The organism is Streptomyces sp. NPDC014891 (genome assembly GCF_043081085.1).
Taxonomy (GTDB): Bacteria; Actinomycetota; Actinomycetes; order Streptomycetales; family Streptomycetaceae; genus Streptomyces.
In genome coordinates, this window is the sequence record NZ_JBIBWF010000004.1 from 618,918 (window position 1) to 673,703 (window position 54,786).

A 54,786-nucleotide genomic window follows, 5' to 3' on the forward strand; every position below is an offset into this window, starting at 1 on the left:
ATCCCCGCGGGCAACGAGCCCCTGGACGAGGAGACGCGCCGCCGTCAGAAGGCCGGCTACCCGGAGCGGCGGCGCCTCTCCCGGCTCAGCGGGGGCGGTTCGCCCCACACGGCCCATCGCTCGGCGACGTTCGAGGTGTCCGCCGAGGAGCGGCGGGCCGCGTACGAGGAACGCTGGCGGCTCGGCGGCGTCCTGTACTCCAAGACGTTCCCCGACCAGCTCACGGACCCTGCGGCGAACGACGCGGCGCGCGCGTTCTGGGAGGAGAAGGTCCGCGGTCTCGTCGAGGAGCCGGCCACGGCGGACCTGCTGGTCCCCGCGGACCACCCGATCGGCACCAAGCGGATCGTCACCGACTCGCACTACTACGAGGCGTTCAACCGCGACGACGTGCGTCTCGTGAGCCTCCGCGGGAACCCGATCGAGCGGATCGAGCCCACCGGAATCGTCCTCGCCGACGGCACCCGTGTGGAGCTCGACGCGATCGTGTTCGCGACCGGCTTCGACGCGATGACCGGCGCGCTCGACCGGGTGGAGGTGCGCGGGCGGGGCGGCCGGACCCTCAAGGACGTCTGGAGCGGGGGTCCCCGCACCTATCTCGGCCTGGGGGTCGACGGCTTCCCGAACCTGTTCAACCTCACCGGTCCCGGCAGCCCCTCCGTCATGGCCAATGTGGTGCTGTGCGCGGAGCAGCACGTCGACTGGCTCGCCGACTGCCTGGCCCATCTGGACGAGCGGGGCCTCCGGGCGATCGAGGCGAGCGGGGAGGCCGTCGAGGAGTGGGTCGCGCAGTGCCGCGACCGGGCGGCGGCCACGCTGTTCCCGGCGGCGGACTCCTGGTACCTCGGGGCGAACATCCCCGGGAAGCCGCGGGTGTTCATGCCGTTCATCGGCGGCTTCGGGGTGTACGGGGAGATCATCGCCGACGTGGCGGCCTCCGGGTACAAGGGGTTCACCCTGATACCGGAGTGAGGTGCCCGCGGGACGCGGGTGCGCCCCGTCCCCGCCCGGTCGGGTGGGGACGGGGCGCGCCCGCGTCCGGCGGTCAGCCGGGGGCGAGGGCCCCGCGCAGGGTCGCGAAGGCTGTCTCGCAGGCCTCGGCGGCCTCGGGCAGGGCGCCCGCCATGGACAGGAAGCCGTGGAACATCCCGGCGTGGTGGTGGACCGTCACGGAGACGCCGGCCGCGGCGAGGGCGGTCGCGTAGGCCAGTCCGTCGTCCCGCAGGGGGTCGAAGCCGGCGGTGACGAGCTGGGCCGGTGGGAGCCCGGACAGGTCGGCGCCGGCCAGCGGGGCCGCGTAGGGGCTGGTGCGGTCCGCCGGGCGGGGCACGTAGGCGTCCCAGTACCAGCGGAGGTGGTCGGCGGTGAGGAAGTACCCCTGGGCGTTCTCGCGGTGCGAGGGGCGGGAGCGGGTCGGGTCGAGCATCGGGTAGTAGAGGGCCTGGCAGGTGATCGCCGGGCCGCCGCGGTCGCGGGCGAGCAGGGTGAGGACGGTGGCGAGGTTGGCGCCGGCGCTGTCCCCCGCGACGGCGATCCGGCGGCCCGGGAAGACCGCCGCCGTCCACGACAGCGCCGTGTAGGCGTCCTCGGGGGCGGCGGGGAAGGGGTGCTCGGGGGCCCGGCGGTAGTCGACGGAGACGACGACCGCCTCTGTGGCGCGCGCGAGGGCGCGGCAGAAGGCGTCGTGGCTGTCGAGGTCGCAGAGGACGAAGCCGCCCCCGTGGCAGAACACGATCACGGGGGCGGTCGCGTGGACGGCGGGGTCGTAGACCCGGACGGGCACGCCGTCGGCGTCCCGGTCCGAGACGCGGGCGACGGCGGGCGACGGGCCGTCCGGCCGGGGCCGGGCGGCGAGGAAGGCCCGCACGTCCGCGATGTCCGTCATCTCCGTGGCGAGCGGGGGGAAGGCCGCGGTGGCCAGGTCGATGAGGGTCCGGACCGCGGGGTCGGGGCCGGTGCGGGGCCGGTACGGGGGTCGGTTCACGTGTCCGCTCCCTCGGGTGCGAGGACCGGCATGCGGCCCGCGGACGCGCCGCCGTCCACGGCGAGTTCCGCTCCGGACAGGTACGAGGCGTCGTCGGAGGCGAGGAAGGCCACGAGGTGGGCGACCTCCTCGGGCTCGCCCACCCGTCCGAGGGGCGCGGCGGGGTGTTCCCGGCCGCCGAGGTGGGCGGTCATGGCGGTGGCGACGGCTCCGGGGTGGACGGAGTTGACGCGGATGCCGTCCGGGCCGAGTTCCAGGGCGGCCGTCCTGGTGAGGCCGCGCAGTCCCCACTTCGCGGCGCCGTACGCGCCGTGTCCCCACAGGCCCTGGAGGCCGGCCTGCGAGGAGATGTTGACGACGGAGCCGCCGCCGCCCGCGCGCATCGTCGGGGCGACCGCCCGGACGCCGAGGAACGGGCCGATCAGGTTGACGCGGAGGATGGCCTCCAGCCGGGCGGGGTCCTCCTCCGCGATGGGCGAGGTGGAGTAGATCGCGGCGTTGTTGACGAGCACGTCGAGCCGGCCGAAGGCGTCCACGGCGGCGTCGACCGCGGCCGCCCAGGACCGCTCGTCGGTGACGTCGTGGCGGACGAAGCGGGCGGCGGGGCCCAGGGAGGCGGCGACCGCTTCCCCTTCCCGCTCCAGGACGTCGGTGAGGACGATCTTCGCGCCCAGCGCGGCGAACAGGCGGGCCTCGGCCTCGCCCATGCCGCGTGCCGCGCCGGTGACCAGCGCGACCTTTCCTGTCAGGTCGACGGGCATCAGCGGTTCTCCTCGGTGGGTCGGAGGGGCGGGCCGGCCGTCCAGCCGCCGTCGACGGCCAGTTCGGCGCCGGTCACGTACGAGGCGGCGTCGGAGAGCAGGAAGGCGACGGCGTGGGCGATCTCCCGGGGCTCGCCGATCCGGCCCAGGGGGGTGTCCGGGAAGTTCCCCACGCCGTGCTCGATCCCGAGGTGGGCGGTCATCGGAGTGTGGATCATGCCGGGGTGTACGGAGTTGACGCGGATCCGGTCCGGGGCGAGCTCCACGGCGCCGAGCTTGGTGAGTCCGCGCACGCCCCATTTGGCGGCGCCGTAGCCGGCGGTCCGCGCCAGGCCCGTGAGTCCGGCCGCGGAGGAGACGTTGACGATGGAGCCGCCGCCGTTCGCGCGCATCCCGGGGATGACCGCCCGCATGCCGAGGAAGACGCCGGTGAGGTCGATGTCGAGGACGCGGCGGAACGCCTCGGCCGACTGTTCCTCCAGGAGGTGGGAGCCGCCGGACACGCCCGCGTTGTTGACCAGTCCGTCCACCCGCCCGAAGGCGGCGGCCGCGCAGGCGACGACCGAGTTCCAGTCGTCCTCCGAGGTGACGTCGTGCCGGACGAACCGGGCGTCGCCGCCCAGCCGGCGGGCGGTGCTCCGGCCCTCCTCCTCCAGGACGTCCGTGAGCACGACCCGGGCGCCGGCCTCGACGGCCGCCAGGGCGGACACCGCGCCGATCCCCCGCGCCCCACCGGTGACGACCACGGTCCGCCCCCGCAGGTCCGCCGCCGGGGACGGCTCTCCGGGGGCCGTCGTCGGGTTCACCGCCGCCCGGCCGGGGTGGTGCGGGCGATGTGGTCGGCCGCGAGCCGGCCGAAGGTCATGGCGGGGCCGATGGTCGCGCCGGGGCCGGGGTAGGTCTCTCCCATGACGGCGGCGGAGACGTTGCCCGAGGCGTACAGGCCGTCGATGGCGGTGCCGTCCTCCCGCAGGACGCGGGCGGTGGCGTCGGTGACCAGACCGCCCTTGGTGCCGATGTCGCCGGGGTGGACGGGGATCGCGTAGTACGGGCCCTTCTCCAGCGGCGCCAGGTTGGGACAGGGCAGGGTCGGGTCGCCGTAGTAGCGGTCGTAGACGCTGTCGCCGCGGTGGAAGTCCTCGTCGCGGCCGGCGCGGGCGAAGCCGTTGAAGCGGTCCACGGTGGCGCGCAGCCGCCGCGGGGCGACGCCGATGCGTACGGCCAGTTCCTCGACGGTTCCGGCCTTCCTGACGAAGCCGCCCTCCAGCCACGCCCTGGGGAAGGGCCGGCCCGGGAGGAGGCCCATGAAGACGTAGCGGGACTTCGAGGCGGCGTCGAGGAGGAGCCAGGACGGCACGGTGCCCGCGCCGGGCCGGTCGTTGGCGTACATGGCGTCGACGAACTCGTGGTACGGGGCGGCCTCGTTGACGTACCGCTCCCCCGCCGTGTCGACGACGACCATGCCGGGGATGCCGCGGTCGGCGACGAGGAAGAACGGCTTGCCCTCGGGGGGCACCACGGACGGGGCGCCCCAGACCCGGTCCATGAGGTCCGTGGCGGCGCCGAGGGCCAGGGCGGGCTCCAGGGCGTCGCCGGTCTGGCCCTCGGCCGCCGAGCTCCACGCGGTGGAGGTGGGGGCGGGCAGGTGCTTCTCGCGGAGGCGCTGGTCGTGGGAGAAGCCTCCCGAGGCGAGGACGACGCCGCCGTTCGCGCGGACGGTGAGCTCGCGTCCCTCCCTGGTGACCCGGACGCCGAGGACCCGTCCGTCCTTCTCGACCAGCCCGGTCAGCGGGGCGGAGAGCCAGAGTTCGCCGCCGAGCGTGTCGAGCGAGTACCGCATGCGGGCGATCAGCGCCTCGCCGAGGGAGAGGGGCTCCTGCCGGGCGAGCCTGGCCCGGACCGCGCGGAGGCCGACCGTGAGCGCGGTCCGGCGGCCGGCCCAGGTGCGTCCGACCATGTTGAGCCGGCGGAAGTCCTTGGAGGTGATGGTGAGGCCGTACGTGGGCAGTCCGGCGCGGCGCATCGTGGCGCGCTGCTCGGGGCCGAGCTTCCGCAGGTCGAAGACCTGCGGTTCGATGGAGCGGCCCTGCGGGGAGCCGCCGAGCCGCTCGGGGTAGTAGTCGGAGTAGCCGGGGGTGTGGACGAACCGGATGGCGGTGCGGTCGTGGAACTCGCGCACCATGCGCGGTCCGTGGGCGAGGTAGGCGTCCTTGCGCTCGGCGGGGACCCGGTCGCCGACGGTGGCGTCCAGGTAGGCGCGGGCCTTCTCGGGGGTGTCGCCGAGTCCGGCGGCGTCCAGGTGGAAGTTGCCCGGGACCCAGATCGCGCCTCCGGACAGCGCCGTCGAACCGCCGTAGAGGTCGGTCTTCTCCACCACCAGGGCGGTCAGTCCGCGCAGCCGTGCGGTGACGGCGGCGGCGAGGCCGGCCGCGCCGGAGCCGACGACCACCACGTCGTACGTGTGGTCCCACGTGTCGTTCATCGCGTTCTCCCTGGTCGTCAGCGTGCGGTGATGCGGGCGTCGGTGAGGACCGGTGCGTCGGAGCGGTCCGCGGCCGTGGCCGTGAGCCGGTGGCCGTCGGCGGTCCTCCAGACGCGCAGCCGGAGGGTCTCGCCGGGGAAGAACACCCCGGCGAAGCGGGTGCGGCAGCCGGCCACCCTGCTCGCGTCGCCGTCGAGGAGGCGGTCGGTGACGGCCTTGACCGCGATCCCGAAGGAACAGAGCCCGTGCAGGACGGGGCGGTCGTAGCCGGCGCGGCGGGCGGTCGCGGGGTCGGCGTGCAGCGGGTTCCAGTCCCCGGTGAGCCGGTAGAGCAGGGCCTGCTGCCGGAGCGTCGGGATCTCCGTCACCAGGTCGGGGGCCCGGTCGGGGGCGGGGAGGCGTTCGGAGGGGCCGCGGTCGCCGCCGAAGCCGCCCTCCCCGCGGACGAAGATGTGGTTGCGCTGGGTGAGCAGGGGCTCGCCCTCCTCACCGAGGAGGGTGGACTCCTGGACGACGACGGCCGCTCCGCCCTTGTCGTGCACGGCCGCGACCCGGGTGACCGCGGTGGCCCGGGCGGCGGTGGGCAGCGGGCGGTGGACGGTGATCTCCTGCCCGCCGTGCAGCACGTTCGCCAGGTCGATGTCGGCGCCCGGCAGGTCGAAGACCTGGAATCCGACGCCGCCGGTGCCGCCGGCGACGACGCCGAAGGTGGGCAGGACCTGGAGGCCGCTCGGGTGGCCCTCGTGGACGTACCGCAGTTCCCGGGGGTCGGTCTCGGGGACGCCCGCGCCGAGCGCCAGGTGGTAGAGCCGCACGTCGCGCTCGTCCCAGCGCACGGGGGTGCGGACCGGCGGTGCGGAGGTCATCCGGTCGGCGTCGAGGGGCATCAGAAGGCCCCCACGGCGTAGCGGCTGCGGAAGAACAGCAGCGGTCGGCCGTCCTCGCCGGCGTCGAGCGCGACGACCTGAGCGGTGACCAGGTGGTGGTCCCCGGCCTCGTGGACGGCGTGCAGTTCGCACTCCACGTGGGCCAGGGCGCCGTCGACGCGGACGGTCCCGTGCTCGCTGACGCTCCAGGGCACGGCCGCGAACTTGTCGGGGCCGCTGCGGCCGAGTGCGGCGCAGGTGGCCCGCTGGTCCTCGGCGAGGATGTTGACGCAGAAGCGGCCCGAGCGTTCGATCCTCGGCCAGCTGGTGGAGTTCCGGCCGACGGCCAGCATGACCAGCGGAGGGTCGAGGGACAGCGAGGCGAAGGACTGGCAGGCGAACCCGACGGGCTCCGCGCCGTCCGCGTCGAGGGTCGCCACCACCGTGATGCCGCTCGCGAAGCGTCCGAGGACCTCACGGAACTCGGAGGGATCGATCAGCCGTTCCACTGGTGGCCCCAGAAGCTGTCGGCGGTGATCTCCTTGGCGACCCAGGTCGCGGGGTCGACGACGAGGCCGTCCCAGCCGTACTCCACCTGGAAGCCGCCGGGCGCCTGCGCGTAGAACGACACCATGTGGTCGTTGGTGTGGCGGCCGAGGCTGGAGGCGATGGGGATGCCCGCCGCGTGCATGCGGTCGAGTCCCCGGCCCACGTCGTCGAGGGTCTCCAGCTCGACCATGAAGTGGACGATGCCGGGCGGCAGCGCGCCGGGGTAGAGCCCGAGGCTGTGGTGGCGGCGGTTGGGGCTGAGGAAGTGCATCCAGTGGAAGTCCCGCTGCCCGGCGGCGGTCGGGACGGCCTGCGGAGGGAGCTTCATCGAGTCGCGGAGCTGGAAGCCGAGCAGGTTCTCGTAGAAGTCGAGCGCGGCCTCGACGTCGGGGACGGGGAGGACGACGTGGCCGAGGCCGAGGTCGTCGCCCGTGACGAAGCGGTTGCCGTAGGGGGTGCCGAGCGCGGTGTGGTCCTGGGCCTGGCCCCAGTAGATCTCCAGCGGGTTGCCGCACGGGTCCGTGAGGTGGATCAGGCCCCGGACGCGGCGTTCGGCGAGTTCGGCGTCGTCGGCGGTCTTGACGGCGATCCCGGCCGCCTCCAGTTCCTCGGCGGCGCGGGCCAGTGCGGCGGCGTTCGCCACCTCCCAGCCGGCGGCGAGGAGACGGTCGCTGCCGCCAGCCCGGACGACGATGCGGTAGGCGCGGTCGTCCAGGCGCAGGCAGAGGGTGTCCTCGGTGGTGCCGGCCGCCTCCACCATGCCGAGGACGTCGAGGGCGTAGCGGCGCCACTCGTCCAGCGTGGTGGTCTCCAGCCGGAGGTAGCCGAGAGCGCGGATGTCCATGGTGTGCACCTCATGTGTCGTGACGAACGGTCGGGAGGGTGACCGGGTACGGTGTCGGCCCCGGTCAGTGGGAGAGGAAGTCGACGGCGAGGCGGTTGAACTCGTCGGCCTGCTCGGTCTGGGCCCAGTGGCCGCAGTGCGGGAAGACGTGCAGCCGGGCGTCGGGGATGGCCCTGAGGGCGACCAGCGCGCCGTCGAGGGGGTTGACGCGGTCCTCGCGGCCCCAGGTGAGCAGCACCGGCTGGGTGATCCGGTGGGCCTCGCGCCAGAGCATCGTGTCCGCGGCCCAGGCGGGTTCGGCGAAGGACGCCGCCATGCGGGCGCTGCCGAGCCGGGTGTCGGGGTCGGTGGCCGAGGCCCAGCGCTCCTCGACCAGTTCGTCGGTGACGATCGCCTGGTCGTACGCCATGACGCCGAGGAAACCGCGCAGCTGCTCCTTGGTGGGCTCCGTCGCGGTGTTGAACTCGAAGAGCCGTTTGATGCCTTCGGTCGGGTCGGGGGCGAAGAGGTTGACGGAGACGCCGCCGGGGCCCATCAGGAGGAGCTTGCCGACCTGGTCCGGGTGGTCCAGGGCCATGCGGACGGCGGTGCCGCCGCCCAGGGAGTTGCCGATGAGATGGGCCCGTGGGATGCCCAGTTCGGCCATGAGGGCGGCGACGGCGTCCGCGCTGAAGCTGAAGTAGTCCTTGTCGAGTTCGGGCTTGTCCGAGCGGCCGTAGCAGGGCTGGTCGACGAGGAGGGTGCGGAAGTGCCGCGCGAGGACGGGGAGGTTGCCGCCGAAGTTGCTCCAGCCGGAGGCGCCGGGGCCGCCGCCGTGGAGCATGATGACGACGGGGGCCTCGTCCGGGCGGCCGGCGGGCCCGGCCTCGTGGTAGTGGAGGGTGAGCCCCGCCGCCTTGACGGTGCGGGAGGTCGACTCGTAGGTGGGCTCGGTCATCTGCGGCGCCTCTCAGGCCATGGTGTCGTGGATGTCGATGCCGAGCGCGCTCTGCCCGCTCATGACCAGGGCCCGCTCGGGGTCGTTGGCGGCGTGGCCGCGGGCGGTGTGGGCGTCGCGCCAGGCGCGCTGGACGGGTCCGGGGCCGGTGCGCATGGCGTTGCCGCCGGAGTTCTCCATGAGCAGGTCGACGGCGGCCACCGCGCGTTCGGTGGCGAGCACCTGGTCCCGGCGGGTGCGGGTGCGCAGTTCCATCGGGATCTCCTCGCCGCGTTCGGCGTGCCCGTACATCTCGCGCATGTTCCGGGAGAGTTGGAGCCAGGCCGCGTCGATGTCGCTCGCGGCGCGGGCGATGCGGACCTGGGCGAAGGGGTCCTCAGCGACCTTCTGGCCGTACGAGACGCGGATCCGCTGCCGGGTGGCCTCGGTGTACGCGTCGAAGGCGCCCTCGGCGATGCCGACGATCGGGGTGGAGATGGTGGTGGTGAACACCCCGGCGTAGGGCAGCCGGTACAGCGGCTCGGGGTTGATCTCGTGGCCGGGCACCTTCAGGGCGGTGACCGGTCCGAAGCTCAGGGCGCGGTGCTCGGGGACGAAGACGTCCTCGACGACGACGTCGTTGCTGCCGGTGCCGCGCAGGCCGACGGTGTCCCACACGTCGTCGACGCGGTACTCGGACCGGGGCACGAGGAAGGTCCGCATGTCGACGGGGTCGCCCCCGGCGTCGGTGACGAGGCAGCCGAGGAGCGCCCAGCGGGCGTGGTCGCAGCCGGAGGAGAAGTGCCACCGGCCGGAGAGCCGGAAGCCGCCGCCGGTCGCGGAGGCCTTGCCGGTGGGTGCGTACGAGGAGGCGATCCGGGTCTTAGGGTCCTGGCCCCACACCTCCTGCTGGGCGCGGGGGTCGTACAGGGCGACGTGCCAGGGGTGGACGCCGACCACGGAGGCGACCCAGCCGGTCGAGCCGCACGCCTTGGCGATCTCCTTGACCGCCCTGTAGAAGAGCACCGGGTCGGCGGCCCGGCCGCCGAAGGCCCGGGGCTGGAGGAGCTGGAAGAAGCCGGTGTCCTCCAGTTCCTTGACGGAGGTGTCGGGTACCCGGCGCAGGGTCTCGGCCTCGGCCGCCCGGTCGCGCAGGGCGGGGGCCAGGTCGCGGATCGCTGCCAGGACGTCATCGGCCATGGGGCATCCCCTTTCGGGTCGTGGTGGGGGAATGCCAGGACCGTACGGGGTACCGCGGGAGCGGTGGAACGCGCTGCTCCCACTGAGCGGGAACCCCGCCCGGGGAGGGTTCTCCGGCTCAGAGCATGGGGTCGTCGACGTCCATGCCGAGGGCGTCCCGGGCGAAGAGGACGAGGGCCCGTTCCACGTCGTTGGCGGCCTGGCCGCGGCCGGTCTGGAGGTCGCGCCAGGCGCGCTGGAGGACGTCGTCGCCGACGCGGAGCGGTCCCCGGCCGGCGTTCTCCAGGAGGAGGTCGACGGCGGTGCGGGCGCGTTCGCCGGCGAGCGCCTGGTCCCGGCGGGTGCGGGCGCGCAGCGCCGTCGGGATCTCGGCGCCGCGTGCGGCGAGGTCGTACATCTCCTCGGTGTTGCGGGAGAGTTGCAGTCGCGCGGCGTCGATCTCGCTGGCGGCGCGGGCCAGTCGTACCTGGGTGAAGGGGTCCTCCGCAGCCGGGCGTCCGGGGGCCGTGCGCGGGTTCCCGCGGGCCGCGGCCAGGTGGTCCTCGTAGGCGCCCTCGGCGATGGCGACCGTCACGGTGGCGACGGTGGTGGTGAAGACGGCGGCGTACGGGAGGCGGTAGACCGGCTCGGGGTTGGTCGCGTGCCCGGGGCAGCGCAGGGTCGCGACGGCGCCGTAGCCGAGCGACCGGTGGGCGGGGACGAAGGCGTCGTCGACGACGAGGTCGTTGCTGCCGCTGCCGCGCAGGCCGACGGTGTCCCAGACGTCGTCGACGCGGTAGTCGGCGCTCGGCACCAGGAAGGTCCGCATGTCGACCGGGGCGCCCTCGCCGTCGGTGACGAGGCCGCCGAGGAGGGCCCAGCGGGCGTGGTCGCAGCCGGCGGAGAAGTGCCACCGGCCGGAGAGCCGGTAGCCGCCGTCCACGGCGGTGACCCGCCCGGTGGGGGCGTGTGAGGAGCAGATCCGGGTGTCGGCGTCGGCCCCCCACACGTCCCGCTGCGCCCGGGGGTCGAGCTGGGCGACGAACCAGGCGTGGACGGCGAGGACCGAGGCGGCCCAGCCGGTCGAGCCGCAGGCCCGGGCGATCTCGTGGACGGCCGTGTGGAAGACGGCAGGAGCGGCGGCGAGCCCGCCGTGCGCCCGGGGCTGGAGCAGCCGGAAGAATCCGGCGTCGGCGAGCTCCCGGACGGTCGTGTCGGGCAGGCGGCGACGTGCCTCGGTCTCGCTCGCGCGCTCGCGCAGGGCGGGGGCGAGGGCGCGGACCGCCGTGAGGACGTCCTGCTCGTGCATGGGGCGCCCCTCGCGGATCTCCGGTCTCTTCGTGCCGTGCCGGAAGTGAACCTACGCGTTACCGTTCCGAGACGGAACTCCCCCTTCCCAGCACCTGTCATCCTCTGACAATCTCCACGCAATACCGGAGATCACGGACCCGGCCGGCGTCAGGCGGCCGGGCGGTCCGTGCGGGAGGTGCCGATGACGACGGGTGCTGTCGAAGCTGCCGAGGCCGGGATGCCGCCCCTGTCCCTGCTGGAGAAGGCGGCGAAGGTGCTGAGCGCCTTCGAGAGCGCGGGGCCGCGGCTCACGCTGACCGAGGTCATCCAACGCTCGGGCATCCGCCGCTCCTCCGCGCACCGTATCCTCGACCAGCTCGTGCAGCTGCGCTGGCTGGAGCGCGAGGGGCGGGACTACCGGCTGGGCATCGGGATGCTGGAACTCGGCGCCATGGCCTCGCACCACAACCGGCTGCGCCGGGCCGCGCTGCCGCATCTGCACGCGCTGCACGAGTCCACCGGACACCTGGTGCACCTCACCGTGCTCGACGGTTCCGAGGTGGTCTACCTGGAGCGGATCGGCGGCTCGGACGATTCCGTCGTGCCCTCGCGCGCGGGCGGGCGCCAGCCGGCGTACTGCACGGCGTCCGGCAAGGCGATCCTGGCCTTCGGCGACGGCCCGGCGGTGGAGCGGGTGATCCGGGACGGGCTGCGGCCGCGGACCCCGCGCACCCTGACCCGGCCCGAGTCCTTCCGGCGCGAGCTGGCGGCGACGCGGGAGCGCGGGGTGGCCTTCGACCGCGAGGAGGGCTACCGGGGGGTGTTCTGCGTGGCCGCTCCGCTGCGCGGTTCCGGCCGGGCCGTCGCCGCGGTCTCGGTGTGCGGCCACGGGGTCCACCGGGAGATGGAGCGGCTCGCCCCGGCCGTGCGCGGCTGCGCGCGGGCCGTGTGGCAGTCGATGTTCGGGCCGCAGCGCCCTGCGGAGAGGCGCGGCCGGGCGGCCGGGCCGGTGGCCGAGGCGGAGCCTCCGCAGCCCTCGATGGACACCATGATGGCCTGGCTCCGCGTCAGCGACTGGATGTGAGGCGCGCCCGCAGGGCGGCGAGGCCGGTGGCGTAGGTGGCGTCCCCGAAGAGGGCCTCCACCCGGGGCACCGCGTCGTCCTCGCTCCGGTAGGCGGCGGACCAGATCACCGCCGCCCCTTCGGGGTGCGGGTGCACGGCGAGCGTCGCCACGTAGTCGTGGACGGCGAGGGCGACGGGTTCGAGGAGGGCGTAGCGGTACGCGCGGGCGGCGGGGTCGCGGGCGATCAGGCGCTCGCGGGCGACGACGGTGCCGTCCACGCTGAAGACCCGTACGGCGCCGGGGACCTCCGGATCCGCGCCGTCCTCCAGGGTGGCGGGCGGCAGGTGCGGGTGCCAGTCCGCGGGCGCGCCGAAGTCGCCGATCACCGCCCATACGGCGTCGGGCGCGGCCGCGAGCACGGTGGAGCGTTCGAGCGTACGGGGCTTCATGGGCGTCTCCTCGGTCGGCGGGGGTGCGGCGGGGTGGGTGCCGCGCGGGGGCGGTCGCGGCCGCCGGTGCGGCGGGGTGGGCGGTTGCGGTGGCCGTCGGCCGCGGGTGGCGTCCTCGTCCGGGCCGTCACCAGACGCCGTCGCCGCGCAGGGTCGCGTCGGCGCCCCCGTCGGCGAAGACGACCTGGCCGGTCACGAGGGTGTTCTCGGGCGAGGCCAGCCAGTCGATGAGCGGGGCGATCTGCTCGGGGCGGGCGTGGCCGTGCAGCGGCATCGGGACGCTCCGCTCGACGAGCGCCCGCCGGTCCGGGTCGTCGAGCAGCGGGCGGGTGAGAGGCGTGAGGACCACGCCGGGGGCCACGGCGTTCAGCGGGACGCCCGCGCCGGCCCACTCCGCGGTGACGGCGGCCCGGCGGACCCAGCGGGCGATCACCGCCTTGGAGGAGGAGTAGACGAGGTGCCCCTCGCCGCGGTCGACGGCCGCCCGGGCGGCGGCGGTCGCCGCCTCCTCGTCACCGGCGAGCGCGGCGGCCACGATCGCGGGGTCCGTCGGGTGGACGGAGTCGATGGATCCGACGACCACGGCCCGGGGATCGGTGCCGGCCGCGAGGAGCGGACGCAGGCCGTCGAGGGTGGCCACGGCGCCGAAGTGGTTGACCCTGACGGTCAGGGGATCGAAGTGCGCGACGCCCGCGCAGGAGACGACGGCGTCGAGACGGCCGCCCGTGAGCTCGCGCGCCCGGGCGACGAGGGCGGCACGGCCGTCGGGGGTGGACAGGTCCGCGCGGATGTCGCCGTCCCGGAGGTCGGCCCGGAGGACGGTGTGGCCCCGCTGGGCGAGACGGGCCGCGGTGGCCTTGCCGATTCCGGAGGCCGCTCCGGTGACCAGGCAGGTTCGGGACATGGTGGGTTCCTCGTCAGGAGTAGGTGATCTCGATCCGCTCGGTGAGCGGGAGCGCCTGGCAGGCCAGCACGTATCCCTCGGCGACGTCCTGTTCGTCGAGGACGTCGTTGCGGAGCATCGCGACCTCGCCGGCCACGACGCGGCAGGTGCAGGCGCTGCAGGCACCCTCACGGCAGGAGAAGGGGGCGTCCAGGCCGGCGGCCAGGAGCACGTCGAGGAGCGGCGCCGTCGGGGGCCAGGCGACCGTGTGGGTCTCGCCGTCGAGCTCGACCTCGGCCGTGCCGGCGGCTTCGGCCGGCACGGCGCGGGGCACGGCCGGCGGGTCGAAGACGTCGGCGCCGAGGGAGAAGAACCGCTCGCGGTGCACGCGCTCACCGGGGGTGCCGAGCGTCCGCAGGGCCTGTTCGACGGCGTCCATGAGCGGTTCGGGGCCGCAGACGAACGCCTCCCGGTCGGCGTACGGCGCGAGGACCGCCGCCAGCCGGTCCACGGCCGGCAGGCCCTGGAGCGACTCCAGCCAGTGGACCACGAGCAGCCGGTCCGGGTGGGCTTCGGTCAGGGCCCGCAGTTCGTCGCGGAAGACGACCGAGGACTCGTCGCGGTTGGCGTAGAGGAGCACCGCCCGGCCTCCGGTCGCGAGCGCCGACTTGGCGATCGACAGGACGGGGGTGATGCCGCTTCCGCCGGCGACGAGCAGCAGGTCGCCGTCGAGGGAGGCCGGGGTGAAGGTGCCGGCCGGGGGCAGCGCCTCCAGCTCGTGCCCCGCGGCCAGGTGGTCGCAGACCCAGTTGGAGCCGTACCCGTCGGCGACGCGTTTGACCGTGATCTTCATCGGCTCGCCGGTGTGGGGCGAGCTGGCCAGGGAGTAGCAGCGGGCGACGGGCCCGCCGTCCGCCCCGGGCAGTTTCAGGGTGAGGAACTGCCCGGGACGGTACGTGAAGCGGTCCGCGCTCTCCGGTGGCGCCTGGAGCACCAGGGAGTGGGCCTCGGCCGTCTCGGCGACGACCTCGACGACGCGCAGCCGGTGGGTGCGGGCACCGGTCGTGCTCTCAGGCATCGGCTGCCTCCGGGGCCGGGCCGTCCGGGGTCTCGGCCTTGAGCGATCCGTCCGCGACGGCGCGGTCGATGCTGGCCCGCAGCGACCGGCAGGTCCGTATCCGGGCGCTGGTCCCGCCGGGCGCCACCCGGCCGCGGAACTCCGTGCAGACGACGCCCGCTTCGGCGGTCCACTGCACGGAGGTGTGGGCCGGGCTGAACTTCTCGCAGAGGACCTGGTTGCCGCAGGTCGCGCACTCCACCGGCTGCATGTCAGGCTCCGGTCTCCGTCTGCGCCGCCCGGCGGGCCAGGTTCTCGTCGACCTCGGAGCGCCAGGCCCGGTTGGCCCGCTCGGTGTCGATCTCGAACTCGAACCGCCGCGTCATCTCGTCCTTGACGTCGGCGGTGTCGACGTAGAACTGCTCGTACCAGCGGCGCAGCTGGTAGACCGGGCCGTCCTCCTCGGTCAGCAGCGGGTTCTCGATGCGGGTCTTGTTGCGCCAGATCTCGATGTCCTGCTCGAAGCCGGTCTCCAGTCCCCCGATCAGGCTGCGGGCGGCCTCGGCGGCCTCCTCGTCGGTCATGCCGGGCAGCTTCTTGACGATCGCCCCGTACTGGAGGACGAAGCTGTCCGGGCCGACCGGGTAGTGGCTGTTGATCAGGACCATCTCCATCTCGACGCCGGGTGCGACCTCGGTCCACACCTGGTCGACCATGTAGGACGGGCCGTAGTAGGAGGCGTCGGAGCGGAGCGGGGAGCTGAGGTTGCCCAGGTCCATGTCACCGCGCGGGGCGCTCTCCATGTACTGGGTGGCGACGTGTCCGTCGAAGACGTTCTTGAAGTAGGTGGGGAAGGCGTAGTGGACGTAGAAGAAGTGCGCCATGTCCACGACGTTGTCGACGATCTCGCGGCAGTTCGAGCCCTCCACGTGCGCGGTCTTCCACGTCCAGTCGCTCCACTCGGCCGCGTCGGGGCCGTGGACGCCCTCGATCGCGGGGACGGTGACCCCGGCCGGCGGCGGGGCGCCCTCCGGGTCGTGCCAGACGAAGAGCTGCCTGTTGCGTTCCAGCGTGGTCCAGGCGCGGGTGCGGGCGCGCGGGGGCACCCGGCGGGCGTAGGGGATGCCGGCGCAGCGGCCGTCGCCCGACCAGCGCCAGTCGTGGAACGGGCAGGCGACGGCGTCGCCCTTGACGGTGCCGTGGGCGAGGTTGCCGCCCATGTGCGGGCAGTAGGCGTTCAGCACGTGGAGCTGCCCGTCGTCCGCCCCCTGGAAGACCACGAGCCTGGTGCCGAACGCGGCGATCTCGTGCGGCTTTCCGTCCTTGAAGCCGTCGGCGAGGCCGAGGCAGTGCCAGCCCCGGGCGAAACGGGCGGGCACGCTGCCCGCGTCGATGACACGGACCTCGTCGTTGAGCGCAGTCATCTCGTCCCTCGTTCCTTCTGTCGGTGCGGTGCGGGTCAGTTCCGGGCGGCGAGTTCCACGGCGATGTCGATGAGCTGGTCCTCCTGGCCGCCGACCAGGCGGCGTTCGCCCGCGCGCAGGAGGATCTCGGCGCCGGAGACGCCGTAGCGCTCGGACTGCCGGTAGGCGTGCTTGAGGAAGCTGGAGTAGACGCCGGCGTGGCCCATCAGCAGGGCGAGCCGGTCGAGCCGGCACTCCTCGTCCATCACCGGCCGGACCACGTCCTCGGCCGCGTCGATGATCTTCAGCACGTCGATGCCGGTCCGGATGCCCATCTTGGCGCAGACGGCGACCAGCGCCTCCACGGCGGTGTTGCCCGCCCCGGCGCCGAGCCGGCGGGTGGACCCGTCGATCTGCCGTGCTCCGGCCTTGATCGCCGCGATGGAGTTGCCGGTCCCGAGGGCCAGGTTCTCGTGTCCGTGGAAGCCGACCTGCGCGTCGTCGCCGAGCTCGGCCACCAGGGCCTCGACCCGGTCGGTGACGTCGTCCATCACCATGGCGCCGGCCGAGTCGACCACGTACACGCACTGGCAGCCCGCGTCGGCCATGATCCGGCCCTGCCGCGCCAGCTTCTCGGGGGTCGTGGAGTGGGCCATCATCAGGAAGCCGACGGTCTCCAGGCCCATGTCCCGGGCGAGGCCGAAGTGCTGGTCCGCGATGTCGGCCTCGGTGCAGTGGGTGGCGATGCGGCAGATGTCCGCGCCGTTGCCGTGGGCGGCGCGGATGTCGTCCTTGACGCCGAGCCCGGGGAGCATGAGGAAGGCGATCCTGGCCCGCCGCGCGGTGGCGACGGCGACCTTGATGAGTTCCTGTTCGGGCGTCGCGGAGAAGCCGTAGGTGAACGAGGACCCGCCGAGTCCGTCGCCGTGCGTGACCTCGATGACCGGGACGCCGGCGTCGTCGAGGGCCGCCACGACGGACCGTACGTCCTCGGGGGTGAACCGGTGGCGCTTGGCGTGCGAGCCGTCGCGCAGCGAGGAGTCGGTGATCCGGATGTCGGGGGTGTCCGCGGGTGCGGTGGGGGGCATGGTGTGCGCTCCTTACGCGCCGGGGGCGAGGACCGCCCGGGCGAACTCCTCGCCGACCTTGGTGGCGGCGGCGGTCATGATGTCGAGGTTTCCGGCGTAGGGCGGCAGGTAGTCGCCGGCGCCCTCGACCTCCAGGAAGATCGCGACGCGGGCCATGCCGCCGTTCTCGGGGCTCGGATCGTCGAACTGCGGCTCGGCGCGCAGCCGGTAGCCGGGCACGTAGCACGCGACCTGCTCGGCGACCTCCTTGACGGAGAGCGCGACGGCGGACCGGTCGGCGTCCTCCGGGATGGCGCAGAAGACGGTGTCGCGCATGATCACGGGCGGCTCGGCGGGGTTGAGGATGATGATCGCCTTGCCGCGTCCCGCGCCGCCGATGGTCTCGATGCCGCGGGCGGTGGTCCGGGTGAACTCGTCGATGTTCGCCCGGGTTCCGGGGCCGGCCGAGACGGAGGCCACCGAGGCGACGATCTCGGCGTACGCCACGGGGACGACGCGGGAGACCGCGTACACCATCGGGATGGTGGCCTGCCCGCCGCAGGTGATCATGTTGACGTTCGGCCGGTCGAGGTGCTCGTGGAGGTTGGCGGGCGGGACGACCCCGGGGCCGACGGCCGCGGGGGTGAGGTCGACGGCCTTGATGCCGAGTTCGGCGTAGCGCGGCGCGTTGGCCCGGTGGACGTGGGCGCTGGTGGCCTCGAAGACGATGTCGGGCCTCTCGTCCTGCGCGAGGAGCCAGTCGACGCCTTCGTGGCTGGCCTCCAGGCCGGCCCGGGCGGCGCGGGCGAGGCCCTCGCTGGCGGGGTCGACGCCGATCATCCAGCGGGGTTCGACGAGGTCGGAGCGGAGCAGCTTGTGAAGGAGGTCGGTGCCGATGTTGCCGGAGCCGACGATGGCGGCGCTCGCCTTGGTCCTGGTGTTCTTCATGATCACCTCAGGTGAACGAGAGGGAGACCGAGCCCAGCCCGGTGAACTCGGCGGTGAAGGTGGCTCCCGGCGTCACGTCGACGGCGCGGGTGCACGAGCCGGGCAGCACCACGTGTCCCTTCCGGAGGGGCACGCCGAAGCGGGCGACGGTGCGGGCGAGCCAGGCGACGGAGGCGGCCGGGTCGCCGAGGACGGCGTCGCTGCGTCCTTCGGCGAGGAGTTCGCCGCCGCTGGTCAGTCGGGCCTCGATCGCCCTGAGGTCGAGCTCGCTGGGGTCCCGGCCCTCTCCGACGACGTAGCCGGCGGAGGAGGCGTTGTCCGCGATGGTGTCGGCGATGGTGATGCGCCAGTCGCGGATCCTGCTGTCGATCAGTTCCAGGGCGGGGACGACGCGTTCGGTGGCGGCGAGGACGTCCGCCGGGGAGCAGGTCCCGCCCGGGAGGTCGTCGCCGAGGACGAAGCCGACCTCGACCTCGACCCGGGGCCGGCAGTACCGGGCGACCGGTACGGGGACGTGGGGCCGGAGCTCCATGTCGTGCAGCAGGTGTCCGTAGTCCGGCTCGTCGACGCCCATCATCCGCTGCATGACCGGGGACGACAGGCCCACCTTGTGGCCGCGCACCTCCGCCCCGGCGGCCACGCGGTGGCGGATGTTGAGGAGCTGGATCTCGTAGGCGTCCTCGGTGTCGATGCCGGGGAACGACCCGGTCAGCGGGGCGATCGGCGTCGCACCGCGTTCGGCGGAGCGGAGCAGCTCGGCCGCCTCGCGTCTCTGGCGGTCCGTGAGCATGGCGGGTCCCTCCTGCGGGGGTCGGGGCTGTCCGGCGAGGCTAGGCCGGTGCCGATGCCGCGGGGGAGCGCGCGTTCCCGGTGAGCGGGAAAGGGCCCGCGGGGGGTGTCACGGGCGGGTGTCACGGCCTGTGGGGGCCGGTGTCACGGGCGGGTGTCACGGCCTGTGGGGGCCGGTGTCACGGGGCTGTGGGTCGGCGTCACACGTCCACGGGGGTGCCGTGCACGGGCCCGCGAGGGTCCGGTGTCGCAGGCCTGGACGAGGCTGGCGTCACCCGCCCGTGAGAGACCGGTGCCACAGGCCCTCGGCTCCCAGCCGGGCAGCGGTGCCCCGGGCAGCGCGGAGCCCCGGTCCGTGGCGGGGTGGACCGGGGCTCCGGGCGGGTGGGGGCGGGGTCAGCGGGCGCCGTAGACCGGTTGCGGGGGCTCGGCGGCCGCGAGCAGCTTCAGCGCCGCCTCGCCTGCCTCCGCCGGGGTCCAGCGCGCCCCCTTGTCGGCCGTCGGGCCGGGGCGCCAGCCCTCCATGACCGTGATGCGGCCCGCCTCGGCCTCGAAGACCCGGCCGGTGACCCCGGCGGATGCCGGGGAACCGAGCCAGACGACGAGGGGCGAGACGTTCTCCGGGGCCATGGCGTCGAAGGCGGCTCCCCCGGGGGCGGCCATCGTCCCGGCGAAGGTCTCCTCCGTCATCCGGGTGCGGGCCGCCGGCGCGATCGCGTTGACCTGGACGCCGTAGCGGGCCGTCTCGGCGGCGGCGACGAGGGTCAGGCCGACGATCCCGGCCTTGGCGGCGGCGTAGTTGCCCTGCCCTACGCTGCCGAGCAGCCCCGCGCCCGAGCTGGTGTTGACCACCCGTGCGTCGGGGGTGCGCCCGGCCTTGGCCTCCGCGCGCCAGTGGGCGACGGCGTGCCTGAGGGGCAGGAAGTGTCCCTTGAGGTGGACGCGCATGACGGCGTCCCAGTCGTCCTCGTCGAGGTTGACCAGCATGCGGTCGCGCAGGAAGCCCGCGTTGTTGACCAGGGTGTCGAGGCGGCCGAAGGTGTCGAGGGCGGTGGCGACGAGGGAGCCGGCGCCGTCCGCCGTGGCGATGTCGCCGCCGTGGGCGACCGCCTCTCCCCCGGCCGCCCTGATCTCGTCGACGACCTGCTGTGCGGGGGCCGCGCCGCCCCCGGTCCCGTCCAGGCCGACGCCCAGGTCGTTCACGACGACCCGGGCGCCCTGGGCGGCGAAGGCGAGGGCGTGCGCGCGGCCGAGTCCTCGGCCCGCCCCGGTGACGATCACGACCCGTCCGTTGCAGAGTCCCGTCATGGTGGGGTCCTTTCGGTGTTCGATGAGGGCGACGACCGGGTCGTCAGTGAGGGGTGGTGGCCGCGTCCAGGAACGCCGGGCGTTCCCCGCCGCCGTGCACGGGGAGGCTGGCGCCGCTGATGTACGCGGCCCGTTCGGAGGCGAGGAAGACGCACGCGTCGCCGATGTCGGCGGGCTCGGCGAGCCGGCCGAGCGGCACGGTGCGGCCGACGGCGGCGATGCCGTCCTCGTCCCCGTAGTGCAGGTGGGACAGTTCGGTGCGGACCATGCCGAGGACGAGCGTGTTGACCCGCACGTGCGGCGCCCATTCCACGGCCATGGACCGGGCGAGGTTGTCCAGGCCGGCCTTGGCCGCTCCGTATGCCGCGCTGCCCGGTGAGGGGCGGGTCCCGCTGACGCTGCCGATCATGATGACGGTCCCGCCGCCGGGTTGACGGCGCATCAGCTCGTACGCGGCGAGGGTCGCGGTCAGGGGGGCGAGGAGGTTCAGCTCGACGACCCGGGCGTGCCGCCCGGCCCCGCCGTCGCCGAGCATGCGGAACGGGGTTCCCCCGGCGTTGTTGACCAGCACGTCGAGCCTGCCGTGGTCGTCGCGCACCCGGTCGAAGAAGGCCGAGACGGCCGCCGGATCGCGCAGGTCGACGGGGAGGAAGCGGGCCGTGCGCCCGGCCGCCTCGACGGGTTCGCCGGGCGGCCTGCGCGCGCAGGTCACGACCTCCGCGCCGGCCTCCAGCAGGGCCCGGGCGATCCCGGCCCCGACGCCCCGGGTGCCTCCGGTGACGACGGCGACGGACCCCGAGAGATCGATGGTGACTGCCAAGGGACACCTCCCGCAGCGGGCGAACCGCTGCTATCTTCCACCTAACAAACGTTTGGTGGAAAGGTAGCTGATCTGCTCATGGGTGTCTCCACCTCCGCCCCCGACAAGGGCGTCGCCGTCGTCACCGTCGACTTCCCCCCGGTCAACGCCCTCCCCGTGCGGGGCTGGTACGACCTCGCCGCCGCGATCCGCGCGGCGGGCGCCGATCCCGAGGTGCGCTGCGTCGTGCTCACCGCCGAGGGACGCGGTTTCAACGCCGGGGTCGACATCAAGGAGCTCCAGCGCACGGCCGGGCACGAGGCCCTCCTGGGCGCCAACCGCGGCTGCTACGAGGCCTTCGCCGCCGTCTACGAGTGCGAGGTGCCCGTGGTCGCCGCCGTGCACGGCTTCTGCCTCGGCGGCGGCATCGGCCTGGTCGGCAACGCCGACGCGATCGTCGCCTCCGAGGACGCGACCTTCGGCCTGCCCGAGCTGGACCGGGGTGCACTCGGCGCGGCCACGCACCTGGCCCGCCTGGTCCCCCAGCACCTGATGCGGACCCTGTACTACACCTCGCGCACCGCCACCGCCGAGGAGCTGCACCGGCACGGCTCGGTCTGGCGGGTCGTGCCCCGCGAGGCGCTGCGCGACGCGGCACGGGAACTGGCCCGGGAGATCGCCGAGAAGGACGGTCACCTGATCCGGCTCGCCAAGGCCGCGATCAACGGCATCGACCCGGTGGACGTCCGGCGCAGCTACCGCTTCGAGCAGGGATTCACCTTCGAGGCCAACCTCAGCGGCGTCGCCGACCGGGTCCGCGACACGTTCGGCGGGGGCGGCGGGGCCACGGCCGGGACCTTCGACACCCAGCAGGAGGAGCAGGCGTGAGCAGGGACAAGACGATGACCGCCGAGGAGGCCGTGGGCCGGCTCCGGAGCGGGATGACGGTCGGGATCGGCGGCTGGGGCTCCCGGCGCAAGCCGATGGCACTGGTCCGGGCGCTGCTGCGGTCCGAGGTGACCGACCTGACGGTGGTCTCGTACGGAGGCCCGGACGTGGGCCTGCTGGCCGCCGCGGGGAAGATCCGCAAGCTGGTGGCGGCCTTCGCCACGCTCGACTCCGTCCCCCTGGAGCCGCACTTCGGCGCGGCCCGGCAGCGCGGCTCCCTCGAACTGGTCGAGCTGGACGAGGCCATGGTCATGTGGGGGCTGACGGCCGCCGTGCACCGGCTGCCCTTCATGCCCATCCGGGCCGGGCTCGCCTCGGACGTGATGCAGGTGAACCCCTCGCTGCGGACGGTCACGTCCCCGTACGGGGACCGCGAGGAACTCGTCGCCGTCCCCGCCCTGCGCCTGGACGCCGCGCTCGTGCACGTCAACCGGGCCGACGTGCACGGGAACGGCCAGTACCTGGGCCCCGACCCGTACTTCGACGACCTGTTCTGCGAGGCCGCCGACACCGCGTACGTCTCCTGCGAGCGCATCGTGGAGACCCCGGACCTGCTCAAGGACGCGGCTCCGCAGTCCCTGCTGCTGAAGCGCGCGTTCGTCGACGGTGTCGTCGAGACCCCGAACGGCGCGCACTTCACCTCCTGCGCCCCCGACTACGACCGGGACGAGGTCTTCCAGCGCGCCTACGTCCGGGCCGCCCGCGACCCGGAGGAGTGGCGGGCCTTCAGCGCCCGGTTCCTCTCCGGTGACGAGGACGCCTACCAGGCCGCCGTCGCGGCGTTCCACGAGGAGGAAGCATGAGCGGCACCGACACGACGACCACGCCGGCCGCGGGGGCGACGCGGGCCGAGTACTGCGTCGTCGCCTGCGCCGAGGCGTGGCGGAACGCGGGCGAGGTGCTGGCCAGCCCCATGGGCACCGTGCCCCTGATCGGCGCCCGCCTCGCGAAGCTCACCTTCTCCCCCGACCTGCTGCTCACCGACGGGGAGGCACTGCTCATGGGCGACGTGCCGGCCGTCGGCGGCGCGCCCCGGGTCGTCGAGGGGTGGCTGCCGTACCGGCAGCACCTGGCCATGGTCGCCACCGGACGGCGGCACGTGATGATGGGCGCGAGCCAGCTCGACCGGTACGGCAACCAGAACATCAGCTGCATCGGCGACTGGGCGCGCCCCCGGCGCCAGCTCCTCGGCGTGCGCGGCGCCCCCGTCAACACCCTGAACAACCCGACCAGTTACTGGGTCCCCAAGCACTCGACCCGGGTGTTCGTCGAGCGGGTCGACATGGTCTGCGGCGTCGGCTACGACCGGGCCGCCGCGGCCGGGCCCGCCGCGACGCGGTACCACCGCGTCCCCGAGGTCGTCAGCGACCTGGGGGTCTTCGACTTCGAGACCCCGGACCGCCGCATGCGGCTCCGCTCGCTGCACCCCGGCGTCACCGTCGAGCAGGTCACCGAGGCGACCGGCTTCGCCCTGACCGTCCCGGACGAGGTGCCGTACACCCGCGAGCCCACCGCCGAGGAACTGCGGCTGATGCGCGAGGAGATCGACCCCGCGGGACTGCGCGAGCGGGAGGTCCCCGCGTGAGCGACCTCGCGATCCCCACCCGGTTCACCCAACTCGTCGGGGTGCGGCACCCGGTGGTGCAGACCGGCATGGGGTGGGTGGCCGGCCCGCGCCTGGTCTCGGCGACCGCGAACGCCGGGGCGCTCGGGATCCTCGCCTCGGCGACGATGACCGTCGAGCAGCTCCGCTCCGCCGTGCGGGAGGTCAAGTCCCGTACCGACGCGCCGTTCGGCGTGAATCTCCGGGCGGACGCCGGGGACGCGGCCGAGCGGGCGCGGATCATCGTCGACGAGGGGGTGCGGGTCGCCTCGTTCGCGCTCGCCCCCTCCCGCGAGCTGATCGCACGGCTCAAGGACGCCGGCGTCGTCGTCGTCCCCTCCATCGGGGCGAGACGGCACGCCGAGAAGGTCGCCGCGTGGGGGGCGGACGCGGTGATCGTGCAGGGCGGCGAGGGCGGCGGCCACACCGGCAGCGTCGCCACCACGGTCCTGCTCCCCCAGGTCGTGGACGCCGTGGACATCCCGGTCGTCGCGGCCGGCGGGTTCCACGACGGACGCGGCCTGGTCGCCGCGCTCGCCTACGGCGCGGCCGGCATCGCGATGGGCACGCGCTTCCTCCTCACCTCCGACAGCACGGTCCCCGAGGCGGTGAAGGCCCGCTACCTCGCGGCGGCGGTCCAGGACGTCACCGTCACCACCGAGGTGGACGGACTGCCGCACCGGATGCTGCGCACCGAGCTGGTCGACGCGCTGGAGCGCTCCGGCCGGGCGTCCGCGCTCCTCCGGGCGGTCCGGCACGCCGCGGCCTTCCGCCGCGAGTCCGGCATGAGCTGGCCGGACATGATCCGGGACGGCCTGGCGATGCGGCACGGCAAGGACCTGACCTGGAGCCAGATCCTGCTCGCCGCGAACACCCCCATGCTGCTCAAGGCGTCCATGGTGGACGGCCGCACCGACCTCGGTGTGATGGCCTCCGGCCAGGTCGCGGGAGTGATCGACGACCTGCCGTCCTGCGCCGAACTCGTCGAGCGCCTCATGTCCGAGGCCCGGGACGCCCTCCGCGGTCTGCCCGCGACGTCCTGACCCCGCCGGGGTCCGCCGCACCGGACCCCCGCACCCCCTCCTCCTTCTCCTCCCCCGCCGCACGCCGACGCGCGCGACGGCACTCCGCGGCACCCCGCCGACTCCCCGGCTCCGGGGACGTCCCCTCACACCGCTAGGAGCAGACCCATGCGTGCCCTCCACCTCCGGCGTGCGACCGCCCTGGTCACCGCCACCGTCGTCCTCGGCGGCCTGCCCGCCCTCACCGCGGCGGCCGCCCCGGCGCGGTCCACGGCCTCCGCCGCGCACCACCCCCGCCCCACCGAGGTCCGCCCCGTCCCGCTCCAGGGCGCGGTCAACGTCCGCGACCTCGGGGGGTACCGCACCGACCGGGGCCGCCAGGTCCGCCACGGCCAGGTGTTCCGGGGCGACGCCCTGGGCCGGCTCACCGACGCCGACCTCGCGGCCCTCGCCGCGCTGGACCTGCGCACCGTCCTCGACTTCCGCACCCCGGAGGAGGTCGCGCGCGACGGCGCCGACCGGCTGCCCGCCGGACTCGCCCCGACCGCGCGCCCCGTGGCCGACCTCGGGCTGTACGCCACGACCACGGCGGCCATCGGCTCCAAGGACCCCGTCAAGCAGCGCGAGCTGCTGGGCGACGGCAAGGCCGAGCGGCTCATGCGCGACATCTACCGCACCTTCGTCACCGACCGCGACAGCCGCCGGCAGTTCGCCGCGACGCTGCGGGACGTCGCCACCGGCCGGACGCCGCTCCTCTTCCACTGCACCTCGGGCAAGGACCGCACCGGCTGGATGGGCTACCTCCTGCTGCGCGCCCTCGACGTGCCTTCCCCGGCGGCCGAGCGGGACTACCTGCTGTCCAACGCCTTCCGCGCGGAGGCGGACCGCAAGGTCCGCGAGGGACTGAGGCAGAGCGGCTACATGGAGGACCCGGGGCTGCTCGTGCCGCTGCAGGAGGTCCGCGCGGACTATCTGGGGGCGGCCCTGGACCAGATACGGCGGGACTACGGAGGCTTCCACGGCTACCTCACGAAGGGCCTCGGACTGGACGCCCGCACCCTGGCGGGGCTCCGCGCACGACTGGTCCGGTGACCGGGTCCTGAAGAGAGATGTCCGCCGGGGTGTGGCCACCCCGGCGGACGTCGTTCGCTCCTGGTCACCGCGGGGGCGTCACAGCCGCTCGATGATCGTCACGTTCGCCTGGCCGCCGCCCTCGCACATGGTCTGCAGCCCGTAGCGGCCGCCGGTGCGCTCCAGCTCGTGCAGCAGGGTGGTCGTCAGCTTGGTGCCGGTGGCGCCGAGCGGGTGCCCGAGGGCGATGGCGCCGCCGTTGACGTTGACCTTGTCGGGGTCGGCCCCCGTCTCCTTGAGCCAGGCCAGGACGACGGAGGCGAAGGCCTCGTTGATCTCGACCAGGTCGATGTCGTCGAGCGTCATCCCGGCCTTCTTCAGCGCGTACGCCGTCGCCGGAATGGGGGCGGAGAGCATCCGGATCGGGTCCTCGCCCCGTACGGACAGGTGGTGGACGCGGGCCCTCGGCGTCAGTCCGTGTTCGCGTACGGCGCGTTCCGAGGCGATCAGCATCGCCGAGGCCCCGTCGGAGACCTGCGAGGAGACCGCGGCGGTCAGCCGGCCGCCCTCGACCAGCGGCTTCAGACCGGCCATCTTCTCCAGGGTGGTGTCGCGGCGCGGGCCCTCGTCGGTGGTGACGTCCCCGTACGGCACGATCTCCCGGTCGAAGCGGCCCTCGTCGATGGCGCGGGCGGCCCGCCGGTGCGACCGGAGGGCGTACTCCTCCATGTCCGTGCGGGAGACGCCCCACTTGGCGGCGATCAGCTCCGCGCCGTGGAACTGGTTGACCGGCTGGTCGCCGTAGCGGGCGCGCCAGCCGTCGGAGCCGGCGTACGGGCCGTCGGTGAGTCCGAGCGGGCCGGCCGCCTGGCGGCTGGCGAAGGCGATGGGCACCATCGACATGTTCTGCACGCCGCCCGCGACGACCAGGTCCTGGGTGCCGGACAGGACGCCCTGCGCGGCGAAGTGCAGGGCCTGCTGGGAGGAGCCGCACTGGCGGTCCACGGTCACGCCGGGCACCTCCTCCGGGAGTCCGGCGGCCAGCCAGCAGGTGCGGGCTATGTCGCCGGCCTGCGGGCCGACGGTGTCGAGGCAGCCGAGGACGACGTCCTCGACGGCCGCCGGGTCGGCGCCCGCCCGCGCCATCAGCTCCTTGAGCACGTGTGCTCCGAGGTCGGCCGGGTGGACGGCGGACAGTCCGCCGTTCCTCCTGCCCACCGGGGTGCGTACCGCTTCGACGATGTATGCCTCGGCCATGGCCGCTCCTTCTTCGATATCCACGCTGTTCGGTGTCCGTCATGTGCGGAGGGCGATCCCCTCCAGCACCATGGACAGGTACTGGCGGGCGATCTCCTCGGGGCTGTGCTGTCCGCCGGGCCGGTACCAGGAGGCGGCCACCCACACGGTGTCGCGCACGAACCGGTAGGTCAGGCGGACGTCGAGGTCGGCGCGGAAGACCCCGGACGCGACCCCGCGTTCCAGGCTTCCGAGCCAGGCCGTCTCGAATCGCCGCCGGGTGTCGGCGAGATAGCCGAAGCGGGGCTGGTCCTGGAGGTGTCCGGACTCCTTCTGGAAGATGGCGACGGCGGCCCGGTGCCGGTCGATCTCCCGGAAGGACTCGGTGACGAGGGCCTCGATGGTCTCCCGGGGGCCGAGGCCCGCGGCGAGCACGGCGTCGTAGCCGGCCCGCAGCTCGTGCAGGAAGCACGAGAGGATCTCGTCGAGCATCGACTCCTTGGAGTCGAAGTGGTAGTAGAGGCTGCCCGCGAGCAGGCCGGCGGCGTCCGCGATCTCCCGTACGGTGGTGGCGTCGTACCCGTGGACGGCGAACACCTCGGCGGCGGTGGAGAGGATCTCCTCACGCCGCTCGGGCGCGGGACCGACCATCGCGCTCCTCCTGCTCCCGCTCCCCGGCGCGCTCCCCCGTCCGGCTCACGCGTGCTGGCTGCTCACGGAGAGGACCTCGCCGGTCAGGTACGAGGAGTAGCCGCTGGCGAGGAAGACGATCACGTTGGCCACCTCCCAGGGCTCCGCGTGGCGCCCGAAGGCCTCGCGGGAGGTCAGCTCCTCCAGGAGTCCGGGGGTGGTGACCTTCACCAGATGCGGGTGCATGGCCAGGCTCGGGGAGACGGCGTTGACCCGGACCCCGTACGCGGCGGCCTCCAGGGCGGCGCAGCGGGTGAGAGCCATGACCCCGGCCTTGGCCGCCGCGTAGTGGGCCTGGCCCCGCTGGGCCCGCCAGCCGACCACCGAGGCGTTGTTGACGACGACGCCGCCGTCGCCCCCGTCCTTCATGCGGCGCAGGGCGGCGCGGGTGCAGCGGAAGGTGCCGTTCAGGGTGACGTCGAGGACCTTGTCCCACTGCTCGTCGGTCATGTCGACCAGGTCGGCGGTGCCGCCGAGTCCGGCGTTGTTGACGACGATGTCGAGGCGCCCGTGGCGCTCGACGGCGAGGTCGAACAGCGCGGCGACCCGGGTCTCGTCGGTGACGTCGCAGGGCAGGGCGTCGACCCGGTCGGCGCCGAACTCGGCGGCCAGCTCCGCCTCGGACTCCTTCAGTCTGCGGGCGTGGGCGTCGGAGAGGAGCACCCGCGCGCCTTCTTCCAGGAGCCGTCGGGCGGTGGCGCCGCCGATGCCGGCGCCCGCGGCAGCGGTGACGACGGCGGTGCGGCCGGCCAGCAGACCGTGGCCCGGCACGTAGGGGGGTGGTGTCCCGGTCATGCGCGGACCTCCTTGGGCAGGCCGAGGACGCGCTCGGCGATGATGTTCCGCTGGATCTCGTTGGAGCCGGCGTAGATGGTGTCGGAGCGGGAGAAGAGGTAGAGCCGCTGCCAGTCGGTGAGGTCGTAGGGCTCGCCGGCCGCCAGCATGCCCCCGGCGCCGCAGACGTCCATGGCGAGTTCCCCCAGCTCCCGGTGCCAGGTGGCCCAGAAGATCTTGCCGATGGAGGCCTCGGGGCCGGGGGCTCCGGCCGCGGTTCCGCCGAGCATGCGCAGGGCGTTGAACCGTATGGTCTCCAGGCCGATCCAGGCCCGGGCGATGCGGTCGCGGACGAGCGGGTCGGCGGCGGCGCCGTTGCGCCGGGCGAGGGCGATGACCGCCTCCAGCTCGCGCCGGAAGCCGACCTGCTGGCCGAGGGTGGACACGCCCCGCTCGAAGCCCAGGGTGGCCATGGCCACGCGCCAGCCCTCGCCGGGGGCTCCGACGATGTGGGAGGCGTGGGTGCGGGCGCGGTCGAAGAAGACCTCGTTGAACTCCGAGGTCCCGGTCAGCTGGACGATGGGCCGGATCTCCACGCCGGCCTGGTCCAGGGGCACGAGGAGGTAGGAGAGTCCGCGGTGCCGGGTCGAGCCGGGCTCGGTGCGGGCGACGACGAAGCACCAGTCGGCCTCGTGCGCGAGTGAGGTCCACACCTTCTGTCCGGTGACCGCCCAGTCGTCCCCGTCGCGCTCCGCGCGGGTCCGGACGTTGGCGAGGTCCGAGCCGGCGTCGGGTTCCGAGTAGCCCTGGCACCAGAGTTCCGCGGCGGCGACGATCGGCGGGAGGAACCGGGCGCGCTGCGCGGGCGTGCCGAAGGCGATGAGGGTGGGGCCGAGGAGCTGCTCGCCGATGTGGTTGACGCGGGCGGGGGCGTCGGCGAGGGCGTACTCCTCGTGGAAGGCGACCTGCTCTTCGAGGGTCGCGCCCCGTCCTCCGTACTCCTCGGGCCAGCCGACGCAGGTCCATCCGGCGGCGGCCATGTGCCGCTCCCAGGCGAGGCGTTCGGCATGTGCCTCGTGCTCCCGTCCGGGGCCGCCGCGGCCGCGCAGCGCCGCGAACTCGCCCGTCAGCTGCGAGCGCAGCCAGCCGCGGACCTCTCTGCGGAACTCCTCGACGTCGTTCATGGCCGTACGTTAACCTACCAAACACTTGTTAGGGAAGGAGGGCGGATGTCCGCTGCCCGCACCGCGTCCGGCACGCCCGCACCGCAGGAACCCGTCCGCTACGAACGCCGGGGCCCGGTGGCCGTGGTCACCATGGACCGCCCCGCGTACCGCAACGCCCAGAACTCCGCCATGACCTACGCCCTCGACCGCGCCTTCTACCGCGCGGCCGAGGACGACGAGGTCAAGGTGGTGGTGCTCGCGGGGGCCGGGAGGCACTTCTCCGCCGGCCACGACATCGGCACCCCGGAGCGCGACGCGCACCTGCCGTTCGACCGCAGGGCCGGCCTCTGGTGGGACCACTCGGACAAGACGGGCGCGGAGAGCCGCTTCGCCCGCGAGTCCGAGGTCTACCTGGGCATGTGCCGCCGCTGGCGCGAACTGCCCAAGCCCATGATCGCGTCCGTGCAGGGCGCCTGTGTCGCCGGAGGCCTGATGCTCGCCTGGGTGTGCGACCTCATCGTCGCCGCCGAGGACGCCTTCTTCGCCGATCCGGTGGTCCGCATGGGCATCCCCGGAGTCGAGTACTTCGCCCACCCCTGGGTGATGCCCCCGCGCATCGCCAAGGAGTTCCTGTACACCGGCGACCGGATGGGCGCCCGGCGCGCCTACGAGGTCGGCATGGTCAACCGGGTCGTCCCGCCCGGGGAACTGGCCGAGCACACCTTCGCCCTGGCCCACCGGATCGCCGAGATGCCCCGCATGGGCCTGGCGCTCACCAAGCGCGCCGTGAACCAGGCGGAGGACCTCCAGGGCCTGCACACGGGCATGGACTCGGTCTTCGGCCTCCACCACCTCGCGCACGCGCACAACGCCGAGACCGCATCCGACGCGCTCGGCGGCATGGACATCCGCTCGATGAAGGCGGCGGGAGCCTGATGGACCTCGACTTCTCCGCGGCCGACCACGCCTTCCGGGCCGAGGCCCGCGCCTGGCTCACCACGCACGTACCCGACGTTCCGCCGGCCTCCCTGGAGACGGAGAAGGGATTCGCCGCCCACCGGGAGTGGGAGCGGCTCCTGTTCGCCGACCGCTGGTCGGTGGTCTCCTGGCCCGAGGAGTACGGCGGCCGGAACGCCTCCATCCTCCAGTGGCTGATCTTCGAGGAGGAGTACTACGCGGCGGGGGCACCCGGCCGCGTCGGCCAGAACGGCATCAACCTCCTCGCCCCCACCCTCTTCGAGCACGGCACCGCGGAGCAGCGCGCCCGCGTCCTGCCCTCCATGGCGAGCGGCGAGGTCGTCTGGGCCCAGGCCTGGTCCGAGCCGGAGTCCGGATCGGACCTCGCCTCGCTGCGCTCCCGGGCCGAGCGCGCCGACGGCGGCTGGCTCCTGAGCGGACAGAAGACCTGGTCGTCCCGCGCGGCCTTCGCCGACCGGGCCTTCGGCCTCTTCCGCAGCGAGCCCGACACGGCCAGGCCGCACCAGGGCCTGACGTACCTGATGTTCCCGCTGGACGCCGAGGGCGTCACCGTGCGGCCCGTCGGGCGCCTGGACGGCAAGCCCGCCTTCGCCGAACTCTTCCTCGACTCGGTCTTCGTGCCCGACGAGGACGTGATCGGCGCCCCGGGCGAGGGCTGGCGGGTCGCGATGAGCACCGCGGGCAACGAGCGGGGCCTGACCCTGCGCAGCCCGGGCCGGTTCACGGCCGCCGCCGCGCGTCTGACCGAGCTGTGGCGGGAGAACGCCGAGCCCTCGGACACGGCCCTGCGCGACCGGGTCGCCGACGCGGTCATCGGCGCCCGCGCCTACCGGCTGTTCACGTACGCCAACGCCTCCCGGATCGCCGCCGGAGGCTCGCTGGGCGCCGAGTCCAGCCTCAACAAGGTCTTCTGGTCCGAGCTCGACATCGCCCTCCACGAGACGGCGCTCGACCTGCTCGGCCCGTACGGGGAACTCTCCGACGAGGCCGCGGACGCGCCCGCGCGCGGCGGCTGGGCCGAGGGCCACACGTTCTCCCTCGCCGGGCCCATCTACGCGGGCACCAACGAGATCCAGCGCGACATCATCGCCGAGCGACTGCTCGGCCTCCCGAAGGGACGCCGGTGATGCGGTTCCTCCTCGACGACGACCAGCGGGAGTTCGCCCGCTCGCTGGACCGCATGCTCGCCACGGCAGACACCCCGGCGGTCGCGCGGTCCTGGGCGGCCGGTGACACCGCGCCCGGGCGGGCGCTCTGGGCGCGGCTGGCGGAGGCCGGCCTCTTCGCCCTCGCCGTCCCCGAACGGCACGGCGGCCTCGGCCCGCTTCCGGTGGAACTGGCCGTCGCGTTCACCGCGTCGGGACGCCATGCCGTGCCCGGTCCGCTGGTGGAGACGGTCGCCGCGGCGGCGCTCCTCGACCGGCTCGGGACCGCCGAAACCGCCGGTCTGCTCCCCCGGATCGCGGCGGGAGAGGCCCTCGTCTCGCTGTGCGTGCCGGCCGTCGGCGGCCCGTACGCCCTGGACGCGGACGCCGCCGACGCCGTGCTCGTCGTCGAGGGCGACACCGTCCGCCTCGCCGAGGCCGCCGGCCCGGTCCAGCCCTCGGCCGACCCCGCGCGCCGGCTGGCCCGCCCGCTCGGCGGCACCGTCCTGGCCCGGGGCACCCAGGTGGCCGCCGCCACCGCGTACGCCGCCGACGTCGCGGCCCTGGCCACCGCCGCCCAGTCGCTCGGCCTCGGCCGGACCCTGCTCGACCGGACCGTCGCGTACGTCGGGCAGCGCACCCAGTTCGGCGTCGCCGTCGGGTCCTTCCAGGCGCTCAAGCACCGTCTCGCCGACACGCTCATCGCCCTGGAGTTCGCGCAGCCCCTGCTCCACGCGGCCGCCCTGGCCCTGGCGGAGGGGGCGGACGACTGCTCCGCGGAGATCGCGGCCGCGAAGGTCACCGCGGGCGAGGCGGCCTACGCCGCGGCCCGCACCGCCCTCCAGCTCCACGGCGCCGTCGGCTACACGGAGGAGCTCGATCTCGCCCTCTGGATCCGCAAGGCCCGGCCCCTGCGTGACGCCTGGGGGACTCCCGCGGCCTGCCGTGCCCGCGTCCTCGCGAAGGGAGCCCTGGCGTGAGGACGACGGAGGAGCAGGACGAACTGCGGTCCGCCGTACGGGCCGTGCTCGGCCGCCGCCCGGGAGACGCGGCCTGGCGGCCGCTGACCCGACAGATCGGCGTCGCGGGGCTGGCCGTCCCCGAGGAGTACGGCGGAGCCGGGTGCGGGGCGGTCGAGGTCGGCGTGGTGATGGAGGAGCTCGGAAGGGAGCTCAGCCCGGTCCCGTACCTCGGTTCCGCGGTGCTGGCGGCGCAGGCGCTGCTCGCCACGGGCGACGAGGCGGCCTGCGCCCGGCTGCTGCCCGGACTGGCCTCGGGTGCGGAGGTGGGCACCCTGGCGTGGGCCGAGGGCGGCTCCTGGGATCCGGCGGCCGTACGGGCCCGCGCCGTCCCCGGGCCCGCGGGAGGGTGGCGGATCACCGGGACCAAGGAGCACGTCCTCGACGGCGGGCGGGCCGAGGTGCTGCTGGTGGCCGCCCGGACGGATGCGGGCGTCTCGCTCTTCGAGGTGGCCGTGGACGGCGCGGGCGCGGAGTGCGCGCCCGCCGTCACGATGGACGAGACCCGTGCCCAGGCGCGGGTGGTCCTCGCCGGGGCCGAGGGGCGGCTGCTGGGCGTCGAGGGCGACGGCGGGCGGGTGCTGTCGCACGTCCTGGACCTTGCCTGCACGGCGCTCGCCGCCGAGCAGGTCGGCGCCGCCGCGCGCTGCCTGGAGCTCACCCTGGCCTACGCCGGGGAGCGGATCCAGTTCGGCCGGCCCATCGGCTCCTTCCAGGCGGTCAAGCACCGCCTCGCGGACGCGTACGTCCTGGTGGAGTCGGCGCGCTCGGTCGCGCTCGGCGCCGCCTTCGCCGCCGCGGCGGGCTCCCCGGAGCTGTCGCGCTGCGCCGCCGCCGCGAAGTCGGCCTGCTCGGAGGCGTACGCGGCGGTGGCCGGCGAGACGATCCAGCTGCACGGCGGCATCGGCATCACCTGGGAGCACGACGCCCACCGCTACTTCAAGCGGGCGCACGGCACGGCCCGGCTCTTCGGCCCGCCGCACTGGCACCGCGCCCGGCTGGCCGGCCTCCTGGGACTGCCGGCCGCGTGAGGGACCCCACCGTGCTCCGGCCACGGTCCGCCGGCGGGGTGGGGCCGCGGGGCCTCACTCCTCGTCGCCGGCGATCGCCAGCGCGAGGGCCTGGAGGACCTGTTCGGTGGGCGCCCCGGGTTCCGTCCGGTCGTAGGCGTCGGCCACCGTCTCGAAGGCGAGCACGAAGCCGCGGACCAGGGCGCTGACCGGGCCGGTGAGCTGACTGAGGACGGCCGCCCCGACCTCCACGGCGTCGTCGGTGTCGGGCACCAGGAACCGCGTCGGAATGACCTCGCCGAGCAGGTCGGAGACGTAGTCCTGGGGAACTCCACCGCGCAGGGCCGTGAGGGCCGCGATGGCCTTGAGCTGGATCTCGTTCTCCGTCATCGGACGAGCCTACCGAGGAAGTCCCGCACGGCAGCGTGCCCGGACCGCGTGTTCAGTCGGGCAGGTGCCCGAGGATCCGGTCCGGGGTCAGGGGCAGGTCCCGCAGCCGTACGCCCACCGCGTGGTGGACCGCGTTCGCGATCGCGGCCGCGGTCCCCACGATCCCGATCTCCCCGATGCCCTTGCTCCCCATGGGGTTGAGATGGGGGTCCTCCTCGTCCAGCCAGTGCGCTTCGAGTGACGGCAGGTCGGCGCAGACCGGGACGTGGTACGAGGCCAGGTCCCGTTCCGCGAAGTCCCCGAACGCGGGGTCGAGCGTGCTGCTCTCGGTCAGCGCCATCCCGAGCCCCATGGTCATGCCGCCGATGAACTGGGAACGTGCGGTGCGTCGGCTGAGGACCCGGCCCGCCGCGAAGACGCCGAGCAACCGGCGGACCCTCACCTCCCCCGTCACGGTGTCCACGTCGACCTCGGCGAACTGCGCGCCGAACGCGTGCCGTGCGTACGGGGACTCCCGGCCGGCCTCCTCCCCGGTGTCCGCCCGCGCGGTGAGGCCCTCCGGCGGCAGCGGCCCGGAATGGGCGCGCACCATCCCGGCCAGGGCGGTACAGGCCTTGTGGACGGACCAGCCCCAGGACGAGGTCCCCGAGGAGCCGCCCGCGAGGGGCGCGGTGGGCAGGGCGCTGCTGCCGAGCTCCACCTGTACCGAGTCCACCGGAACGCCGAGCGCCTCGGCGGCGACCCCGGCGAGGACCGTACGGGCCCCGGTCCCGATGTCGGTGGCGGCGATCCGTACGAGACGCCGGCCGTCCGGCCAGGCGTGCGCAGAGGCCGACGAGGGGCTCAGGAGGTACGGGTAGGTCGACGCGGCCACTCCGGTGCCGGTCAGAAGGTCACCCGTCCTCCGCACTCCCGGCCGGGGATCGCGGCCCTCCCAGCCGAAGCGCCGCGCCCCCTCCCGCAGGCATGCCGTGAGGCCCCTGCTGCTGAACGGCCTGCCGCTGTCGGGTTCGGTGCCGGGCTCGTTGCGGAGCCGGAGCTCGACGGGATCGACGCCGGTGGCGACGGCGAGTTCGTCCATGGCCGCTTCCAGGGCGTACATGCCGGACGCCTCGCCGGGGGCTCTCATCCACGAGGGTGTCGGCACGTCGAGGGCCACCACGCGATGGCTCGTCCGGCTGTGCGGCGAGGTGTACATGGTGCGGGCGGGGACGGCCGCCTGCTCGACGAACTCCCTCACCGTGGAGGTCTGGGTGACGACCTCGTGGGCGAGGGCGCGGATCACACCGTCGGCGTCGGCGCCGATGCGGACGCGCTGGACCGTGGGGGCGCGGTGGCCGACGACGGCGGCGAGTTCGCGGCGCGGGAGCACGAGCTTGACGGGCCGACCGAGGTGCAGTGCGGCCATCGAGGCGAGGACGACCTGCGGCCGCGGAGTGCCCTTGGAGCCGAAGCCCCCGCCGACGTACGCGGAGGTGACCGTGACACGCTCGCGGGCGACGTGGAACATCCGGGCGAGGACGTCCCGCACCTTCGTCGCCCCCTGGCTGGAGTCGTGCACGGTCAGCGCGCCGTCCTCCCACGACGCGGTGGCGGCGTGCGGCTCCATCGGATGGTTGTGCTGGGCGGTCATCGTGTAGGTGGCGTCGACGTGCACGGCCGACGCGGCGAAGGCGGCGTCGAAGTTCCCGCGCTCGCGCAGGGCCGGATGACCGCCGTTGGCCTCCTCGGGTGCGTAGAGGCCGGGGTGGTCGGCGGCCGGGCCCGCGTCGTGCTCGTCGACGGTGTACTCGATCCGCAGGTCGTCGGCGGCCGCCCGCGCCGCCTCCAGGGTGTCGGCGACCACGAGGGCCACGTACCAGCCCCGGTGGGGCACGCGGTCGGTCTGCAGCAGGGACAGTGTCGGGTCGTCGGCCTCGCCGAGGCGCGGTGCGTTCTCATGGCTGAGCACCGCCTGGACCCCCGGCCGTCGCAGCAGCTCGTCGGCGTGGACGGCGGTCACCCTGCCCCGCGCGACGGTGGCGGGAACCGGGACGGCGTGGGCGCAGCCGTGCGGGGTGTACTCGGCTGCGTAGCGCGCCGATCCGGTCACCTTCTGCCGGGCGTCGCGGCGGACGGGGGCGTCCTCGTCGGGCGTGGACGGGGCGGGGCGCGGGGGGTGCGGGGGCATGACGGGGTCGGCCTCCTCAGGGGCGGGACGCGAGGTCGGTGAGCACGCGGACGGCGAGACTGCGGGCGAGCGGCACCTTGAAGGCGTTGTCGCGCAGAGGGTCGGCCGCCGCGAGTTCGGCGTCGGCGGCGCGGGCGCACGTCTCCTCCGTGGCGGGCGCTCCGCGGAGGACCTCTTCGGCCTGTCGGGCCCGCCACGGCGCGTGGGCGAGCCCGCCGAAGGCGAGGGAGGCGTGGCGGAAGGCGCCGTCCTCGACGGTCACGGTCGCGGCGACGGAGACGAGCGCGAAGGCGTACGAGGCGCGGTCACGTGCCTTCCGGTAGACGCTGTGGACTCCCGCGGGAGGCGGGAGCGTCACCGCCGTGACGAGTTCGCCGGGCCGGATCACCGTGTCCTGCTCCGGTGTGTCACCGGGCAGCCGGTGGAATCCGGTGAGGGGCACGGTGCGCTCGCCGTCGGGGCCGAGGAGGTGGACCCGGGCGTCGAGCGCCGCGAGCGCGACGGCCATGTCCGAGGGGTGCGTGGCGACGCACCCCGGGGAGTGCCCGAGCACCGCCAGGTCCCGGTGGACGCCTTCGCGGGCGGGGCATCCCGTGCCCGGCGCCCGCTTGTTGCAGGGTTTCGAAGCGTCCTGGAAGTACAGGCAGCGGGTGCGCTGGAGCAGGTTGCCCCCGGTGGTGGCGGCGTTGCGCAGCTGCGCGGAGGCGCCGGCCAGAAGGGCCTGGGACAGGACCGGGTACCGGTCTCGTACCAGCGGATGGGCGGCGAGGTCGCTGTTGCGGACGGTCGCCCCGACGCGCAGGCCGCCGTCCGCGGTCTCGTCGACGCCGCCGAGCGGGAGACGGCCGATGTCGACGAGGAACGGCGGAGTGGCCACCCCCAGTTTCATGAGGTCGACGAGGTTGGTGCCGCCGGCGATGTAGTGGGCGCCGGGGTGCGCCGCGTACGCGGCGAGCGCCTGGTCGGTGTGCTCGGCGCGGACGTAGCCGAAGGGCTTCACGAGGCGACCTCCCGGACGGCGTCCACGATGTTCGCGTAGGCGCCGCAGCGGCAGAGGTTCCCGCTCATGCGTTCGCTGATCTCCTCCGGGGTGAGGACCGGGGGACCTCCGGTGCGGGGCTCGTCCGGCGCCGTGACGTGCGAGGGGTGGCCGGCGGCCGCCTCGTCCAGCATGGCCACGGCCGAGCAGATCTGACCCGGGGTGCAGTAGCCGCACTGCAGGGCGTCGTGTGCGACGAACGCCTCCTGGAGGGGGTGCAGGCGGTCCTCACCCCCGGCGAGACCCTCGATCGTGGTGACCGGCTCGTCGCAGGTGACGGCCAGGATCAGGCAGCTGTCGATCCTGCGGCCGCCGACGAGGACGGTGCACGCTCCGCACTGTCCGTGGTCGCAGCCCTTCTTGGCTCCGGTGAGGTCCAGGTGCTCGCGGAGGGCGTCCAGGAGGGTCGTACGGTGGTCGAGCCGCAGCTCGTACGTGGTCCCGTTGACCTGGAGCGAGACGGACGAGGCGTAGCCGGGAGGTTCTCCCTCCGTCGCGCCGTCAGGGGACGGCTGGTTCTCGCTGGTCGGTCCGGCACGGTGCACGGTGGTCGCTCCTCCCGCTGCGGACGGCGTGTCCGCCGTCGTCTCCTTCCCCGGCTTCCCCGGCTTGCGCACCGTGAGTCGCGCTTGTCCGCCGAACGGCTCAGAGACCACCGCGGTGGGCGGCCCGGCCGTCGGAGGGCCTCGGGGGCCGCTGCGGCCGTCCCCGTCAGGCGACCAGTTCGTAGATGCTCCGGGCCGTCGTCCACAGGCCGACGACCAGGGCCAGGGTGACGATCAGCCGCTCCTGGTGCTGCTCCAGCCAGGTCCGCAGGGCGTTCAGCCGGGCGTTGGCCGCCTCGGGTGCCCGGACCGCGTACGTCTCCATCACGACGAGGCTCAGGGTGGCCAGCAGGCAGTAGCCGGCCAGGGCGAGCCAGGCGGTGAGGGTGGACAGGTCCGCGTCGACGGCGGTCGCGGCGCCGACGCCGACCAGGGCCCACGGCTGCAGCACCCACGCGAGGGCGGCGGCGGTGGCCGTGGAGGCCTCGTCGATCCGGGCGGACCAGCGGGGCGGGCCGTGCGGTCGGGGCGGCCGGCGGTGCCGGTGGACGCCGTAGACGGCCAGGGCCAGGCCGAGGACCAGCTTCGCGACGATCGCGGCGGTCGAGGGGGCGCTGTGGCGTGCCGGCGGCTCGCCGCCCGTCAGCAGCACCACGCAGGCGATCACCGCGATGAGGTTGGCCAGCCACGACAGCAGGAACGCCAGCCCCTGGCGGACTCCGCGGCGGGAGGACAGCAGGAGGATGAAGGCGCTGTTGTGCAGGGGCCCCAGGCTGATGGCCGTGCCGACCACGATCAGGTCAAGGACCATCGAATCAGCCGCTCCTGGACGCGAAGGGGTGTGCGGTGGACGGGCGGGGGCCGGGCGGCGGGGCCGGGCGGGCCGGTGCGGTGCCGCCTTCCGACTGTGCAGGTGGCGGCGGGGCCGGTCAAGCAGGCCACGCCCGTACGTCACCCGCGTCCCCCGGGCGCCGAACGACGACGGCGGCCGGACCCGGGTCTTCCGGGTCCGGCCGCCGCTCGCGCCGGTAGGGGCGCTTCCCTCTGCCCGGTCCGGTCGGACCGGGCGGGCCGCACGGGTCGCCCCGTGCTCAGTCCGCGTGCGCGGGAGCGCGGCCGGTGCGCGGCCGCGCGGTGGGGGTCAGTTGGCGTTCACCAGCTCGTGCGCGGGCACGGTCACGGTGCGCGCACCCTTCGTACCGCCGAGGACGACCTTGCGCAGCGCGCTGTTGTTGTCGAGGTTGGTCTCCTTCAGCCGCTTGGCCGGGTTGGCGAGCACCTGGATGTAGTACGTGCCGTTGGGCAGGTCCGTGATGTCGAAGGACTGGCCGGGCAGGTCCTGGGTGTAGGTGTCGCCGGAGCCGACGTCGAGGACCTCGCGGACGGAGATGGAGCTCTCCTGGCCGCAGGCGGTGGAGAGGTCCGTGTTGAACGGGTGCCAGTTGGCGTTCTTCACCGTGTAGTCGACCGCGTCGGTGTTGGCGAGGCAGAAGGCCTCCTTGCCGCTGCGGACGGCTTCCTTCTTGTCGGCCTTCAGCAGCCGGTAGCTGGCGAAGTCGGTGAAGTGCCAGTGCACGTGGCCGGGGCGCGGGTCCCATTCCATGGTGCCGGTGGGCGTGTAGCCGACCTGCTTGCCCTTGGCGTCGTAGAAGTACTGGAAGGCGTCCATCTTGGCCTTGCCGGGCGAGCGGAAGCCGTCCACGACCAGCTGGGCCGGACCGGCGTTCCAGACGTTCGCGCTGAAGGCGAGGTAGTCCTTGCCGGGGGTGCCCTGGCCGCCGCCGTCGCCGATGGTGATGCCGTAGGCGGGCAGCGACCTCAGATCGGGCTTGGGGACGTCGGGGACGGACGGGGTGCCGGTCGGGCGGGCCGCCCGGGGGGTGAGGGCCGGGGCCTTGCGCGAGCCGTCGGTCTGACCGGCGGTGTCACGGGCGGCCTGGAAGCCGGAGCGCCCGGCCTGCCGGGCCTTCACGGCCCACGGCAGGGCCGGGGGCGCGGCCTTCAGCGGGCCGTGGCCCACGTTGTACGAGGGGCCCGCGCCGCTGGTCTGCGGTGCGCCGGCCTGGGCGGGGCTCGGGGCGGCGTGTCCCGCGCCGTGTCCGGCGTGGGCGGAGGGGTCCTGGTGCGCGGAGCCGTGCCCGGCGTGCGCCTGGGCCGCGGCGGCCGAGCGGCCGTTCTCCCAGCTGCGCTCCTCGATGGTCAGCTTCACCGTGGCGGGCTTGTCGGCGATGCCGAAGAGGTCGCGGTACTTCTTCGCGACCCCGACCTTGGCGGTGTAGGAACCCGCGGCGAGCTTCACGGGCTCGGTGTAGGAGCCGCCGTAGGTGTTCGCGGCCCAGCCCTTCTCGACGCCCCATACGGAGCCGAGGGTGAAGGGGTTGGTGGGGCAGCTCTCCGGATACTTCGAGGTGGCGGGCGCGTCGGGCCGGACCCGTCCGCTGGCGTTGTTCGGGCAGAAGCTCTCGGCGCGGGTGACGACCACCTTGCCGTTCTTGTCCTTGATGGTGACCTCGGCGAAGCCGGGGAGCCCGGAGAAGTCCTTCACGGTGCCCGCGGGCAGCGCCTTCGCCTTGGCCTTGCCGCCCTCGAAGACGGTCTGGGTCACGGTGACCGGGTCCTTGTAGGACTTCCGGGTCACCTTCAGCTCCAGCGGCTGCCCTTCGGAGGTGAGGTACGTGCCCAGGTCCAGGTAGACGCCCGGCTCCTCCTTCCAGGAGGTGAGCGTGACCGAGCCGGTCGCCGCGATGAGGCTCAGCTTCGGCCCGGTCGGGGCCGCCGTCGCCTTCTCCGGCGCCGCGGCCATGAAGCCGACCGTCACGGCCATGGCGGCGACGGCGGTGGTCCCCGCGAGCAGCGGCCGCCGGAGCCGGTGGGTGCGCGTGGTGCTCATCGTTCTCTCGTCCTCCGAATGCTGTGGAAAAGCAGATCGGCCGCGGCCCTGCGGGAGTTCCCCCTCCCGGGGCTGACGCGGTGTGGGGCGCTCGTGCACCCGCGCTGTGAGAGGAGAGCGGCGGCCATCCGGTTGTCCCGAGAGTCGAAAGGCCCCGATGTTGGCCGGAAGCAGCTCCTGGGGCGACGGCCGCACGCGCCTGGCGGAACGGCACTTCACCACGGGAAAGAGGGTCCGGTTCGCGAGACGGCGGTCGTGTCACGGGTGGCCCGAAAGCGCTGTCGCCCGGGTCGGGGTGCCGGAGGGCCCTCGCGGCACGGTCTCGGGACAGGGCGAGGCCCCGGTGTCCGGGAGGACACCGGGGCCGGGAGTCGGCGGGTGGGGCCGTGCGTTCAGCCCGCGTCGCGGGCGGCGGCGCGGCGGCGCCTCGTGATCAGGACGCCCGCGGCGGCGCCGCCGAGGAGGAGCGCGCCGAGGGCGTACGGGCTGCCGCTCTCCGTCTCCTCCGCGCCGGCGGCCCATCCGAAGCCGGCCTCGACGGCGCCGTTCGGCCGGCCGGAGATCTGGTAGGTGACGGTCTGCTGAATGCGCGGCGGGCACTTGAGGGTCACGGTGTCCGTGCCGGAGGCGGCGTCCAGCGGCAGGGTGAAGGTGCCGACCAGGACGCCCTCGCGGTCGCCGGGCAGGAGGTGGAACTTCCCGCCCACGACCGATTCGCCCTTGCCGTAGGTCTCCTTGCCGCAGGCGGTGGTGGTGACGGTGACGGTGCTTCCGGGGGCCGCCTTGCCGGGGTTGACCCGGGCGTCGCCGCCGGGCGCCGCGACGGCGGAGGGCGCGGACAGGACGAGGGCTCCCAGGACCAGGGCGAGCGGGGGAACCGTACGAGCGAGACGCATGCTTCTTCTCTCCTTCGGCGGAGCTTTCCTGGCCGGCTGGGCCGCGCGGCGCCTGTGCTGTGCTCCGTGCACGAGGAGATCGCCGACCGGGGGCCGCCGCAACGCGAGGAGTGCGGCCGATGTCCCCCGGTCGGGGGCTTGATCATCCTGACTGATGATCAACACCGCAGGTCACGGCGGGCCCGTCGGTGCGGGAAGGCGATCCGCCGTCCGCCCGCGAACGGGTGAGGGCCCGCGGCGACAAGCGCCGCGGGCCCCTGTTCCGGACCTGCCTCCGCCGCCCGGCCCGACGGCCGGACCGGCGCCCGGGAGCGGTCTCACGGGCCTCCCGAGCAGGGAGTCCCGCGCCCGGTCGCCGCACGGACCCGCCGTCCGGCGACCGGGCGCCCGGCGCATACCCGCCGCACGGGCGGCGGGCAAGCGGTCAGTCCCGGCCGAGGATCGCCGTGAGGGCCTGCCGCAGGGCCTCCGCCGGGTCCGCGGACGCCCCTTCGGACCGCCAGGCGACGAACCCGTCGGGGCGGACCAGGACGGCGCCGTCCGCGGTGACCCCGTGGGCCTCCCCCCAGTCCGCCCCGCCCTCGGTACCGAGGTCCGCCCCGGGCCCGTCACCGATCCGGTACGAGTCGAGCGGCACCGCCAGTTGCGGTCCGACCCGGCCGGCCGCGGCGTGCCAGCCGCCGGCGCCGTCCGCCGAGCTGAGGAGCACCAGGGACCGTTCGTACAGGTCGAGGGTGGAGATCCGGGTGCCGGCGCGGTCGAGCCACATGTGGGGGGCGCGGCTGCCGGGTTCGCCGGTCAGGCTCAGGCCTTCGAGCACGACCGGCCGGGCGGGGTCGGTGCCCAGGACGGCGCCCCGCTGGTAGCGGTAGCCGAGCACCTCGTTGAGGATGCCGCCCTTCCGTCCCTTGGGGCTGCCGGTGGCGGGGCCGGGGGTGTACCCGGGGTGGCTGTGCTCGACCGACCGCGCCGCGGCCCGCGCGCTGGTCGTCTCCGCGACCGGGCGGCGCTCCGCGTCGTAGGACGCGAGGAGTCCGGGGCCGGCCCAGCCGTTCAGGACGGCGGCGAGCTTCCAGGCGAGGTTGTGGGCGTCCTGGATGCCGGTGTTGGAGCCGAAGGCGCCGGTGGGCGGCATCTCGTGGGCGGAGTCGCCGACGAGGAACACCCGCCCGTCCGCGTACCGCTCGGCGATCCGCTCGGCCGCGTGCCAGGGGGCGCGGCCGGTGATCTCCACGTCGAGGTCGGGGACTCCGACGGCGCGCCGGATGTGCTCCCTGCACCGCTCGTCGGTGAACTCCTCCAGCGTCTCGCCGTTCTCGGGGTGCCAGGGCGCGTGGAAGACCCAGCGCTCCCGGTTGTCGACCGGCAGCAGGGCGCCGTCGGCGTCGGGGCTCGTCAGGTAGCAGACGATGAAGTGCCGGTCACCGACGACCTCGGCGAGGCCGCGGGAGAGGAAGGTGATGCTGACGTTGTGGAACAGGTCGCCCTGGCCGTTCTGCCGGATGGCGAGCTGTTCGCGGACCGGGCTGCGCGGGCCGTCCGCCGCGACGAGGTAGTCCGCCCGGATGGTGGTGTGCTCACCCGTGCCGCGGCTCTTGACCTGCGCGGTCACCCCGTCGGCGTCCTGCTCGAAGGACATCAGCTCCGCCGAGAACCGCAGGTCTCCGCCCAGCTCCCCGGCGCGTCGGACGAGCACCGGCTCCAGGTCGTTCTGGCTGCACAGGCACCACGCGGAGGGGCTGAAGCGGGCGAGGCCGCCGCCGGGGTCGATCTCCTTGAAGAGCCACTCGCCGGCGTCTCCCACCAGGTCCGGGGCCTGCAGGATGCCGTTGTTGCGCGCCAGCACCGACGCGGCCTCCTGGATCGGGTCGACGACGCCGGCCCCGCGGAACAGCTCCATGGTGCGCACGTTGTTGCCGCGGCCCCGGGGGTGGATCGAGGTGCCCGCGTGGCGCTCGACCAGGATGTGCGGCACGCCGAGACGGCCCAGGAACAGCGCGGTGGAGAGGCCCACCAGCGAGCCGCCGACGATGAGTACGGGCGTGCGGTGACCGGTTGCTTCGCCGGCCACGTCGAATCGGTCCATGTTCGTCTCCGGCGTCGCGTGCGACGCGAATCGGGGATGGGATGCAGATTCATGCCCTTCGGGGAAGCCTCCGCCTGCCCGAGGCACCCGGATGGCCCGCGTTTCACTCGTCCGATCCACGCGGACTCGCGCACTCCCGGCGCTCCTGTCAAGGATCGACACATGACGGCCCCGGCGTGTCGCTCACGCAGGTCGTTCCCCCCTCCCCACCGAGAAGAGAAGAGGTGTGCCGGATGGCCCCCTCGGGACGCATCTCGCAGTCCGTTTTCGACGGCTCCAGGCTGCGGGTGATCCTGCTGCTCGACCTGTACGAGGGAGCTCAGCAGCAGTTCCTGGACGCGTACGAAGTGATGCACAAGCAGGTCGCCTCCATCCCCGGTCACATCAGCGACCAGCTCTGCCAGTCCATCGAGAACCCCTCGCAGTGGCTCATCACCAGCGAGTGGGAGAGCGCGCCGCCCTTCCTCGCGTGGGTGAACAGCGAGGAGCACGTCGAGATCGTCAAGCCGATGCACAGCTGCGTGCGGGACACCCGCTCGATGCGCTACAGCGTCCTCCGGGAGACCGGCCCCGCCCAGGTGGCGGCGGTGACCACGACCCCGGCCGACGCGCAGCTGAAGGCGCGTGTGGGCGAGGGAGTGGCGCGACACGCCCTCACCTTCACCGTCAAGCCCGGCTCCGAGTCCAAGGTGGCGGAGATCCTGGCCGGGTACGAGTCGCCCCGCGCCCAGGTCGACGAGACCACGCGGCTCCGCCGCACCTCCCTCTTCATGCACGGCAACCGCGTCGTGCGGGCCGTCGAGGTGGAGGGCGACCTCCTCGTGGCGCTGCGGCACGTCGCCCGGCAGCCCGAGGTGCGCGCGGTCGAGGAGGCCATCAACCCCTACCTGGAGCAGGACCGGGACCTCACCGATCCCGAGTCGGCACGGGTGTTCTTCACCCGCGCGGCGCTGCCCGCCGTCCACCACGTGACGGCCGACCGGCCGGCCCCGGCGGACGTGCGGCGGCACGCGCTGTACTACCCGGCGAAGGAGGGCCACGGCATGGACCTCGCCCGGCTGCTCGCCGACCAGGACCGGGCCGCCGCGGGCGACCCCGCGAACCCGGTGCACGCGAGCACCGTGTTCCAGCGCGACGACATCGTGGTGCGCCTCGTCGACGTCGCGGGCGAGCTCGACCTCGACCCGGTCGCCTCCCTCGGGCTCCGTGGTGCCGGAAAGGCCGCGGAGCTGGAGCGGCTGCTCGACGGCGCCGCGATCGGCGTCGAGGGGTCGCTGGAGACCGAGCGCAACGTCAACCGGCTCCTGTCGCACGCCGACATGCTGCCCGTCACGGACCGCTCGGCGCAGTCCTGACGCCGCTCGCGGCTCCCACCGCGGTCCCCCAGCACGTCACTGCCACATCTGGAGGTACACACCATGCCCAAGCCACGCATCGTGACCTTGAGCGAGACGGAACCCAACCGCAGGCGCGGGGGTGATCTGCGGGCCATGCTCACGCCGGCCACCGTGGGTTCCACCAGCGGCTTCATGGGTCTGGCCATCGTCCAGCCGGGCGAGCGGATCGGCGAGCACTACCACCCGTACTCCGAGGAGTTCGTCTACGTCGTCTCGGGCGCCCTGGAGGTGGACCTCGACGGCGAGACGTTCGCGCTGGAGCCCGACCACGGCCTCCTGATCCCGATCGACGTGCGCCACCGGTTCCGCAACGTGGGCGACGTGGAGGCCCGCATGGTCTTCCACCTCGGTCCGCTGGCCCCCCGGCCGAGCCTCGGGCACGTCGACACCGAGGTCACCGAGGAGGCCCAGCTGGCCGCCGCGGGCCCGCACCTGACCGTGCACGCCCCGGCGCCGGTGGCCGAGCGCAGCGGGGCCATCGAGTGACCCGGCGCGTGGCCGTCACCGGCATCGGTGTGGTCGCTCCCGGCGGCACCGGGACGAAGGCGTTCTGGGACCTGCTCTCCGCCGGCCGTACCGCGACCCGCGGCATCACCCTGTTCGACCCGGCCGGCCTGCGCTCGCGCATCGCCGCCGAGTGCGACTTCGACCCGCTGGACCACGGTCTGGACCCGGAGCTGAGCAGCCACGCCGACCGGTACATCCAGTTCGCCGTCGTCGCGGCCGGCGAGGCCGTCCGCGACTCGGGGCTCGACACCGACGCCGAGGACCCCTGGCGCGTCGCCGTCTCCCTGGGCAGCGCGGTCGGCGGCACGACCCGTCTCGAGCACGACTACGTGCTGGTCAGCGAGCGCGGACAGCGCTGGGACGTGGACCACCGCGCTGCCGCGCCCCAGCTGCACATGGCGTTCTCGCCGAGCACGCTGGCCTCCGTGGTGGCCGAGCGGTTCGGCGCCCGCGGCCCGGTGCAGACCGTCTCCACGGGCTGCACCTCCGGCCTGGACGCCGTGGGCTACGCCTTCCACACCATCGAGGAGGGGCGGGCGGACGTCTGCATCGCGGGTGCGTCGGACTCCCCCATCTCCCCCATCACCATGGCCTGCTTCGACGCCATCAAGGCCACGTCCCCCGACAACGACGACCCGGAGCACGCCTCCCGGCCCTTCGACAACAACCGGAACGGTTTCGTCATGGGCGAGGGCGCGGCGGTCCTGGTCCTGGAGGAGTACGAGCACGCCAGGGCCCGCGGTGCGCACATCTACTGCGAGATCGGCGGCTACGCCACCTTCGGGAACGCGTACCACATGACCGGTCTGACCGGCGAGGGACTGGAGATGTCCCGGGCGATCGACACCACGCTCGACCAGGCCCGGCTCGACCCCACGCTGATCGACTACGTCAACGCGCACGGCTCGGGCACCCGGCAGAACGACCGGCACGAGACCGCCGCGGTGAAGCGGTCCCTGGGCGCGCACGCCTACGACACCCCCATGAGCTCCATCAAGTCCATGGTGGGGCACTCGCTGGGGGCGATCGGGGCGATAGAGGTGGCCGCCTGCGTGCTGGCCCTGCAGCACCAGGTGGTCCCGCCCACGGCGAACTACGAGACCCCCGACCCCGAGTGCGACCTGGACTACGTGCCGCGCACCGCCCGCCCCCGGAAGCTGAGGAACGTGCTCTCCGTGGGCAGCGGATTCGGCGGCTTCCAGTCCGCGGTGCTCCTGACGGGAACGGGCGGGAGGACACGATGAGCACTCAGCGCCCACGGCGCGCGGTCGTCACCGGCATCGGGGTGATCGCGCCCAACGGACTGCGGGCCGACGCGTACTGGAAGTCCGTCCGCGGAGGCGTCGGCGTACTGGACCGGATCACCCGCGAGGGGTGCGGCGACCTGCCGCTGAAGGTCGCCGGCGAGGTGCGGGGCTTCGACGCCTCGGCCCTGATCGAGGAGCGCTTCCTCGTCCAGACCGACCGGTTCAGTCACTACGCGATGGCCGCCGCCCAGCTCGCCGTCGACGACGCCGGGCTCGGCCACGACGACCCGGAGGAGCCCTTCTCCATCGGCGTCGTCACCGCGGCCGGTTCCGGCGGCGGCGAGTTCGGCCAGCGGGAGCTCCAGAAGCTCTGGGGCCAGGGCTCCAAGTTCGTCGGCCCGTACCAGTCCATCGCCTGGTTCTACGCCGCGAGCACCGGTCAGATCTCCATCCGGAGCGGGTTCAAGGGCCCGTGCGGCGTCGTCGCGAGCGACGAGGCCGGCGGACTCGACGGCATCGCCCACGCGGCCCGGGCCGTGCGGCGCGGGACCGGCGCGGTGATCGTCGGGGCCGCGGAGGCGCCCCTGGCCCCGTACTCGATGGTGTGCCAGCTCGGCTATCCGGAGCTGAGCACCGTCGAGGACCCGGACCGGGCCTACCGGCCCTTCACCGCCGGAGCCTGCGGCTTCGTCCCGGCGGAGGGCGGCGGGATGCTCGTCGTGGAGGACGAGACCCGGGCCAGGGACCGCGGGGCGGTCGTCCGGGCCGTCGTCGCCGGGCACGGCGCCACGTTCACCGGCGCGTCCCGCTGGGCGGAGTCCCGGGAGGGACTCGCCCGCGCGATCCGCGTCGCGCTGGACGAGGCCCGCTGCGCTCCGGAGGAGGTCGACGTGGTCTTCGCCGACGCCCTGGGCGTACCGGACGCGGACCGTGCCGAGGCGCTGGCGATCGCCGACGCCCTCGGCCCGCACGCCGCCCGCGTGCCCGTCACGGCCCCCAAGACGGGCATCGGCCGCGCCTACTGCGGCGCTCCCGTCCTGGACACCGCCGCCGCGGTCTTCGCGATGGAGCACGGCGTGGTCCCGCCCACCCCCAACGTGTTCGACATCTGCCACGACCTCGACCTGGTGATGTCCCGCGCTCGGCCCGCCGAGCTGCGCACGGCCCTCGTCCTCAGCCGGGGACTCATGGGATCCAACGCGGCGCTGGTCGTGCGCCGCGGCGACGACTCCGCCCGGTAGGACCGGGCGGGAAGGAGAACACAGATGATCACCACCGCACTGACCTTCGACGAACTCGCCGCGCTGATGAAGCAGGCGGCCGGCGTGACGGTCGAGCCCCGGGAGCTGGAGAAGGCCCCGGACGCGCCGTTCACCACCCTGGGCCTCGACTCGCTCGGCCTGCTCGGGATCGTCGGCGAGGTCGAGAACCGGTACGGCGTGGCGCTGCCCACCGACGCCGAGCGCTGCAAGACGCCGGCCGAGTTCCTCGGTCTGGTGAACAACGCCCTCAAGACGGGAGTCTGACGTTGTCCGGTCACACTGACAACAGCATCACCATCGACGCGCCGCTCGACCTCGTCTGGGACATCACCAACGACATCGAGAACTGGCCGAACCTGTTCAGCGAGTACGCCGCGCTGGAGGTGCTCTCGCGCGAGGGCGACTCGACCACCTTCCGTCTGACCATGCACCCGGACGAGTCCGGGAAGGTGTGGAGCTGGGTGTCGGAGCGGACCGTCGACCGCGCCGCGCGGACGGTCCGCGCCCGCCGCGTCGAGACCGGCCCGTTCGCCCACATGGACATCCGGTGGGAGTACGAGCAGACCCCGGCCGGCGTCCACATGCGCTGGGTGCAGGACTTCGCGATGAAGCCCGACGCCCCGGTCGACGACGCGTGGATGACGGACAACATCAACCGGAACTCGCGGACGCAGATGGCGCTCATCCGGGACCGCATCGAGCAGGTCGCCCGTGACCGCCGGGGCGCCCCGGTCCTGCCGGGCTGACCGGCCGCCGGAGCGTCCGGCACGCCCACCCCCTGAACTCCGAGGAAGGAAGCCCCATGCACCACGCTCTGATCGTCGCCCGGATGGCGCCCGGTTCGGCGCCGGCGATCGCGGACGTGTTCGCCGCGTCCGACCGCGGCGAACTCCCGCACCTGGTCGGCGTCAACCGGCGTCGCCTGTTCCAGTTCGGTGATGTGTACCTGCACCTCATCGAGTCGGAGCGGGACCCGGCCCCGGCCATCGCCAAGCTGACCGGCCACCCGGAGTTCCGGGACGCCAGCGAGCGGCTGTCGGCGTACGTCAGCGCCTACGACCCGGAGACCTGGCGGAGCCCGAAGGACGCCATGGCGCAGTGCTTCTACCGCTGGGAGCGCGACGGGGTCTCCTGATCCCGAGGCAGCACGGCGGACACCCGAGGCCGCCCGCCCCGCGTACGACGCGGAGCGGGCGGCCTCGGGTTTCCCTGCGGGCTGTCGTCAGGCGGGAACCGTGCACTCGAAGGCGTGGAGGTACGCGTTGACCGGGCGGATCTCGCCGATGACGAGTCCGGCGTCGGTCAGCCGGTCGACCATGCTCTGCCGGGTGTGCTTGGCGCCGCCGACGTTGAGGAGCAGCAGCAGGTCCATCGCGGTCGTGAACCGCATGGACGGGGTGTCGTCCACGAGGTTCTCGATCACGACGACCCGGGCGCCGGGGCGGGCCGCCCGGCAGACGTTGGCGAGCGCCCTGCGGGTGCTGTCGTCGTCCCACTCCAGGATGTTCTTGATGATGTACACGTCCGCCTCGACCGGGATGTCCTCGCGGCAGTCGCCGGGGACGACGCGGACGCGGGAGCTCAGCTCGCCGCCGTCCCGCAGGCGCGGATCGGCGTTCTCCACCACTCCGGGGAGGTCGAGCAGGGTGCCCCGCAGGTCGGGGTAGCGCTCCAGCAGGCTGGCCAGGACGTGGCCCTGGCCGCCGCCGATGTCCGCGACGGAGGAGGCCTCCCGCAGGTCGAGGAGGTCGGCGACGTCCTGGGCGGACTGCCGGCTGGACGTGGTCATGGCCCGGTTGAAGACGTACGCGGACTCGGGGGCCTCCTCGTTGAGGTACGGGAAGAACTCCTTCCCGTACACGTCCTCGAAGACGTTTCCGCCGGAGCGGACGGCCTCGTCGAGCTTCGGCCACACGTCCCAGGTCCACGGCTCGGTGCACCACAGGGCGATGTAGCGCAGGCTGTGCGGGTCGTCCTCGCGCAGCAGCCGGGACATCTCCGTGTGGGCGAAGGTGCCGTCGGGGTTCTCGGTGAAGACGCCCTGGCAGGACAGCGCGCGCAGGAGGCGCAGCAGGGTCCGGGGCTGGGCCTGTACCGCGGTGGCCAGGTCCTCCGGGGTCATGGGCGTGTCGCCGAGGGCGTCCGCGACGCCGAGGCGGACGGCGGCCCGGACGGCGGCGGCGCAGGCCGCGCCGAACACGAGCTCCCTGAGCCGCATGGGCGGCGGCGGGGCCGGATCGACGGTCCGGGATACCGGGTCAACAGTGGTCATCTGTCGCCTTGTCTGTGCGGTGGTGCCGTGTGGATGGGGTGCGGGGCCGGTCGTCAGCAGAGGCCCGCGGGCTCCGAGACCCCGCAGGTGTTGCCGCGGAAGGTGTTGCCCTGGCCGGTGTCCCGGTTGGCGAGGTCGGCCGAGCCGTTGCGGAGCACGACGTTGTCGCGGATCTCGTTGCGCTCGTTGAGGGCGCCGACGAAGCTCTTGAAGAGCACGATGCCGCCGGACAGGGGCGAGGCGCCGACGTTGTCCTCGATCCTGTTCTCGGCCACCAGCGTCTCCTCGGCGCCGGTGAGGACGATTCCCGAACCCTGGAGGAAGGGCAGGCGGGGCGTCTTGGGGCACAGCTTGTTGTTGTCGTGGACGTGGTTGCGGCGCAGGGTCATGGCGCCGGCGCGCGGGGTGGACTCGTCGCCCACGACGAACACGGCGGCGCAGTTGCCGGTGGCCTCGTTGCGCTCGACGGTGAGGTTCCGCAGGCGTCGCACGGTGACGCCGATCCGGTTGCCGGTCACGCGGTTGTGGCTGATCACGGTGCCCCGGGCGTCGACGGCGCCGGACTCCGTGTCGGTGGTGTTGGAGACGAAGAGGCCCGCGTCGGCGTTGTCGCGGGCGGTGTTGTGCGTGAGGGCGCTGCGGACGGACCGCTCCAGGGCGATGCCCCAGTTGCCGTTCTTCTCGGCGGTGACCCGCTGGATCCTCAGCCGGTCGGTCCGCGAGGCCCACAGCCCGTTCCTGGTGAAGCCCCTGAGGGTGAGCGAGCGTACGGTGACGTCCTCGACGGGCCGGTCGGCGGTGCCGGTCACACAGACGCCGTGGCCGGCCTTCGCGCAGGTGTCGGCGCCGTCGCCGGGCACGAGGACGGTGGGGAAGACGGTCGAGCCCCGGAGGGTCAGGTTCGACGTGGTGATGCGGACGCTCTCGCGGTAGGTCCCGGGAGAGAGGACGACCGTGTCCCCGGGCTTCGCGGCGTCCACTGCTCTCTGGATCGATTCGCCGGGCTTGACCCGGTGCACCGTCCGATGGTCGGCCGTCGGTGCGGCGGCCCCCATCCCCGAGACCACGAGGGTCACGGTGCATGCCAGGTAGGCGATCTGTCGTCTGGTCATACGGGGAAGCTAAGAGCGGGTCCGCGGCCCCGCCACCGCTGATCGTCCAGGCGGACCTAGGCATACCTCCCTGCGGTCCACGCGCCGGGCGTGGCGCGCGGCTCCCGGGCCGGATCGGTGCTCCAGGGCGGACGGGGCCGTCCCCGGGCCGACCGTCGGGGACGTGCTCAGGGCGGTGGGCGGCGTCGCGGGCCCGCGTGGGGCGGCCGCCGTCCCGAGCGGCGGACCGGACGCCGCCGTCCTGAGCGGCGGACCGGACGCGGCCGGTGGTCGCCGCCCGGCCGCAGGGCGGCGGGCCGGGACGGCGGGGCCGGTGCGGGACGCGTTCGCCTCCGGTCCGCACGCGGTCCCGGTCGTCGCGGCCGCACACTGGGAGGGGCGGCCTCGCCGGCCGTCATCGTCACCGTGCGGGTGCCGCCGGGCGGAGCGGGGCGGCGGGGGCCGGAGCTGGGCGCGGGTCCGCGCGGCACGGAGGCGCGGGCGCCGTCCTGGCGGGACGGCAGCCTCGCGGAAGGCCGATCTCCCGTCGGCAGGGCCGAGGTTGACGACACGTCAGGGGCGATCATACACACGGATGTTTGGGTGCAAGCCGGTAGACGTCGCCCTGGACATGAAGGCTGATTCCGGGCGGTGGACGGCTCTTGACGGTGCCTGGGCGGTGTGCGAATCTCTCGACAGGTCTGGACCAATGGGCTTCATCGGGCGGGGCCGGAGATACCAGAAGCTACGGGGCATCCTGGCGTCTCCGGCGGTCCGGACCTCTCTCGGCCGTCGGCCGGTCCTCCGGGGGGGGTGGACCGGCCCCCATCCGACGACCGGTGCCGCCACCGAACCCGGCTCCTCCGGCGTGCCCGCGGGCACCTCGGCCCGGCCGTCCGGTGGCCCGCGCCCCTGCCGCGTCCGCACGTCCACGCTGCTGCTCATCCGTTCTGCTCCGACGTCCTAAGCGAGCTGCCGATGTCCGAAGTCCTCTTCCGGTCCGACCGCACTCCGGCCTCCCCCGCCCAGCAGGGGGTCTGGCTGACCGATCGGCTGGGACTGGCCCGCGAGGCGTTCCACATGCCCCTGCGGATCTCTTTCGACCGGGTCGACGCACCCGCGCTGTGCCGTGCGGTGGCCGCCGTGACCGAGCGCCACCCGGCCCTCGCCGCCCGCCTGGTGGAGCGTGACGGGCGGATCTGGCAGGAACCTGCCGCGCGGCCGCCCGAGCTGACCCTCCTCGACGCACCCGCGGACGAGGCGGCCCTGGAGCGGCTGCTCGACGCCGACGCGGCCCGCCCGTTCGCCCTGGAGACCGGTCCGCTCAGCCGCTTCAGCCTCTACCGACGCCCCGACGGGAGCTCCGAACTCCTCGTCACCGCCCATCACTCGGTCTTCGACGGCAACTCCAAGGACGTACTGGTCCGGGACCTCGCCGCCGCGTACGGGGCGACCCCGCTGCCGCCCTCCCCCGGCGCACCGGCCGGGTCCGCGGCGGATCCGGACGCGGTACGGCGGGCCGCCGCGTTCTACGGGCCGCGCTGGGCCGCCGCGACCGAGCCGGTGCTCCCCGGCGCGCTCCGCGCACCGACCTCCGCGGGCCCCGGGGAGGCCGTCGCATGGCGCCTCGACAGCGTCGAGGCGAAGGAGCTGACCACGGCGGCCGCCACCGCCGGCACCACCTCCTTCGAGTTCCTGCTCGCCGCCCTGCACGGACTGCTGCGCCGCTACGGCGGGGAGGCCGTGCCGGTCTCCGTACCGCTCTCCACCCGAAGACCCGAACTCGCCTCCGAGATCGGCATGTTCGTCAACGAACTCCCCGTCCACGCACCCGCGGCCGACCCGTCGCAGCCCTTCACCGCCTTCGCCGCGGCCGTCCGGACCGAGCTGCGCTCCGGCTATCCCTTCCGCGACGTGCCCTTCGGCGCCGCCGTCCCGGCCCTGGAGCCCCGCGTCGGCCTGACGGCCGTCTCGCTCGGCTACCGCCGCCGCGGCCCGGACCCCGACTTCGGCGGCGCCGGTGCCCGGATCTCCTGGGCCGTGCACAACCGCACCGCCCGCAACACCCTCCATCTGCAGATCGTCGAAGAGCCCGACGCCTCGGGCGGGGCACTCGACTTCAGCCTCCAGTACGACCCCGCCGTCCTGGCCCCCGAGACCGCCCGCCGGATCGCCGGCCACTACCGGACCCTGCTGGCCGGAGCCGCCGCCTCGCCCACCACTCCGCTGCGGGACCTGCCGCTCCTGGACCCCGCCGAGCTCCGGGCCGTCACCCTGGCGCCCAACGCCACCGACCGGCCCTATCCGGCCGACCGGACCGTCCTCGACCTGGTCCGCGCCCAGGCGGACGCGACCCCCGCGGCGATCGCGGTCAGCGCCGCCGACCGACGGCTCAGCTACCGCGAACTACTGCGTCGTGTCGACGATTTGACGGAGGCGCTCCGCTCCGGAGGCGTCCGTCCCGGCGATCTGGTCGCCCTCCATCTGGACCGCACCGCCGACCTTCCGGCCGCGTTGCTCGCCGTCCTCGCCGCCGGCGCGGCCTACCTGCCGCTGGACCCCGGATACCCGGCCGAGCGCCTCGCCCTCGTCCTGCGCGACTCGGGAGCCTCGCTGCTGCTCGCGGACCGCGACCCCTCCCCCGCGGTCGCCGCGGCCGCCCCGGCGGTGCTGCGACTCCCGACGGCGTCGGAGCGGGCCCGGGGCAGGACCGCCGACACCGCGCCCGGCCCGGACGACGTGGCGTACGTGCTCTACACCTCCGGCTCCACCGGCCGCCCCAAGGGCGTCTCGGTCGGCCACCGCGCGCTGGTGAACCTGCTCACCTCCTTCGCCGACCTGCTCGCGGCCGGCCCCGGCCACCGCTGGCTCGGCCTGACCTCGCTCTCCTTCGACATCTCCGCCCTGGAGCTCTACCTCCCGCTGATCACCGGTGGCCGCCTCGTCCTGGCACCGGAAGGCCTCGCCGTCGACGGCCCCGGACTGCTCGCCCTGATCGGCGCCGAGGACGTGACCCACGTCCAGGCCACCCCCTCCGGATGGCGGGTCATGCTCACCGCCGGGACCGGCATCGACGCCCTCTCCACCGTCACGGGTCTGGCCGGCGGCGAGGCACTCCCGCTCCCCCTCGCCCGCGCGCTGCGGGCGCGCACCGCACGGCTGTTCAACGTCTACGGGCCCACCGAGACGACCGTCTGGTCGACCTGCGCGGAGCTCCCCGCCGAGCCGGAGCGCGTCGGGATCGGCCGCCCGATCGCCAACACCCGGGTGTACGTCGTCGACGACCGGCTGCGGCCCACCCCGCTCGGCATCCCCGGGGAGCTGCTGATCGGCGGGGACGGCGTGGCGCACGGCTACCTCGGCCGGCCCGAGCTGACCGCCGAGCGGTTCGTGCCCGACCCCTTCGGTCCCCCGGACACCCGGCTCTACCGCACCGGCGACCTCGCCGTGTGGACGGAGAGCGGCGAACTCGACTTCCTCGGGCGGATCGACGACCAGGTCAAGATCCGTGGCCACCGGATCGAACTCGGCGAGATCGAGTCCGCGCTCCTGGAGCACCCGGCGCTCGCCGCGGCCGCCGTCGCCGTCCGCACCGAGGAGGACGGCGAGCCCTTCCTCGCCGGCTACCTGGTCCCGGCCGACGGCGCCCGTCCGCCCGCCCCGGCCGCACTGCGGGACCATCTGCTGCGTACG

The 54,786-nt window shown here is 74.1% G+C and carries 53 protein-coding genes (2 of these 53 running past the window's edge); 19 read left to right on the plus strand and 34 right to left on the minus strand.

Annotated features, from left to right (window positions below):
- Window positions 1-972, plus strand: partial view of a flavin-containing monooxygenase gene (locus ACF09E_RS14655; RefSeq protein WP_392205517.1) — the 3' portion only. 708 nt of this gene lie to the left of the window's left edge; the window shows 972 of its 1,680 coding nt (coding positions 709-1,680); the start codon falls outside the window, past its left edge; its stop codon occupies window positions 970-972.
- A gap of 73 nt (window positions 973-1,045) precedes the next feature.
- Here ACF09E_RS14655 and ACF09E_RS14660 read toward each other — a convergent pair whose 3' ends face one another.
- The 10 genes from ACF09E_RS14660 to hsaA (ACF09E_RS14705) all read right to left on the minus strand — a co-directional run bounded on the left by ACF09E_RS14660 (window position 1,046) and on the right by hsaA (ACF09E_RS14705) (window position 10,890).
- On the minus strand, window positions 1,046-1,984 hold the full coding sequence (locus tag ACF09E_RS14660; protein ID WP_392205518.1) for an alpha/beta hydrolase: 939 nt from the start codon (window positions 1,982-1,984) through the stop codon (window positions 1,046-1,048).
- Window positions 1,981-2,745, minus strand: a complete 765-nt coding sequence (locus tag ACF09E_RS14665; RefSeq protein ID WP_392205519.1) for a glucose 1-dehydrogenase — start codon at window positions 2,743-2,745, stop codon at window positions 1,981-1,983. The genes ACF09E_RS14660 and ACF09E_RS14665 overlap by 4 nt, the downstream gene beginning before the upstream one ends.
- Entirely contained in the window at window positions 2,745-3,551 is an 807-nt protein-coding gene (locus ACF09E_RS14670) for a glucose 1-dehydrogenase (RefSeq protein ID WP_392205520.1), read from the minus strand. The genes ACF09E_RS14665 and ACF09E_RS14670 overlap by 1 nt, the downstream gene beginning before the upstream one ends.
- Window positions 3,548-5,227, minus strand: a complete 1,680-nt coding sequence (locus tag ACF09E_RS14675) for an FAD-dependent oxidoreductase (protein WP_392205521.1) — start codon at window positions 5,225-5,227, stop codon at window positions 3,548-3,550. Before ACF09E_RS14675 ends, ACF09E_RS14670 begins: the two co-directional genes overlap by 4 nt.
- A 17-nt stretch (window positions 5,228-5,244) precedes the next feature.
- On the minus strand, window positions 5,245-6,114 hold the full coding sequence (locus ACF09E_RS14680; protein ID WP_392205522.1) for a MaoC/PaaZ C-terminal domain-containing protein: 870 nt from the start codon (window positions 6,112-6,114) through the stop codon (window positions 5,245-5,247).
- Window positions 6,114-6,602: a flavin reductase family protein gene (locus ACF09E_RS14685; protein WP_388794318.1), complete on the minus strand. Its 489-nt coding sequence runs from the start codon at window positions 6,600-6,602 to the stop codon at window positions 6,114-6,116. The genes ACF09E_RS14680 and ACF09E_RS14685 overlap by 1 nt, the downstream gene beginning before the upstream one ends.
- Window positions 6,590-7,486, minus strand: a complete 897-nt coding sequence (locus ACF09E_RS14690) for a VOC family protein (protein ID WP_392205523.1) — start codon at window positions 7,484-7,486, stop codon at window positions 6,590-6,592. The genes ACF09E_RS14685 and ACF09E_RS14690 overlap by 13 nt, the downstream gene beginning before the upstream one ends.
- A 64-nt stretch (window positions 7,487-7,550) precedes the next feature.
- Complete coding sequence (gene hsaD / locus ACF09E_RS14695) at window positions 7,551-8,423, minus strand: 4,5:9,10-diseco-3-hydroxy-5,9,17-trioxoandrosta-1(10),2-diene-4-oate hydrolase (RefSeq protein ID WP_392205524.1); 873 nt, start codon at window positions 8,421-8,423, stop codon at window positions 7,551-7,553.
- A 12-nt stretch (window positions 8,424-8,435) separates the two neighbouring features.
- The gene (gene hsaA / locus ACF09E_RS14700) at window positions 8,436-9,602 is read right to left on the minus strand and encodes a 3-hydroxy-9,10-secoandrosta-1,3,5(10)-triene-9,17-dione monooxygenase oxygenase subunit (RefSeq protein WP_392205525.1); all 1,167 of its coding nucleotides are present in this window, start codon (window positions 9,600-9,602) and stop codon (window positions 8,436-8,438) included.
- Between the two features lie 118 nt (window positions 9,603-9,720).
- Window positions 9,721-10,890, minus strand: coding sequence for a 3-hydroxy-9,10-secoandrosta-1,3,5(10)-triene-9,17-dione monooxygenase oxygenase subunit (hsaA, locus tag ACF09E_RS14705; RefSeq protein WP_392205526.1), 1,170 nt, complete (start codon window positions 10,888-10,890; stop codon window positions 9,721-9,723).
- Window positions 10,891-11,073: 183 nt separating this feature from the next.
- Between hsaA (ACF09E_RS14705) and ACF09E_RS14710 the strand changes: the two genes are divergently transcribed.
- Window positions 11,074-11,955 (plus strand): IclR family transcriptional regulator, encoded by an 882-nt coding sequence (locus ACF09E_RS14710; RefSeq protein ID WP_392205527.1) that lies wholly within the window; start codon window positions 11,074-11,076, stop codon window positions 11,953-11,955.
- Here the strand turns inward: ACF09E_RS14710 and ACF09E_RS14715 are convergent.
- The 10 genes from ACF09E_RS14715 to ACF09E_RS14760 form a co-directional block, all read right to left on the minus strand.
- Complete coding sequence (locus ACF09E_RS14715; RefSeq protein WP_392205528.1) at window positions 11,939-12,385, minus strand: SRPBCC family protein; 447 nt, start codon at window positions 12,383-12,385, stop codon at window positions 11,939-11,941. The genes ACF09E_RS14710 and ACF09E_RS14715 overlap by 17 nt on opposite strands.
- Before the next feature lie 127 nt (window positions 12,386-12,512).
- Window positions 12,513-13,289 (minus strand): SDR family oxidoreductase, encoded by a 777-nt coding sequence (locus tag ACF09E_RS14720; protein WP_392205529.1) that lies wholly within the window; start codon window positions 13,287-13,289, stop codon window positions 12,513-12,515.
- A gap of 13 nt (window positions 13,290-13,302) precedes the next feature.
- On the minus strand, window positions 13,303-14,346 hold the full coding sequence (locus ACF09E_RS14725; RefSeq protein ID WP_392205530.1) for a 2Fe-2S iron-sulfur cluster-binding protein: 1,044 nt from the start codon (window positions 14,344-14,346) through the stop codon (window positions 13,303-13,305).
- Complete coding sequence (locus ACF09E_RS14730) at window positions 14,339-14,596, minus strand: hypothetical protein (protein WP_392205531.1); 258 nt, start codon at window positions 14,594-14,596, stop codon at window positions 14,339-14,341. Before ACF09E_RS14730 ends, ACF09E_RS14725 begins: the two co-directional genes overlap by 8 nt.
- A 1-nt stretch (window position 14,597) precedes the next feature.
- Window positions 14,598-15,749 carry a Rieske 2Fe-2S domain-containing protein gene (locus ACF09E_RS14735; RefSeq protein WP_392205532.1) on the minus strand — a complete coding sequence of 384 codons (1,152 nt, stop codon included), beginning with the start codon at window positions 15,747-15,749 and terminating at the stop codon, window positions 14,598-14,600.
- A gap of 35 nt (window positions 15,750-15,784) precedes the next feature.
- Window positions 15,785-16,816, minus strand: coding sequence for a 4-hydroxy-2-oxovalerate aldolase (gene dmpG / locus ACF09E_RS14740; RefSeq protein WP_392205533.1), 1,032 nt, complete (start codon window positions 16,814-16,816; stop codon window positions 15,785-15,787).
- Between the two features lie 12 nt (window positions 16,817-16,828).
- A complete protein-coding gene (locus ACF09E_RS14745; RefSeq protein ID WP_392205534.1) occupies window positions 16,829-17,743 on the minus strand; it encodes an acetaldehyde dehydrogenase (acetylating) in 915 nt (304 codons plus the stop codon).
- 7 nt (window positions 17,744-17,750) lie between these two features.
- Window positions 17,751-18,533, minus strand: coding sequence for a 2-keto-4-pentenoate hydratase (locus ACF09E_RS14750; RefSeq protein WP_392205535.1), 783 nt, complete (start codon window positions 18,531-18,533; stop codon window positions 17,751-17,753).
- A 395-nt stretch (window positions 18,534-18,928) separates the two neighbouring features.
- A complete protein-coding gene (locus tag ACF09E_RS14755) occupies window positions 18,929-19,840 on the minus strand; it encodes an SDR family oxidoreductase (RefSeq protein WP_392205536.1) in 912 nt (303 codons plus the stop codon).
- Window positions 19,841-19,883: 43 nt separating this feature from the next.
- Window positions 19,884-20,660 carry an SDR family oxidoreductase gene (locus tag ACF09E_RS14760; RefSeq protein ID WP_392205537.1) on the minus strand — a complete coding sequence of 259 codons (777 nt, stop codon included), beginning with the start codon at window positions 20,658-20,660 and terminating at the stop codon, window positions 19,884-19,886.
- 78 nt (window positions 20,661-20,738) lie between these two features.
- Between ACF09E_RS14760 and ACF09E_RS14765 the strand changes: the two genes are divergently transcribed.
- From ACF09E_RS14765 to ACF09E_RS14785, 5 genes are all read left to right on the plus strand, one after another.
- The gene (locus ACF09E_RS14765) at window positions 20,739-21,527 is read left to right on the plus strand and encodes an enoyl-CoA hydratase family protein (protein WP_392205538.1); all 789 of its coding nucleotides are present in this window, start codon (window positions 20,739-20,741) and stop codon (window positions 21,525-21,527) included.
- 14 nt (window positions 21,528-21,541) lie between these two features.
- Complete coding sequence (locus ACF09E_RS14770; protein WP_392205661.1) at window positions 21,542-22,390, plus strand: CoA transferase subunit A; 849 nt, start codon at window positions 21,542-21,544, stop codon at window positions 22,388-22,390.
- Window positions 22,387-23,172, plus strand: coding sequence for a CoA-transferase subunit beta (locus ACF09E_RS14775; protein ID WP_392205539.1), 786 nt, complete (start codon window positions 22,387-22,389; stop codon window positions 23,170-23,172). Before ACF09E_RS14770 ends, ACF09E_RS14775 begins: the two co-directional genes overlap by 4 nt.
- On the plus strand, window positions 23,169-24,233 hold the full coding sequence (locus ACF09E_RS14780) for an NAD(P)H-dependent flavin oxidoreductase (RefSeq protein WP_392205540.1): 1,065 nt from the start codon (window positions 23,169-23,171) through the stop codon (window positions 24,231-24,233). Before ACF09E_RS14775 ends, ACF09E_RS14780 begins: the two co-directional genes overlap by 4 nt.
- Window positions 24,234-24,380: 147 nt before the next feature.
- A complete protein-coding gene (locus ACF09E_RS14785) occupies window positions 24,381-25,304 on the plus strand; it encodes a tyrosine-protein phosphatase (RefSeq protein ID WP_392205541.1) in 924 nt (307 codons plus the stop codon).
- A 78-nt stretch (window positions 25,305-25,382) separates the two neighbouring features.
- Here the strand turns inward: ACF09E_RS14785 and ACF09E_RS14790 are convergent, their stop codons facing one another.
- From ACF09E_RS14790 to ACF09E_RS14805, 4 genes are read right to left on the minus strand one after another with little or no spacing between them, the layout of a single operon-like run.
- The gene (locus ACF09E_RS14790) at window positions 25,383-26,540 is read right to left on the minus strand and encodes an acetyl-CoA C-acetyltransferase (RefSeq protein WP_392205542.1); all 1,158 of its coding nucleotides are present in this window, start codon (window positions 26,538-26,540) and stop codon (window positions 25,383-25,385) included.
- A 39-nt stretch (window positions 26,541-26,579) separates the two neighbouring features.
- Entirely contained in the window at window positions 26,580-27,170 is a 591-nt protein-coding gene (locus tag ACF09E_RS14795; RefSeq protein WP_392205543.1) for a TetR/AcrR family transcriptional regulator, read from the minus strand.
- A 45-nt stretch (window positions 27,171-27,215) separates the two neighbouring features.
- Window positions 27,216-28,004: an SDR family oxidoreductase gene (locus tag ACF09E_RS14800; protein ID WP_392205544.1), complete on the minus strand. Its 789-nt coding sequence runs from the start codon at window positions 28,002-28,004 to the stop codon at window positions 27,216-27,218.
- Entirely contained in the window at window positions 28,001-29,167 is a 1,167-nt protein-coding gene (locus ACF09E_RS14805; RefSeq protein ID WP_392205545.1) for an acyl-CoA dehydrogenase family protein, read from the minus strand. The genes ACF09E_RS14800 and ACF09E_RS14805 overlap by 4 nt, the downstream gene beginning before the upstream one ends.
- A 45-nt stretch (window positions 29,168-29,212) precedes the next feature.
- Between ACF09E_RS14805 and ACF09E_RS14810 the strand changes: the two genes are divergently transcribed.
- The 4 genes from ACF09E_RS14810 to ACF09E_RS14825 are packed head-to-tail and all read left to right on the plus strand — an operon-like array spanning window position 29,213 to window position 33,322.
- Window positions 29,213-30,085, plus strand: coding sequence for an enoyl-CoA hydratase (locus ACF09E_RS14810; protein WP_392205546.1), 873 nt, complete (start codon window positions 29,213-29,215; stop codon window positions 30,083-30,085).
- Window positions 30,085-31,254 (plus strand): acyl-CoA dehydrogenase family protein, encoded by a 1,170-nt coding sequence (locus ACF09E_RS14815; RefSeq protein ID WP_392205547.1) that lies wholly within the window; start codon window positions 30,085-30,087, stop codon window positions 31,252-31,254. Before ACF09E_RS14810 ends, ACF09E_RS14815 begins: the two co-directional genes overlap by 1 nt.
- The gene (locus tag ACF09E_RS14820) at window positions 31,254-32,252 is read left to right on the plus strand and encodes an acyl-CoA dehydrogenase family protein (RefSeq protein ID WP_392205662.1); all 999 of its coding nucleotides are present in this window, start codon (window positions 31,254-31,256) and stop codon (window positions 32,250-32,252) included. The genes ACF09E_RS14815 and ACF09E_RS14820 overlap by 1 nt, the downstream gene beginning before the upstream one ends.
- Complete coding sequence (locus ACF09E_RS14825; protein ID WP_392205548.1) at window positions 32,249-33,322, plus strand: acyl-CoA dehydrogenase family protein; 1,074 nt, start codon at window positions 32,249-32,251, stop codon at window positions 33,320-33,322. The genes ACF09E_RS14820 and ACF09E_RS14825 overlap by 4 nt, the downstream gene beginning before the upstream one ends.
- A 54-nt stretch (window positions 33,323-33,376) precedes the next feature.
- Here ACF09E_RS14825 and ACF09E_RS14830 read toward each other — a convergent pair whose 3' ends face one another.
- From ACF09E_RS14830 to ACF09E_RS14865, 8 genes are all read right to left on the minus strand, one after another.
- On the minus strand, window positions 33,377-33,691 hold the full coding sequence (locus ACF09E_RS14830) for a hypothetical protein (protein ID WP_361852528.1): 315 nt from the start codon (window positions 33,689-33,691) through the stop codon (window positions 33,377-33,379).
- 52 nt (window positions 33,692-33,743) lie between these two features.
- On the minus strand, window positions 33,744-35,861 hold the full coding sequence (locus tag ACF09E_RS14835; protein ID WP_392205549.1) for a xanthine dehydrogenase family protein molybdopterin-binding subunit: 2,118 nt from the start codon (window positions 35,859-35,861) through the stop codon (window positions 33,744-33,746).
- Window positions 35,862-35,877: 16 nt separating this feature from the next.
- Entirely contained in the window at window positions 35,878-36,861 is a 984-nt protein-coding gene (locus tag ACF09E_RS14840; RefSeq protein WP_392205550.1) for an FAD binding domain-containing protein, read from the minus strand.
- Window positions 36,858-37,445 carry a 2Fe-2S iron-sulfur cluster-binding protein gene (locus ACF09E_RS14845; RefSeq protein ID WP_392205551.1) on the minus strand — a complete coding sequence of 196 codons (588 nt, stop codon included), beginning with the start codon at window positions 37,443-37,445 and terminating at the stop codon, window positions 36,858-36,860. Before ACF09E_RS14845 ends, ACF09E_RS14840 begins: the two co-directional genes overlap by 4 nt.
- 166 nt (window positions 37,446-37,611) lie before the next feature.
- Window positions 37,612-38,256: a GAP family protein gene (locus tag ACF09E_RS14850; RefSeq protein ID WP_392205552.1), complete on the minus strand. Its 645-nt coding sequence runs from the start codon at window positions 38,254-38,256 to the stop codon at window positions 37,612-37,614.
- Window positions 38,257-38,586: 330 nt separating this feature from the next.
- A complete protein-coding gene (locus ACF09E_RS14855; RefSeq protein ID WP_392205553.1) occupies window positions 38,587-40,335 on the minus strand; it encodes a lysyl oxidase family protein in 1,749 nt (582 codons plus the stop codon).
- Window positions 40,336-40,727: 392 nt separating this feature from the next.
- Window positions 40,728-41,231, minus strand: a complete 504-nt coding sequence (locus ACF09E_RS14860) for a sortase (protein WP_392205554.1) — start codon at window positions 41,229-41,231, stop codon at window positions 40,728-40,730.
- A 424-nt stretch (window positions 41,232-41,655) separates the two neighbouring features.
- Window positions 41,656-43,317, minus strand: coding sequence for an FAD-dependent oxidoreductase (locus ACF09E_RS14865; RefSeq protein WP_392205555.1), 1,662 nt, complete (start codon window positions 43,315-43,317; stop codon window positions 41,656-41,658).
- Between the two features lie 233 nt (window positions 43,318-43,550).
- On the opposite strand from ACF09E_RS14865, the gene ACF09E_RS14870 reads away from it, so the two are divergent.
- From ACF09E_RS14870 to ACF09E_RS14900, 7 genes are all read left to right on the plus strand, one after another.
- A complete protein-coding gene (locus tag ACF09E_RS14870) occupies window positions 43,551-44,672 on the plus strand; it encodes a SchA/CurD-like domain-containing protein (protein WP_392205556.1) in 1,122 nt (373 codons plus the stop codon).
- 63 nt (window positions 44,673-44,735) lie between these two features.
- Complete coding sequence (locus ACF09E_RS14875) at window positions 44,736-45,200, plus strand: cupin domain-containing protein (RefSeq protein WP_361859438.1); 465 nt, start codon at window positions 44,736-44,738, stop codon at window positions 45,198-45,200.
- Window positions 45,197-46,465, plus strand: a complete 1,269-nt coding sequence (locus ACF09E_RS14880) for a beta-ketoacyl-[acyl-carrier-protein] synthase family protein (RefSeq protein WP_392205557.1) — start codon at window positions 45,197-45,199, stop codon at window positions 46,463-46,465. The genes ACF09E_RS14875 and ACF09E_RS14880 overlap by 4 nt, the downstream gene beginning before the upstream one ends.
- Window positions 46,462-47,709 carry a ketosynthase chain-length factor gene (locus tag ACF09E_RS14885; RefSeq protein WP_392205558.1) on the plus strand — a complete coding sequence of 416 codons (1,248 nt, stop codon included), beginning with the start codon at window positions 46,462-46,464 and terminating at the stop codon, window positions 47,707-47,709. The genes ACF09E_RS14880 and ACF09E_RS14885 overlap by 4 nt, the downstream gene beginning before the upstream one ends.
- Before the next feature lie 24 nt (window positions 47,710-47,733).
- Entirely contained in the window at window positions 47,734-47,994 is a 261-nt protein-coding gene (locus ACF09E_RS14890; RefSeq protein ID WP_148003505.1) for a phosphopantetheine-binding protein, read from the plus strand.
- Between the two features lie 2 nt (window positions 47,995-47,996).
- The gene (locus tag ACF09E_RS14895) at window positions 47,997-48,476 is read left to right on the plus strand and encodes an SRPBCC family protein (protein WP_361859447.1); all 480 of its coding nucleotides are present in this window, start codon (window positions 47,997-47,999) and stop codon (window positions 48,474-48,476) included.
- A gap of 56 nt (window positions 48,477-48,532) precedes the next feature.
- A complete protein-coding gene (locus ACF09E_RS14900; protein ID WP_361859450.1) occupies window positions 48,533-48,865 on the plus strand; it encodes a TcmI family type II polyketide cyclase in 333 nt (110 codons plus the stop codon).
- Window positions 48,866-48,952: 87 nt separating this feature from the next.
- Here the strand turns inward: ACF09E_RS14900 and ACF09E_RS14905 are convergent, their stop codons facing one another.
- Window positions 48,953-50,002 carry a methyltransferase gene (locus ACF09E_RS14905; RefSeq protein ID WP_392205559.1) on the minus strand — a complete coding sequence of 350 codons (1,050 nt, stop codon included), beginning with the start codon at window positions 50,000-50,002 and terminating at the stop codon, window positions 48,953-48,955.
- A gap of 53 nt (window positions 50,003-50,055) precedes the next feature.
- Window positions 50,056-51,114 carry a nitrous oxide reductase family maturation protein NosD gene (locus ACF09E_RS14910; protein ID WP_392205560.1) on the minus strand — a complete coding sequence of 353 codons (1,059 nt, stop codon included), beginning with the start codon at window positions 51,112-51,114 and terminating at the stop codon, window positions 50,056-50,058.
- Between the two features lie 957 nt (window positions 51,115-52,071).
- On the opposite strand from ACF09E_RS14910, the gene ACF09E_RS14915 reads away from it, so the two are divergent.
- Window positions 52,072-54,786 carry the 5' portion of an amino acid adenylation domain-containing protein gene (locus tag ACF09E_RS14915; RefSeq protein WP_392205561.1) on the plus strand. 369 nt of this gene lie beyond the right edge of the window, so the window shows 2,715 of its 3,084 coding nt (coding positions 1-2,715); it begins with the start codon at window positions 52,072-52,074; its stop codon lies off the right edge, out of view.

Excerpts from the sequence above, each read along its gene's own strand:
- ACF09E_RS14665 (WP_392205519.1), bottom strand. The coding sequence starts at position 2,745 with ATGCCCGTCGACCTGACAGGAAAGGTCGCGCTGGTCACCGGCGCGGCA.
- ACF09E_RS14675 (WP_392205521.1), bottom strand. The coding sequence starts at position 5,227 with ATGAACGACACGTGGGACCACACGTACGACGTGGTGGTCGTCGGCTCC.
- ACF09E_RS14680 (WP_392205522.1), bottom strand. The coding sequence starts at position 6,114 with ATGCCCCTCGACGCCGACCGGATGACCTCCGCACCGCCGGTCCGCACC.
- ACF09E_RS14690 (WP_392205523.1), bottom strand. The coding sequence starts at position 7,486 with ATGGACATCCGCGCTCTCGGCTACCTCCGGCTGGAGACCACCACGCTG.
- hsaD (WP_392205524.1), bottom strand. The coding sequence starts at position 8,423 with ATGACCGAGCCCACCTACGAGTCGACCTCCCGCACCGTCAAGGCGGCG.
- hsaA (WP_392205525.1), bottom strand. The coding sequence starts at position 9,602 with ATGGCCGATGACGTCCTGGCAGCGATCCGCGACCTGGCCCCCGCCCTG.
- hsaA (WP_392205526.1), bottom strand. The coding sequence starts at position 10,890 with ATGCACGAGCAGGACGTCCTCACGGCGGTCCGCGCCCTCGCCCCCGCC.
- ACF09E_RS14710 (WP_392205527.1), top strand. The coding sequence starts at position 11,074 with ATGACGACGGGTGCTGTCGAAGCTGCCGAGGCCGGGATGCCGCCCCTG.
- ACF09E_RS14715 (WP_392205528.1), bottom strand. The coding sequence starts at position 12,385 with ATGAAGCCCCGTACGCTCGAACGCTCCACCGTGCTCGCGGCCGCGCCC.
- ACF09E_RS14720 (WP_392205529.1), bottom strand. The coding sequence starts at position 13,289 with ATGTCCCGAACCTGCCTGGTCACCGGAGCGGCCTCCGGAATCGGCAAG.
- ACF09E_RS14725 (WP_392205530.1), bottom strand. The coding sequence starts at position 14,346 with ATGCCTGAGAGCACGACCGGTGCCCGCACCCACCGGCTGCGCGTCGTC.
- ACF09E_RS14730 (WP_392205531.1), bottom strand. The coding sequence starts at position 14,596 with ATGCAGCCGGTGGAGTGCGCGACCTGCGGCAACCAGGTCCTCTGCGAG.
- ACF09E_RS14735 (WP_392205532.1), bottom strand. The coding sequence starts at position 15,749 with ATGACTGCGCTCAACGACGAGGTCCGTGTCATCGACGCGGGCAGCGTG.
- dmpG (WP_392205533.1), bottom strand. The coding sequence starts at position 16,816 with ATGCCCCCCACCGCACCCGCGGACACCCCCGACATCCGGATCACCGAC.
- ACF09E_RS14745 (WP_392205534.1), bottom strand. The coding sequence starts at position 17,743 with ATGAAGAACACCAGGACCAAGGCGAGCGCCGCCATCGTCGGCTCCGGC.
- ACF09E_RS14750 (WP_392205535.1), bottom strand. The coding sequence starts at position 18,533 with ATGCTCACGGACCGCCAGAGACGCGAGGCGGCCGAGCTGCTCCGCTCC.
- ACF09E_RS14755 (WP_392205536.1), bottom strand. The coding sequence starts at position 19,840 with ATGACGGGACTCTGCAACGGACGGGTCGTGATCGTCACCGGGGCGGGC.
- ACF09E_RS14765 (WP_392205538.1), top strand. The coding sequence starts at position 20,739 with ATGGGTGTCTCCACCTCCGCCCCCGACAAGGGCGTCGCCGTCGTCACC.
- ACF09E_RS14770 (WP_392205661.1), top strand. The coding sequence starts at position 21,542 with ATGACCGCCGAGGAGGCCGTGGGCCGGCTCCGGAGCGGGATGACGGTC.
- ACF09E_RS14775 (WP_392205539.1), top strand. The coding sequence starts at position 22,387 with ATGAGCGGCACCGACACGACGACCACGCCGGCCGCGGGGGCGACGCGG.
- ACF09E_RS14785 (WP_392205541.1), top strand. The coding sequence starts at position 24,381 with ATGCGTGCCCTCCACCTCCGGCGTGCGACCGCCCTGGTCACCGCCACC.
- ACF09E_RS14790 (WP_392205542.1), bottom strand. The coding sequence starts at position 26,540 with ATGGCCGAGGCATACATCGTCGAAGCGGTACGCACCCCGGTGGGCAGG.
- ACF09E_RS14795 (WP_392205543.1), bottom strand. The coding sequence starts at position 27,170 with ATGGTCGGTCCCGCGCCCGAGCGGCGTGAGGAGATCCTCTCCACCGCC.
- ACF09E_RS14800 (WP_392205544.1), bottom strand. The coding sequence starts at position 28,004 with ATGACCGGGACACCACCCCCCTACGTGCCGGGCCACGGTCTGCTGGCC.
- ACF09E_RS14805 (WP_392205545.1), bottom strand. The coding sequence starts at position 29,167 with ATGAACGACGTCGAGGAGTTCCGCAGAGAGGTCCGCGGCTGGCTGCGC.
- ACF09E_RS14810 (WP_392205546.1), top strand. The coding sequence starts at position 29,213 with ATGTCCGCTGCCCGCACCGCGTCCGGCACGCCCGCACCGCAGGAACCC.
- ACF09E_RS14815 (WP_392205547.1), top strand. The coding sequence starts at position 30,085 with ATGGACCTCGACTTCTCCGCGGCCGACCACGCCTTCCGGGCCGAGGCC.
- ACF09E_RS14820 (WP_392205662.1), top strand. The coding sequence starts at position 31,254 with ATGCGGTTCCTCCTCGACGACGACCAGCGGGAGTTCGCCCGCTCGCTG.
- ACF09E_RS14830 (WP_361852528.1), bottom strand. The coding sequence starts at position 33,691 with ATGACGGAGAACGAGATCCAGCTCAAGGCCATCGCGGCCCTCACGGCC.
- ACF09E_RS14835 (WP_392205549.1), bottom strand. The coding sequence starts at position 35,861 with ATGCCCCCGCACCCCCCGCGCCCCGCCCCGTCCACGCCCGACGAGGAC.
- ACF09E_RS14850 (WP_392205552.1), bottom strand. The coding sequence starts at position 38,256 with ATGGTCCTTGACCTGATCGTGGTCGGCACGGCCATCAGCCTGGGGCCC.
- ACF09E_RS14855 (WP_392205553.1), bottom strand. The coding sequence starts at position 40,335 with ATGAGCACCACGCGCACCCACCGGCTCCGGCGGCCGCTGCTCGCGGGG.
- ACF09E_RS14860 (WP_392205554.1), bottom strand. The coding sequence starts at position 41,231 with ATGCGTCTCGCTCGTACGGTTCCCCCGCTCGCCCTGGTCCTGGGAGCC.
- ACF09E_RS14865 (WP_392205555.1), bottom strand. The coding sequence starts at position 43,317 with ATGGACCGATTCGACGTGGCCGGCGAAGCAACCGGTCACCGCACGCCC.
- ACF09E_RS14870 (WP_392205556.1), top strand. The coding sequence starts at position 43,551 with ATGGCCCCCTCGGGACGCATCTCGCAGTCCGTTTTCGACGGCTCCAGG.
- ACF09E_RS14875 (WP_361859438.1), top strand. The coding sequence starts at position 44,736 with ATGCCCAAGCCACGCATCGTGACCTTGAGCGAGACGGAACCCAACCGC.
- ACF09E_RS14885 (WP_392205558.1), top strand. The coding sequence starts at position 46,462 with ATGAGCACTCAGCGCCCACGGCGCGCGGTCGTCACCGGCATCGGGGTG.
- ACF09E_RS14890 (WP_148003505.1), top strand. The coding sequence starts at position 47,734 with ATGATCACCACCGCACTGACCTTCGACGAACTCGCCGCGCTGATGAAG.
- ACF09E_RS14900 (WP_361859450.1), top strand. The coding sequence starts at position 48,533 with ATGCACCACGCTCTGATCGTCGCCCGGATGGCGCCCGGTTCGGCGCCG.
- ACF09E_RS14905 (WP_392205559.1), bottom strand. The coding sequence starts at position 50,002 with ATGACCACTGTTGACCCGGTATCCCGGACCGTCGATCCGGCCCCGCCG.
- ACF09E_RS14910 (WP_392205560.1), bottom strand. The coding sequence starts at position 51,114 with ATGACCAGACGACAGATCGCCTACCTGGCATGCACCGTGACCCTCGTG.